At 44.3% G+C, this 57,671-nt stretch carries 36 protein-coding genes and 1 tRNA gene (2 of these 37 cut by a window edge); 16 read left to right on the top strand and 21 right to left on the bottom strand.

The window, feature by feature from the left end:
- From CLV42_RS24905 to CLV42_RS24920, 4 genes are all read right to left on the bottom strand, one after another.
- Positions 1 to 2,375, bottom strand: the 5' portion of a protein-coding gene (locus tag CLV42_RS24905; RefSeq protein ID WP_106604647.1) for a VCBS repeat-containing protein. The gene continues 961 nt to the left of window position 1, outside the view; only the first 2,375 of its 3,336 coding nucleotides appear in the window; it begins with the start codon at positions 2,373 to 2,375; its stop codon lies off the left edge, out of view.
- A gap of 86 nt (positions 2,376 to 2,461) precedes the next feature.
- The gene (locus tag CLV42_RS24910; RefSeq protein WP_106604783.1) at positions 2,462 to 4,051 is read right to left on the bottom strand and encodes a SusD/RagB family nutrient-binding outer membrane lipoprotein; all 1,590 of its coding nucleotides are present in this window, start codon (positions 4,049 to 4,051) and stop codon (positions 2,462 to 2,464) included.
- Positions 4,052 to 4,056: 5 nt separating this feature from the next.
- A complete protein-coding gene (locus tag CLV42_RS24915; RefSeq protein WP_106604648.1) occupies positions 4,057 to 7,167 on the bottom strand; it encodes a SusC/RagA family TonB-linked outer membrane protein in 3,111 nt (1,036 codons plus the stop codon).
- Between the two features lie 877 nt (positions 7,168 to 8,044).
- Positions 8,045 to 9,016 (bottom strand): glycoside hydrolase family 43 protein, encoded by a 972-nt coding sequence (locus CLV42_RS24920; RefSeq protein ID WP_106604649.1) that lies wholly within the window; start codon positions 9,014 to 9,016, stop codon positions 8,045 to 8,047.
- A 117-nt stretch (positions 9,017 to 9,133) separates the two neighbouring features.
- Here CLV42_RS24920 and CLV42_RS24925 point away from each other — a divergent pair, with 117 nt between their 5' ends.
- From CLV42_RS24925 to CLV42_RS24940, 4 genes are all read left to right on the top strand, one after another.
- The gene (locus tag CLV42_RS24925; protein ID WP_170117639.1) at positions 9,134 to 9,691 is read left to right on the top strand and encodes an RNA polymerase sigma factor; all 558 of its coding nucleotides are present in this window, start codon (positions 9,134 to 9,136) and stop codon (positions 9,689 to 9,691) included.
- A 134-nt stretch (positions 9,692 to 9,825) separates the two neighbouring features.
- Positions 9,826 to 11,007, top strand: a complete 1,182-nt coding sequence (locus tag CLV42_RS24930; protein WP_106604651.1) for a FecR family protein — start codon at positions 9,826 to 9,828, stop codon at positions 11,005 to 11,007.
- Positions 11,008 to 11,263: 256 nt separating this feature from the next.
- Positions 11,264 to 14,554, top strand: coding sequence for a SusC/RagA family TonB-linked outer membrane protein (locus tag CLV42_RS24935; protein WP_106604652.1), 3,291 nt, complete (start codon positions 11,264 to 11,266; stop codon positions 14,552 to 14,554).
- A 26-nt stretch (positions 14,555 to 14,580) separates the two neighbouring features.
- Positions 14,581 to 16,212, top strand: a complete 1,632-nt coding sequence (locus tag CLV42_RS24940; protein WP_106604653.1) for a RagB/SusD family nutrient uptake outer membrane protein — start codon at positions 14,581 to 14,583, stop codon at positions 16,210 to 16,212.
- A 204-nt stretch (positions 16,213 to 16,416) separates the two neighbouring features.
- On the opposite strand, the gene CLV42_RS24945 is transcribed toward CLV42_RS24940, so the two are convergent.
- From CLV42_RS24945 to CLV42_RS24980, 8 genes are all read right to left on the bottom strand, one after another.
- Complete coding sequence (locus CLV42_RS24945) at positions 16,417 to 17,874, bottom strand: glycoside hydrolase family 30 protein (protein ID WP_106604654.1); 1,458 nt, start codon at positions 17,872 to 17,874, stop codon at positions 16,417 to 16,419.
- 21 nt (positions 17,875 to 17,895) lie between these two features.
- Positions 17,896 to 19,353: a glycoside hydrolase family 30 protein gene (locus tag CLV42_RS24950; protein WP_106604655.1), complete on the bottom strand. Its 1,458-nt coding sequence runs from the start codon at positions 19,351 to 19,353 to the stop codon at positions 17,896 to 17,898.
- On the bottom strand, positions 19,350 to 20,207 hold the full coding sequence (locus tag CLV42_RS24955) for a glycoside hydrolase family 16 protein (protein ID WP_106604656.1): 858 nt from the start codon (positions 20,205 to 20,207) through the stop codon (positions 19,350 to 19,352). Before CLV42_RS24955 ends, CLV42_RS24950 begins: the two co-directional genes overlap by 4 nt.
- 98 nt (positions 20,208 to 20,305) lie before the next feature.
- On the bottom strand, positions 20,306 to 21,163 hold the full coding sequence (locus tag CLV42_RS24960) for a hypothetical protein (RefSeq protein WP_106604657.1): 858 nt from the start codon (positions 21,161 to 21,163) through the stop codon (positions 20,306 to 20,308).
- Positions 21,164 to 21,201: 38 nt separating this feature from the next.
- Positions 21,202 to 22,740 (bottom strand): RagB/SusD family nutrient uptake outer membrane protein, encoded by a 1,539-nt coding sequence (locus tag CLV42_RS24965; RefSeq protein WP_106604658.1) that lies wholly within the window; start codon positions 22,738 to 22,740, stop codon positions 21,202 to 21,204.
- Between the two features lie 20 nt (positions 22,741 to 22,760).
- Positions 22,761 to 26,117: a TonB-dependent receptor gene (locus tag CLV42_RS24970; RefSeq protein ID WP_106604659.1), complete on the bottom strand. Its 3,357-nt coding sequence runs from the start codon at positions 26,115 to 26,117 to the stop codon at positions 22,761 to 22,763.
- 299 nt (positions 26,118 to 26,416) lie between these two features.
- Positions 26,417 to 27,604 (bottom strand): FecR domain-containing protein, encoded by a 1,188-nt coding sequence (locus CLV42_RS24975; RefSeq protein WP_106604660.1) that lies wholly within the window; start codon positions 27,602 to 27,604, stop codon positions 26,417 to 26,419.
- Between the two features lie 80 nt (positions 27,605 to 27,684).
- Positions 27,685 to 28,275, bottom strand: a complete 591-nt coding sequence (locus CLV42_RS24980; RefSeq protein WP_106604661.1) for an RNA polymerase sigma factor — start codon at positions 28,273 to 28,275, stop codon at positions 27,685 to 27,687.
- A gap of 209 nt (positions 28,276 to 28,484) precedes the next feature.
- On the opposite strand from CLV42_RS24980, the gene CLV42_RS24985 reads away from it, so the two are divergent.
- A tRNA-Asp gene (locus CLV42_RS24985) sits at positions 28,485 to 28,558 on the top strand.
- Between the two features lie 465 nt (positions 28,559 to 29,023).
- On the opposite strand, the gene CLV42_RS24995 is transcribed toward CLV42_RS24985, so the two are convergent.
- Together CLV42_RS24995 and CLV42_RS25000 are read right to left on the bottom strand one after the other, a co-directional pair.
- Positions 29,024 to 31,615 carry a S8 family peptidase gene (locus CLV42_RS24995; RefSeq protein WP_106604663.1) on the bottom strand — a complete coding sequence of 864 codons (2,592 nt, stop codon included), beginning with the start codon at positions 31,613 to 31,615 and terminating at the stop codon, positions 29,024 to 29,026.
- A gap of 2 nt (positions 31,616 to 31,617) precedes the next feature.
- Positions 31,618 to 32,619 (bottom strand): AAA family ATPase, encoded by a 1,002-nt coding sequence (locus CLV42_RS25000; protein WP_106604664.1) that lies wholly within the window; start codon positions 32,617 to 32,619, stop codon positions 31,618 to 31,620.
- A 481-nt stretch (positions 32,620 to 33,100) separates the two neighbouring features.
- On the opposite strand from CLV42_RS25000, the gene CLV42_RS25005 reads away from it, so the two are divergent.
- A complete protein-coding gene (locus CLV42_RS25005; protein ID WP_106604665.1) occupies positions 33,101 to 33,751 on the top strand; it encodes a hypothetical protein in 651 nt (216 codons plus the stop codon).
- Here the strand turns inward: CLV42_RS25005 and CLV42_RS25010 are convergent.
- Positions 33,748 to 35,949 (bottom strand): DUF262 domain-containing protein, encoded by a 2,202-nt coding sequence (locus CLV42_RS25010; protein WP_106604666.1) that lies wholly within the window; start codon positions 35,947 to 35,949, stop codon positions 33,748 to 33,750. The genes CLV42_RS25005 and CLV42_RS25010 overlap by 4 nt on opposite strands.
- Positions 35,950 to 36,181: 232 nt before the next feature.
- Between CLV42_RS25010 and CLV42_RS25015 the strand changes: the two genes are divergently transcribed.
- Positions 36,182 to 36,364 (top strand): hypothetical protein, encoded by a 183-nt coding sequence (locus CLV42_RS25015; protein ID WP_106604667.1) that lies wholly within the window; start codon positions 36,182 to 36,184, stop codon positions 36,362 to 36,364.
- Between the two features lie 767 nt (positions 36,365 to 37,131).
- Here the strand turns inward: CLV42_RS25015 and CLV42_RS25020 are convergent.
- On the bottom strand, positions 37,132 to 37,440 hold the full coding sequence (locus tag CLV42_RS25020) for an RNA recognition motif domain-containing protein (protein ID WP_106604668.1): 309 nt from the start codon (positions 37,438 to 37,440) through the stop codon (positions 37,132 to 37,134).
- A gap of 293 nt (positions 37,441 to 37,733) precedes the next feature.
- Positions 37,734 to 38,699 (bottom strand): alpha/beta hydrolase family esterase, encoded by a 966-nt coding sequence (locus CLV42_RS25025; RefSeq protein WP_106604669.1) that lies wholly within the window; start codon positions 38,697 to 38,699, stop codon positions 37,734 to 37,736.
- A 103-nt stretch (positions 38,700 to 38,802) separates the two neighbouring features.
- On the opposite strand from CLV42_RS25025, the gene CLV42_RS25030 reads away from it, so the two are divergent.
- Positions 38,803 to 39,183 carry a winged helix-turn-helix transcriptional regulator gene (locus CLV42_RS25030; protein ID WP_106604670.1) on the top strand — a complete coding sequence of 127 codons (381 nt, stop codon included), beginning with the start codon at positions 38,803 to 38,805 and terminating at the stop codon, positions 39,181 to 39,183.
- Positions 39,184 to 39,323: 140 nt separating this feature from the next.
- Positions 39,324 to 39,665 (top strand): ABC transporter permease, encoded by a 342-nt coding sequence (locus tag CLV42_RS25035; protein WP_317048015.1) that lies wholly within the window; start codon positions 39,324 to 39,326, stop codon positions 39,663 to 39,665.
- A gap of 50 nt (positions 39,666 to 39,715) precedes the next feature.
- Here CLV42_RS25035 and CLV42_RS25040 read toward each other — a convergent pair whose 3' ends face one another.
- The gene (locus CLV42_RS25040; protein ID WP_146154475.1) at positions 39,716 to 40,717 is read right to left on the bottom strand and encodes a prenyltransferase/squalene oxidase repeat-containing protein; all 1,002 of its coding nucleotides are present in this window, start codon (positions 40,715 to 40,717) and stop codon (positions 39,716 to 39,718) included.
- 749 nt (positions 40,718 to 41,466) lie between these two features.
- Between CLV42_RS25040 and CLV42_RS25045 the strand changes: the two genes are divergently transcribed.
- The 4 genes from CLV42_RS25045 to CLV42_RS25060 are packed head-to-tail and all read left to right on the top strand — an operon-like array spanning position 41,467 to position 46,104.
- Positions 41,467 to 42,810 (top strand): ABC transporter ATP-binding protein, encoded by a 1,344-nt coding sequence (locus tag CLV42_RS25045; protein ID WP_170117640.1) that lies wholly within the window; start codon positions 41,467 to 41,469, stop codon positions 42,808 to 42,810.
- Positions 42,811 to 42,822: 12 nt separating this feature from the next.
- A complete protein-coding gene (locus CLV42_RS25050) occupies positions 42,823 to 44,064 on the top strand; it encodes a glycosyltransferase family 4 protein (RefSeq protein WP_106604673.1) in 1,242 nt (413 codons plus the stop codon).
- Entirely contained in the window at positions 44,061 to 45,083 is a 1,023-nt protein-coding gene (locus CLV42_RS25055; RefSeq protein WP_106604674.1) for a UbiA prenyltransferase family protein, read from the top strand. The genes CLV42_RS25050 and CLV42_RS25055 overlap by 4 nt, the downstream gene beginning before the upstream one ends.
- A gap of 28 nt (positions 45,084 to 45,111) precedes the next feature.
- A complete protein-coding gene (locus tag CLV42_RS25060; protein ID WP_106604675.1) occupies positions 45,112 to 46,104 on the top strand; it encodes a glycosyltransferase family 2 protein in 993 nt (330 codons plus the stop codon).
- A gap of 78 nt (positions 46,105 to 46,182) precedes the next feature.
- Here CLV42_RS25060 and CLV42_RS25065 read toward each other — a convergent pair whose 3' ends face one another.
- Together CLV42_RS25065 and CLV42_RS25070 are read right to left on the bottom strand one after the other, a co-directional pair.
- On the bottom strand, positions 46,183 to 46,764 hold the full coding sequence (locus CLV42_RS25065) for a dihydrofolate reductase family protein (RefSeq protein ID WP_106604676.1): 582 nt from the start codon (positions 46,762 to 46,764) through the stop codon (positions 46,183 to 46,185).
- A 167-nt stretch (positions 46,765 to 46,931) separates the two neighbouring features.
- Positions 46,932 to 49,490, bottom strand: coding sequence for an RICIN domain-containing protein (locus CLV42_RS25070; protein WP_106604677.1), 2,559 nt, complete (start codon positions 49,488 to 49,490; stop codon positions 46,932 to 46,934).
- Between the two features lie 365 nt (positions 49,491 to 49,855).
- Here CLV42_RS25070 and CLV42_RS25075 point away from each other — a divergent pair, with 365 nt between their 5' ends.
- The gene (locus tag CLV42_RS25075; protein ID WP_106604678.1) at positions 49,856 to 52,930 is read left to right on the top strand and encodes a SusC/RagA family TonB-linked outer membrane protein; all 3,075 of its coding nucleotides are present in this window, start codon (positions 49,856 to 49,858) and stop codon (positions 52,928 to 52,930) included.
- A gap of 14 nt (positions 52,931 to 52,944) precedes the next feature.
- Entirely contained in the window at positions 52,945 to 54,471 is a 1,527-nt protein-coding gene (locus CLV42_RS25080) for a RagB/SusD family nutrient uptake outer membrane protein (RefSeq protein ID WP_106604679.1), read from the top strand.
- A 114-nt stretch (positions 54,472 to 54,585) separates the two neighbouring features.
- Here the strand turns inward: CLV42_RS25080 and CLV42_RS25085 are convergent, their stop codons facing one another.
- Positions 54,586 to 57,372, bottom strand: coding sequence for a sugar-binding domain-containing protein (locus CLV42_RS25085; protein WP_106604680.1), 2,787 nt, complete (start codon positions 57,370 to 57,372; stop codon positions 54,586 to 54,588).
- A 160-nt stretch (positions 57,373 to 57,532) separates the two neighbouring features.
- Between CLV42_RS25085 and CLV42_RS25090 the strand changes: the two genes are divergently transcribed.
- A protein-coding gene (locus tag CLV42_RS25090; RefSeq protein ID WP_106604681.1) for an AraC family transcriptional regulator crosses the window boundary here: on the top strand, positions 57,533 to 57,671 show its 5' end (the start). It continues 770 nt past the right edge of the window; only the first 139 of its 909 coding nucleotides appear in the window; it begins with the start codon at positions 57,533 to 57,535; the stop codon falls past the right edge of the window.

Here is a 57,671-nt window from a genome sequence, read left to right on the forward strand (position 1 = left end):
CCTACAAACAGATCGATATCTCCATCGTTGTCGAAATCGCAGGGACGTACACAGGATTTACTGCTGGCACTTACATCGGGCAAGGCGCCCTTTAAAAGGGTGAAATTCCCTTTCCCGTTATTGAGATACAGTTCGTCCTGCAAAGCGGCTGTATTGGGCTCGAAAAGGCCGTATCCACCCTTTGCTACATAGAGGTCAGGAGCGCCGTCGCCATTAGCATCAAAGAAAGCGGCCGCCGCCACCTGTGATGGCATATCGCTGCCCGGGATCACTTTGGTACCCATTACAAAGCCTCCACCGGGTTTCTGGAAGTAGATCCTTGCCGGCTGTTCATTATCTCCACCCATGTACAGGTCTTCCAATCCGTCCTTGTTCACGTCAGCCTTTTCAAACACAGGACCTGTTTTAGAATACATGAACATCATCAGCAACTGACGTTTGAAATCATTCACCGTACCATCGGTATGCTTGTAGGTAAACAGGCTGTCTGCATTAGTGAAGTAAGTGGCAACGGGCGGTTGTGGTGTATTGGCTGCCGGTGCGCCATCAGGAGCATAGGAAACCGTCAGTAATTGGTTGGCGGTAATGTCTTTCAGGTGTTGTGTTTTACCATCGGGCCAGATGATACAAACAGAGTCTGCCCGCGTATCATCACCAAGGCCAAACAGCAGCTGGGTGGATACGGCGGACAGATAACCCCTGTTTGGATTGACCTCCAGATATTGTTCTACACCTTTGCTATAGACGTACACCTTCGCGCCTACAGCACCGGTATTTTTATTGTTTCCTTTTAATTTAACAGCCAGGTAGGACCGCTTGTTCTGCTCGCGGCTCATATTCTGATATATCGCGGCTGTTTCATTGATCTTATTCACTACCAGGTCAAGATCTCCGTCGTTATCAAGATCTGCATATACAGCACCACTGGAAATACCGCCGGCATCCAGCCCCCATGCGTCCCGCATGTTGGAGAATGTAAGATCCTTGTTGTTCCTGAATATGTAGTTCTGTAAAGATGTGGAAGGCATGGCAGCAACAAGGTCCATCAGCAGCACGGGTTCACGGTCAATGGCCTTTTTTACCTTATAGTCTCCCCAATAACGCAGGAAGTCCTTATTGGTATAATCCCGCAGGTACCCATTAGTGACGAAAATATCTTTATAGCCATCATTGTCCAGGTCAGCAATGAGCGGGCACCAGCTCCAGTCGGTATTGGATACACCGGCCAGCTGTCCGATCTCACTGAAGGTGCCATCGCCATTATTCAACTGTAACATGTTGCGCATGTACTGCTTGTAGAGATCCTGTGAGATCATCAGTTCGAAGGATTCATAGTTTTCCTGTAACTGCAGCAGTTTCTGACGTTGATTGTCTTCCGGCAGCATGTCTAAGGTCATGACATCCGGCAGGCCATCGTTATTAAAATCAGCGATATCTACTCCCATAGAGAAATGAGAGAGGTGACCGAAACAGTTGGTAGCATCTTCTGCAAAGGTGCCATCATGTTTATTTATATAGAGATAATCACGTTCATTGTAATCGTTGGTGACATAGATATCCTGCCAGCCATCTTTGTTGATATCCGCTATAGCAACCCCGAGTCCGAAGGTCAGCGGATTCTGTACAATACCTGCCTGTTTTGATATTTCGGTAAAATGGTCCCCATCATTCCTGTACAGTTTATTGCCTGCCAGCGGATCTGTTTCATTACGGAACCTGGTGAATTCCATGTTATCTATCTTGATAACATTGTGGTTCAGCAGGAACATATCCAGGTCACCATCATTATCCATATCAAAGAATGCGGCGGTTGTACTATAGCCTGGATCGTCCAGGCCATACTCTTTTGCTTTCTCCACAAATTTTGCATTGCCCTGGTTGATGAATAACTGGTTTCTACGCAGCTCATCACTTTTCTTACCAGAGTAACAGATATAAATATCGAGCAGTCCATCGCCATTCACATCGGCCATGGTAACACCGGTTTTCCAGCCATCGGGCTTTCCTTCCAGACCTTTTCCTGCGTCTTTTGTAATATCGGCAAACCGCATGTTGCCTTTATTGAGATAAAGTTTATTGGGGCCCATATTGGCGGTAAAGAAAAGGTCCTGCAGGCCATCGTTGTTGATATCTCCTACTGCCACACCACCACCATTGTAGAAATATTCGTAGGCCAGTACATTCAGTTTTTCGGTTTCATTCAATGCATTGCTGAATTTAATGCCAGTCGTTTTAGGGGCTAACAGCTGGAATAAAGGCTGTTGGGCAATTGCAGGTAAAACTCCAATAGTTAACAACAGGAAAAAAGCAGGGATACTAATTTTCTTCATCAGGTATTGATTGCGTAGGTGTCCTGCTGTGGAATAACTGATCATTGAATACTTTTTTACAGAGGAACTTCCGTGGAATAAAAGCTAATGCGACCACCGGGGGTCGCATTAGCATAAGTTCAATAGTTAAATTATTGCACATCCCACCATACTCTTGAAGTGTAAGTATCACCTTTATCGAGGCGGCTTACAGCAGTCTTATAGTTAGTCGGATTAGTAGATGCTTCAGTTGAGTGGTAAGCAATTCTCCTTGGTATGGTACCACCGGTGAAATTACCTATATAGTTAACCGGGGTCAGTACAGGATAACCTGATCTTCTCCAGTTAATCCATGCTTCGATGAAGTTAAACAGCAGACCATCTGTAGCCCAGTACTGCTCATTGATCATCTTCAGTGATGCGTTCGTACTGCTTACATCCAGTGGATGAGCAGCAGCATAGGCATCAGCGGTAGCAGCACTGATAGCGGCGCTGGAGCTGAAGGTAGCCAGTGACTGTAAAGCTGCAGATACAGCGTTCCTGTAGTGACCTGCAGCAGTACCTGGTACTGTCCAGCCGCGTACGGATGCTTCAGCCAGTAACAGTTCTGTTTCAGCATAGGTCAGTACGAATTCCGGCGCACTACGGTCCAGATATACAGCGGTAGTAGGACGGGAGTATTTACCTAAAGGATATACATCGCCGGCAGCACCTGTACTTCCGGGATAATCTGGTCTTTTAGTGATGTCTGTGGTACCTCCTGCCAGATCATAACCATTAGGCATGCCGACCTGTACGCTGGGGGTTCTGTCGCCCGCCACAGAGCTGTTGGTACCTGCTTTCAGACCTGCTGGTGGTACTTCAGCCGCTACACCCAGACGAGGGTCATTATTCGCTTTCAGGTAATCAATTAATGGTTTTGACCATTTTACTTCCCTGTAGTCTTCTGTAACCAGCAGCGCACTGCTTGTACCGTTACCGTTACCAGTAGAGTTATCAGTAGCGCTGTAGGCATTGTCTGCAATACTCTGGAAGGTACCACCTGTAGCTGCTTTTTCAGCATACTGGCGTGCCAGCGTAGGGTTGACCTTTACTAAACGCATAGCAGCACGCAGCATGATTGAATAACCGAACCTTCTCCATTTAGCGATGTCGCCATGATAGAAAAGATCTGAGGTCAGCTTGTCTTTGGAATCATCCAGTGCTTTAATAGCGGTTTCCAGTTCTGACAGCATGGAAGTATAAATTGACTCCTGCGTATCATATGCCGGTGTAAATACATTTGTTTTGCCTTTCAGCGCCTCTGAATACGGCACATCACCGTAACAATCAGTGATATGCTGCATAATCAGCACTTTCATGATAGTACCTGCGCTGGCCAGATTCGTCAATTGCTTGTCATTGGCGAGCGATACCATTTCATAAACAAGGCTGGCACTTCTGTAGTCATTGATCCATAGCTGGTTCTGATAGCCTATGATACCGGATGAAGCTACATACTTATCACCATTACTATAGTAGTTGTAGGTGGAAGCCAGTAACTGCGGCCACATACTTTCAAACAGCAATTGTGCATATCCTGTGTTTGCGTAGGAATATTGCGCTTTGGAAAGCAATAGATTGGCATTATACCTGGCGGCGTCTACTGCAACCGGATTGGTGTTGATTTCATCATAATCGTGGGTACAACCTGATGCGAACAGTGTCAGACCCAGTGTTATATATAGCAAACCTTTTTTCATGTCCATTATTTTTTAAATTTAACATTCACGTTCACACCGTAGGTCCGGGTACTTGGCAAGCTTGTACCTTCGATACCTGCGTAGTTGATGAGTGAAGAAAATCCTGCTTCAGGGTCTACGTTATCAGATTTACGCATGAGGGTGAGCAGATTACGTGCTACGAGTGAAATACCGATAGACTCGAACGGTGTTTTACCCAGCACTTTCCTACCCATTGTATAACCCAATGTTACCTGGCGCAGCTTGATGAAGTCAGCATCCAGTACGCTATTCTTGGAGATCTTATTTGCATATGCCTGATAATAGGTTTGCGCGTCTACATTCTTTGTATTTTTCTCTCCGGTGCTTTCGATGATACCATCTACAACGATGCCTGATTCCCTACCTGCCAGCGTTGCTTTATCCAGACCACGATATACGGCGTAGTCTTTGGTTGCGGACAGCAGTTTTGCGCCGAATTTGCCATCTATTAAGAAGGAGAGGTTGAAGCCTTTGTAAGAGAAGTCGTTATTAATACCACCGAAGAACTTAGGCAGTACACTACCCATTGGTCGCAGCACACCATCATTCTGTGGCAGTCCGGAAGCATCCAACAGCAGTTGGCCTTTATCATCACGTTTGAAATCGTACGCCAGGATCTGTGGGCCGGACATACCTTTCACGAGAGCGGTATTGGCATTCAGCGGACGGTAAGTACCCAGTGTCAGTACAGTACTGCTACTGTTTGAGCCATAGATGTCAAGAATTTTATTCTTGATGTAAGTACCATTCACAGAAGCGTTCCAGGTGAAGTTGGACGTAGATACAATAGTACCGTTTATAGCAGCCTCAAAACCTTTGTTCAGTGTAGAACCAGTTCCGAAGTAGGCCTTGTCATACCCGGTGGCTGATGAGATCGTACCCTGTATGATTTCACTGTTGGTTTTACGATGGAAATACGCCAGGTCAATACCTAATCTGTTCTCGAAGAATTTCAGTTCGAGACCAACTTCCGCTTCTTTCAACTTAAATGGTTTCAGATAAAGATTGGGCAGTGTAGAAGAGAAATCACCTGTGCTGACGCCAGCAATTGTACTTCCTACGTTGTAGTAAGACTTAGTGATATAAGCGTCTGTAGGTTCACCACTGGCATTTGCCCATGAAGCGCGTAACTTACCGTAGTTCAGTTTAGGAATGTGTACCAGTTCGGAGAAGATGAAGCTACCGGATACAGATGGTACGAAGATGCTCCTGTTGCCGGCTGGCAGAGTAGAGTATACATCATAACGACCGGTTGTTCCGATAGTCAGGAAGCCTTTGTATGAGAAGTCGGCGGTATAGTACCCTGACTGTGATTCTCTTGCCTGATAATCGTAGTTCCTACCGAAGTTGGTTACGTTGCTATAAGAATAAACGTAAGGTATGATAAACTGGTTACCAGATACGCCTACCATTTCAAAGGTCCTTTTACGCAGGTTACCACCCACTGCCAGGTCTACCTGCAGGTCTTCCACGATGTTCTTCTTGAAACCGATCAAACCATCCGCGTTCATTTCGGTGGATTGTTCGTTACGCAGATCCAGGTCACCACTCACGGTAGTACCATTTGCCAGCGTGCTGGTGGAATAAGCAGTACCCCATGGAGTCACCTTGAATTTCCTGTCGTTTATGTTATCATAACCGATACGTGCCTGTGCATATAAAAAGTCAAATAAATCATAACGAACAGTCAGTGCAGAGATCCAGCGTCTTCTGTCGATGTTATTGATGAACTGGTTTACAACAAACCATGGGTTTGTTACGAAGTTATCATCTGTCCATACTACCTCACGACCATTGTTGTCGGGATTGTAGCCAGGCTTCATGAGATCTTCATCAATGTTTGTAGCCAGGAAGAGACCATTGTTCGCGTTCAGCGGACCATCACTCAACTGAGGACGGTTCTGTGAACGGTCATCAATATAGTTTACCAGTGCACTTACTTTCAGTTTGGTAGTCAGGTTCTGTTCGAGGTTCAGGTTGAAAGTTTTACGTTTCAGTCCACTGTTCCTTAAAATAGAATGATTGTCCATGCTGGATGCGGATACGCGGAAAACACCTTTGTCTCCGCCACCAGATACTGATAATGTATTGGTAAAGGTTGGTCCTGTTCTGTAGAAACGGCTGATGTTATCATCCACTGCAGAGTAAGCATAAGACTTACCATCAAACTGCGGCGTCATTGATCCGTCCAGTTTTGTACCCCAGCTCAAACGTGTGCTGGATAATGCGTCGGCAGCGTTGACAGGTTTTGCACCATGTTGACCCTGGCCATATGTATACTGGTATTCGGTATAGTCGATCGCTTTATCCAGTGTGTAGTTGGTGTTATATTCCACCTGCATGGTTCCTTTCTTACCACTCTTGGTAGTAATAAGGATCACGCCGTTGGTAGCACGGGTACCGTACAATGCGGAAGCAGAAGCGCCTTTCAGTACGGTCATGCTTTCAATATCATCGGGGTTGATGTTGGAGATACCATCACCATTATCGGAACCGCCCCACTCACCGGCAGCACCTCTCTGTGAGTTATCCATCGGAACACCGTTAATAACGTACAATGGGCTGCTGGCGCCAAAGCTGGCCATACCTCTTAACAGCACACGTGCAGAAGAACCTGGACCACCGTTGGTACCACTAACGCTCAAACCAGCCACACGGCCACCAAGAGAATAAGCAACGTTGGTTTCACGCGCTTGTGTCAGCGATGCACCATCAACTTTTGTAACAGAGTAACCCAGTTTTTTGGATTCTTTTGATATACCCAGTGCCGTTACTGTTACTTCACCTAACTGAGAAGAGGACTCCTCCATGGTGAAGTCAACGGATGTCTGTCCAGCAGCAAGTTTAATGCCTTTGGACGTATAACCTATCAGTGATGTTTCGAGTGTTACTTCTCCTTCCGGTACATTTTTCAGGGTAAATGCACCATCAGCACCCGTGATTGCAAAGATGTTCTTTCCTTGCACCTTGATACTTACGGAACCCAGAGGGGCTCCACTTTTTGAATCTTTGACAGTTCCCTGTACCTGCCTTGTTTGAGCAAATGCTACTGTGGAGAGTAGCATCGCAACAACCAGCAAACGTAGATGTCTCATTATCGATTTAGTTTTTGGTTAGAGAATAGACAAGTGATGGACACTTGAAGGCATAGAAGGTCTGGTCGCTGTGCGACAATGTTTCGTTTCATTGCTCGATACTGTTATATTTGGTTGTTGTTAGAAAATACTTTCCCCTTTATGCTATTTGCATAGCAATGTTTATGCTTCCATCAAGTTTTAGTTTTGATTTTAGTTGACACGCCCCCCTACCGGACTACTCACTGTGATGTAACAGGGACTTGTTCCCCGTTACAAACACACATGAAGACATGATCCGGCAAATAGTCGGCAAAGACTCAATAACGATTTGAAGTGATAAAATAATTGTTCATTGTTCTACTTTCCACTTTAGCAATCTGATTGACTCTAGTAGTTATAATTTTGGCTTCGAAGAAAATTGTTCAATATTAGCTGTTCAATAGTTTAATATCCAAAGTTGTCCTACTCTTACGAGTAATACAATTCACTGTTCATGTTTGTTTCAAAAATTCTATAAATGACAAGTTTTCTTACATGGAAGGCAACATTTTTGCCCAGATTTCATAACTGATTCGTGACTCATTGTTCTCTTTCACGCTCTCTCGTTTACGACTTTCGACATTGAAAGTACTCAAATTTTGACATTTTGTACAATAACATTTATGTTATACATAATTATAACCAAATGACCGCTAAAACAAATACTTTTTTAACAAGTACTGATCTTATGTAAACCGTTTTAGCATAGTTATAACACTCAATTTCACTATTATGTTCATCTGATAGTATTTTATCTTAAGTGTTAGTGTGATTTGTCTTTATAATTAATCACTTATTAATACTGAAGAAGGGACTGCGGCGGCAGTCCCTTCTTCAGTATTCGTCTCCGTATGATCTACTTTAGTTTATCTTTCTTTACACCTTCTTTGGTGATCTTCACAGGAACGATCAACCCATTTTCATCAAAATGCATTTCATCTATACATACCACCCTGTTGTTGGCTGCTGTTTCCGTGAGTGGACGTCTATGGTAAACGATATACCACCTGTCAGTGCCTGGTACATTGATCACAGAGTGATGGCCCGCACCAGTTGCTACCGCTGTATCCTGCTGAAGTATCTTGTCAATACGTTTGAAAGGGCCTGCCGGAGAATCTGCGATAGCATATGCTACGGAATAGTGTGGTCCACCCCATCCTCCTTCTGACCACATAAAGTAGTATTTGCCGTTACGGATGAACATGAGTGGTCCTTCCACATAACCTGAAGGCGTGATTTCCTTAAAGGTACTGCCATCTTCAAAAGGAGTGAATCCTTTGAAATCGGGGGTCAGCTTTGCGATATTGCAATGACCCCATCCGCCATAAATGATATAGTATTGTCCGTCCTTATCATGAAAAACGAACTGGTCTATAGGCTGTGCTTTATTATGGAACTTATCGATCAGCGGTTTCCCCAGGTAATCTTTATAAGGGCCTCCCGGTTTGTCGGACACGGCTACGCCTATGCCCCCCTCTTCATTGTCGTTCTGGATATCGTTGGCTGCGAAGAAAAAGTAGTATTTGCCATCTTTCTCTACTATCGCAGGCGCCCACATGGCTTTTTTAGCCCATTTCACGGCTGCCGTATCCAGGATATGGGGATGTTTGGTCCACTTTATCAGATCCCGGGAGGAAAAGGCATCAAAAAACACCTGTTTTTCATACTTGTCTGAGTAGGTAGGATATACCCAGTATTCTTTACCCCATATGGCGGCTTCGGGATCGGCGTACCACCCCTGCACGATAGGATTACCCGCCCGTTTCTGTGCTGCCGAGGGCAGATACAGGGCTGTTCCCAGTAATAAAAACGTTAAGACCTTTCTCATAATAGAATTTCCAGTTTGGGCCACAATATAATAATTGAGTAGTACAGATCTATGGACGGCAGGGACCATTTCAATTTTTGTTCCTACTTTTACGCCAGCATTCAAACGATAGGTAAATTGTCAAATTCATCCTTACCAGAGGAGCGGGAACTATTACGGCAGATAGCCAGGGGTGACGAATCTGCATATACACTTGTATTTAACCATTACAGTAAGCAGGTGTTTAACGTGGCCATGCTTTATCTGAAAGACACAACAACAGCACGGGAGGTCGTGCAGGAGGTTTTTCTGAAAATATGGCTGAAGAGAGAAACTATGCCCACTGTGGAAGACCTGACCGCCTATCTTTTTATCCTGACCCGCAATCATATATATGACAGTTTCAAAAAACAGGCAAACCTGGTAAAAGCCCTGGATCATTTCAGTCAATACCAACCCAGCGCAGTAGACAATGCCGATCACCGGCTTCAGGAGCACCAATATGACCATCTCCTGGATAAAGTGGTATCCAACCTTCCCCCTGAACGAAAAAAGGTCTATATCGCCCGGAAAGAGGGCATGAGTAATGAAGAGATCTCTGTCCGGATGAATATCTCCATCCATACCGTTAAGAAACAAATGCAGCTGGCTATGCAGACTGTCAGAAGCTTTGTAAAAGAGCAACTCCATATATAATTAGTGGTCTGAAAACGGCCACACCTCTTCTAAGTACCTGAATATCATTCTAAAAAAATTTCTTACCCCAATACTCCTTTCTTTTTCCCCGGTCGTCTTTATTGCTGTATCAACCAGTGCCAAACGAATCGTCTATGACAATACCTGAAATAAAGCGATTACTTGATAAGTATAAGCGTAACGAGATCAGTGAGGAAGAATATCTCTTACTGATGCAGGAAGTCGCGGACGACGTCCACACATCTGCTATCAAGGCCGATATCATGGAGGCGTTATACGGGAAAGTTCCCGGTACGGGATTAGGAGAGTACGCATCATCTGCGATGCTGACCGGTATTTTCGAGGCCGGCGCTGCTGATGCTCATCGCTTACGGGTAGTAAGGCGCAGAAGGCTGGTATACGGTTCCCTGGCTGCTGCAGTAGTAGCGGGTATGATTGCCACCGGTGTTTATATCTCGCTGCCAGGTAAACAGGCAGCCCCGGTAGCTGCTATACATCAAAAGCCGCTGCTGCCCGGCTCTGACAAAGCAATGCTCACCCTGGCGGATGGTTCTGTCATACCGCTGGATAGCGCTCAAAACGGCGCGCTGGCCCAACAGGGTAATACGCAGATCACCAACAGGAACGGAGCCCTCAGCTATAACGCTGCAGGCCAAACCGGCGAGGTGATGTACAATACAGTAACGACGCCTCATGGCGGCCAATACCAACTGACCCTGGCAGACGGCAGCCGTGTATGGCTGAACGCCGCCAGCAGCATCCGTTTTCCCACGTCCTTTACCGGCAGGGAACGGGTAGTGGAAATCACCGGAGAAGTCTATTTCGAGGTGGCGCAACAGGCTGAAATGCCTTTCCGGGTGAAAGCAAATGATGTGCAGGTGAATGTTTTAGGCACCAGCTTTAACATCATGGCCTACTCTGACGAACAGGCCATAAAAACTACCCTGGTGGATGGTGCAGTGCAATTGAAGCACGGCAACAGCACCAGTGTATTAAAACCAGGATTGCAGGCTACCCTGTCGGCCAAAGACGATCATTTTGTGATCGCTGCGGCTGACATGGAACAGACGCTTGCCTGGAAAGAGGGCAAATTCCGCTTCAGGAACACGAATATACGGACCATAATGCGGCAGCTGTCGCGCTGGTATGACATCGAAGTAAGCTACCAGGGAGATGTGTCCGATATAGACCTGACAGGTGTTATATCCCGGAGGGAAGAAGCCGGTAAGCTGTTAAAAGCACTGGAGGCTACCCAAAGGGTACAATTCGAGGTGAACGGGAACGATGTGACCGTAAGACCCTGGAAACAGCAGTAAAAGCCCTTAGGACCAAGGGGGACAACGATTATGTAAAAACTAAATTTTCCAGTTATGACCACGTAAAAAATTCACTGTCAACTTTAGGTAGAAAGCCGGATCCCGACTGCCATCGGAACCCGGCATAGATTGGCTACCAATTTCCTTAACGTTTGAAAATCGATTATTAAGCCAAGAACACAAAAGTATGGAACTACGCGAGACATGCAAGGCCTATCCAAGGAAGGGCTTCTTGCACAGTAAATTATTGTTGGTTATGAAATTAACTGCCATCTTAACACTGGTGTTCTCTCTTCATCTGAGCGCCAGGTCTTATTCCCAAACCGTCACGATCACAGGTAAGCACCTCGCCCTGTACGACATCTTCAACAGTATCAGCAAGCAGACAGGTTATGAGTTTGTATATGATGAAAAGCTGCTGCAGGGTACCGGTGCTATAGATATCAATTTAAAATCAGCGCCCCTGTCCGATGTACTGGACAAATGCCTGAAGGACAAACCTCTCTCCTACGCCATCCTGGACAAGATCATCGTGATCCGTCCGAAGGCAGTGAAAAAAGAGACGCCTTCCGCCATCCAGCCAGCAGCTAAAGTGGAAGGTACTGTGGTGGATGCTGCGGGTCAGCCTCTGCCCAACGTGGCTGTTCAGGTAAAAGGCACTACCCGCGGCGCGCTGACTGACGAGAAAGGACATTTCTCCCTCCAGGCAGAAAGCACGGACGTACTGGTGTTCAACTATGTCGGTTTCGATAAAAAAGAAGTGACAGTAGGCGACCAGACCAATATCCAGGTTACCCTGACCGAGTCCAACAAACAGCTGAACACTGTTGTGGTAACGGCGCTGGGTATCAAAAGGTCTGAGAAATCCATCACTTATGCTGCTCAGCAGGTAAGCGGTGTGGAACTGACCAAAGCCAAAGATCCGAACCTGATCAATACCCTGAACGGTAAGGTAGCCGGTCTTAATATTTCTCCCAGTTCTTCTGGTGTGGGTGGTTCTGCAAAGGTGATCCTGCGTGGTGCAAAATCAGGTCTGGGAAGCAACCAGGCGCTTTATGTGATTGACGGGGTGCCTATGAACAACTCCCTGACATCACAGCCTAACAGCTCTTTCGGTGGTAGCGGCGCTTACGATGGCGGCGACCCGATCTCCAACCTGAACCCGGATGATATAGAAAGCATTTCTGTGCTGAAAGGTGCTTCCGCTGCTGCTCTTTATGGCAGCCAGGGCGCCAATGGTGTGATCCTGATCACCACCAAAAGTGGTAAAGCCGGTCGTACGGTGATCAATTTCTCTTCCGGCCTGACCCTCAGCAACGTGGCTTACAAACCTGAGTTCCAGAACAGCTACGGTCAGACAAATGCCACCAATACACAAAGCTGGGGCAGCAAAATATCTGGTGCCAAAGACAACCTGTCTTCTTTCTTCCAGACAGGCCAGAACCTGACCAACTCTATCAGCCTGGCAGGTGGCAGTGATAAAATGCAGACCTATTTTTCATACGCCAATACCACTGCAAAAGGTATCGAGCCTACGAACAAACTGTCCCGCAACAACATCACCTTCAAGGAAACAGGACATTTCCTGAACGACAAACTGACGGCTGAAGCGGATGTTAACTATATTAATCAGACTATCGACAATACGCCTTTAAGCGGTTTCTATTTCAACCCGCTGACTGGTCTGTACCTCTTCCCCCGCGGAAAGGATATGCAGCCTTACAAGGATCAATTTGAAGTATTTGATCCTACCAGGCGTCTGATGGTGCAGAACTGGCCTTTCAATGAAGACGTTCAGCAAAACCCATGGTGGATCCTCCATCGTGATCCGAACTCCCTGGACCGCAATCGTTTGCTGATGAACGCCAGTCTGAAATACGACGTGAACAAATGGCTCAACATCACCGCCCGCGGAAGCATGGACAGGATCAATGATGTGTATGAGCAGAAAATATATGCCGGTACCATCCACGCCCTCTCTCATGCCAACGGTGTATACGTATACAGCAATACTACCACCAATCAGCAGTACGGCGACCTGTTAGCCAACTTCGACATACCTGTAAACGATAAGATCCGCATTACCGGTGTGCTGGGTGGAAGCATCAGGGACGTAGTGACCAAAGGTGAGAAATTTAACTCCGGACAGGATGGTCTGAACATTCCGAACCTGTTCGTGATCCAGAACTTCAAGACCTTCAATCCGCTGAACTCTGGTACCCTGCAGGAAAACCACAGCCAGGTACAGTCCGTTTTCGGTAGTGCGAACATCTCCTACAAAGACTGGGCATACCTGGACCTGACCGCACGTAATGACTGGGCATCTAACCTGGCCTTTACGCCTTCCGGTTCTTACTTCTACCCTTCCGTAGGTCTGAACGTGATCCTGAGCCAGGTAGCGAAACTGCCTGCATTCATCAGCTTCGCCAAAGTGCGTGGCTCCTTTGCACAGGTGGGCAACTCTCCCCTGGCTTATCAGTCTAATCCAGCTATATATAACTTCAGCGCCGGCGGTGGCTTCAGTCCAAACACCACTGCTCCTTTCACTGATCTGAAACCAGAAAAGACCAACTCGCTGGAGTTCGGTACAGAATGGCATTTCTTTGAGAACAGGCTGAGTGCAGATGTGACTTATTATAAGACCAACACCAAGAACCAGACTTTACAGATCAGGGCTCCGCAGGGATCTTTCTACGATAACTTCTTCATCAATGCCGGTAATATCCAGAATCAGGGTGTGGAAGCCATCGTACGCTATGATGTGCTGCGCGATACCAAACTGAAATGGAACACTGGTCTTAACTTCTCTACCAACAAGAATAAGATCATCGAATTGTCTCCTAACGCTCCTGAGTTTACACTGAGCGGTGCATCCGGATCCAACTATGTATCTAAATTCAAGGTAGGCGGTTCCTTCGGAGACATCTATGGTAATGTACTGCAGCGCGATGCACAGGGCCGTATCATGATCGATGCAAACGGTAATCCTATCAAACAGGGTGGTGAATTCGTATTCCTGGGCAACTCCAATACCAAATGGCAGCTGGGATGGAACAACAATCTGCAGTATAAAGATTTCAACCTGTCTTTCCTGATCGATGGCAAATTCGGTGGTAAGGTAATGTCTATCACCCAGTCCGTGATGGACCAGTACGGTGTATCCAAAGTGAGTGGTGACGCACGTGATGCAGGTGGCGTAGCGGTGAATGGTGTTGATCCGAACGGCAATGCAGTATCCAAAGTAGATGCACAGAAATGGTATTCTACTGTTGGCGGTCGTGAAGCTGCTTCCGGAGAGTATATGTACAGCGCTACTACCGTACGTTTACGTGAGGTAGCACTGGGTTATACCATCCCTGTAAAGAGCACCAACTTCGTGAAAGCACTGAAATTATCACTGACTGGACGTAACCTGGTGTATTTCTCCAAGAAAGCGCCATTCGATCCTGAGTTGACCATGTCAACCGCTAACGGTCTGTCAGGCGTGGACATCTTCATGCCTCCTGCTACCCGCAGCTATGGTCTGTCACTGAATGCTACTTTCTAATCATTGTTGCCATTAAACTGAAGAAAATGAAACGTTACTATATAAAGAGCATGTGGGCTATTGCAGCAGCAGTATTGCTGGGAGCCAGTGCCTGTACCAAGAACTTTGAAGTATATAACCAGGATAACACCGGCATTACACCGGACGATCTGAAAGGAGATTTTAACGACATCGGCGCTTTCCTCACAAGGGCACAGCGTTCCATCATCAATTTTTCCGATGGTGGAGATCCTAACTCTTACCAGTTACAACAAAATCTGAATGCTGACTGCTATTCAGGCTATTTTATGTCGCCTAACCCATTCAACGGCGGACAAAACAACCTGTCTTACTCCCTAATAAACGGATGGAATGGTGAGCCTTTCAAAGTAGGTTACCTGAACGTCATGGCTTCTGTAAACAGGCTGCGCAGAAATGGTGTTGATACTGCTTACCCTGCAGTATGGGCAGTAGCCCAGATATTGCAGGTAACCGGTATGAGCCGTGTTACTGATATCTACGGGCCGATTCCTTACAGCCAGGTAGGTACCAGCAAAAGTGCTATTCCGTACGACAGTCAGGAGGATGTTTACAAACGTTTCTTCCTGGAACTGGATAGTGCAAGCAACAACCTACGTGCCCAGATCAACGGTAGCTTAAAGCCATTACCTTTCTCCTTTGCCAGATTCGATCTGGTATATGACGGAGATTCCACCAAATGGCTGCAATATGCCAATAGCCTCCGCTTACGCCTGGCTATGCATATTGTGAAGGTTGCACCGGCACTGGCACAGCAACAGGCTGAAAAAGCCCTGGACCCTGCCAATGGAGGTGTAATCACCAGCAATACAGGTAACATGAAGGTAAAGGTGCTGGGCGCCGGCTTCAGTAATCCGCTCGTGTTTATAGCACAGAACTGGCTGGATATCCGCATCGGTGCTTCCATTCAGGCTTATATGAGCGGTTACAACGATCCGCGCATCGGTAAATATTTTGACAAATCCACCGATACCACTTTCCCATCCCGGTATCAGGGCATCCGCATAGGTTCCATCAATGGTAATGTGTCCAAGGGAGACTACACCGGATATTCTTCTCTGAACCTGACGAACGGTACACCTTCCTTCTCTATCACCACTCCTGTGCAGATCATGACCGCAGCAGAAGTATACTTCCTGAGAGCAGAAGCAGCGCTGCGTAACTGGGCAAATGCAGGTGGTGATGTAGAGACGCTCTACAACAAGGGGATCACTACCTCTATGGAACAATGGGGCGCAATTCCTGGCGCTTATCTTACTGACAATACCAGCACCCCTGCCGGTTTTACAGATCCGAAGAACGCTGCGAACAATGCGCCTTCTCCATCTGCCATCACCATCAAATGGGATGATGCCGCCACTCCTGCTGCAAAAATGGAACGTCTCATTACACAGAAATGGATCGCTATGTTCCCTGAAGGACAGGAAGCGTGGACAGAATTCCGCCGTACCGGTTATCCTAAACTCTTCCCTGTAGTGAACAACTTCAGCGGTGGTGTGATCAGCAGTGCTGTCCAGATCAGGCGTTTACCTTTCCCACAGAATGAGTATAACACTAATGGCGCGGAAGTAAGCAAGGCCATCTCCTTGCTGAAAGGTCCCGACAATGGAGCGACGAGATTATGGTGGGATGTACAATAATACTGATTGTTAAGACTGTCAATATTGTGAATGTATTAGTTATAAATGGAAACCAACAGTTGAGTATTAAGAATTACTGACTGGGCTAAAGAGTGAAGAATAGCAGCCGTCTCAATTCATTTTGAGGCGGCTGCTTTATTATACAGGTACACAAATGAAAAAGGCCCCCTTTCCAGGAGGCCTTTTTCATATATAATGGTTAACCTATTCTATGATCAGTGTTGCGATAGAATGTGGTAAACTGCTTACAGTCGCAGCTTCACCTTTAATCCACAATTTGTAAGGGATCTCTTTACCAGACATGTTCAACACCACCACGGCAAGCTTACCATCTTTATTAATGAAAGCGGTTGTTTGCAGGTCTGTTCTGTTAGAAGAAGCGATTACACGTTTTGCACCCGGACGGATGAATTTAGAGAAATGTCCCAGGTAATAATAAGCATTAGTGTAGATCAACTCTCCCGTTTTTGTATCAGCATGTACCGGTGCAAAGCAGAAGTTACCAACGTGGTTAGGCCCACCATTTTCATCCAGCAGGATGTTCCAGTCTGTCCATGCAACAGTACCATTATTGAAGTCATTCACCATAGAATGACCATAACGCTCACCGATAAACCATTCATTGATACGCTCGCGTTTGAAAGATTCGATACATCCTTCTGTGAAGATCAGGTTCTTATCGGGGAATGTTTCTGCCACCCGACGTACGTTGTCAAACATCATGGAACTGCCGGTCCAGGTTTCATACCAGTGGTAACCGATACCCCATACATATTTTGCAGCAGCAGGGTCTTCCAGGATGGTGCTGGCGCGCTGATACACCTGGTCGCGGTTATGATCCCAGGCGATCAGTTTCTTAGAAGCCATTCCCTGTTTTTGCAAGGTAGGCCCCAGGTAACGTTTGATGAAATCTCTTTCCTCTTCGGCGGTATAGTTGCACGACTCCCATTTCTGTTTTGCCATCGGTTCATTCTGTACAGAAAGCCCCCATATAGGAATACCCAGTGACTCATACGTTTTGATAAACTTCACAAAGAAGTTAGCCCACGACTGGTAGTACTGTGGTAACAGCTTACCGCCATGCAGCACATCGTTGTTATCCTTCATCCAGCCCGGAGGGCTCCATGGGCTTACATATAATGGTAGTTTACCACCTGCAGCGCTGATAGCTGCTTTAATGAAGGGGATGCGGTATTGCATATCATGTTCTACGCTGAATGTTCTCAGCAGGCTATCATTCTCCTTTACATAGCTATAGGTATCACTGGAGAAATCGCAGCTCTGTATATTAGTTCTGGCCAGTGTATAACCGATACCATTCACCGGATCATAATAGGCTTTCATGAGTTCTGCCCTTTTCTGATTGGGCAATTTAGCCCATGTTTCAGCAGCAGCATCTGTCAATGCACCACCAATTCCCATGAATGTCTGGAAACGTTTTGCAGGATCTACGAAGATGCACACCTCTGTTTCCAGTGGCTGTTTCGCAGGTGCAAAAGACAAGGTGCCTGTTTCCGTCAACCGCAGTTTGGTATTTTCTGCAGTGGTATACACCGTAATACCTTTGCGTGTAGTGGAATCCTTTCTGTTAGTCAGGGCTTCGCTCTTCGCGTAGCCGGTGTAAGCCACCAGTAACAGCCCTATCAATGCGAACTTTCTCATGTATAAATATGCTATTAGCGTTTACCAGATATATGTAGCTACCGCACCAGTGGTCAGGGTACTGGTCACTACTTTTCCTTTGTATTCGATATTGAATGTCTGTGGCGTGGTCCCATTATTTACGACGATCAGCACTTTTTTACCATCAGGGGTTTTAAACGCCACATTGTCTAACCCGTCTGGAATGTTGGAAGCGACCCTCACCGAACCCGGACGTACAAATTTTGAGGCATGGCCGATGATATAATACGCAACGTTACGAATTACGCCGGAACCAATTGTCAATGCACCCAGGCAGGTACTACAACCACCGTCTGTATGCGGACCATAGTTAGGATCAGCAGCCAGGTTCCATTCCAGTACATTACGACACCAGTTGCGGGTAGCGCCAATGATCAGGGTACTGACATGCCACTTCAGGTCATTTCCGAAGTTGCCGGGGCCACCTACCCATTGTTCTGTGAAATAAAGGTTCTTTTCAGGGTAAGCGTCGTGCAGCTGCGTCAGGGCGGTGATGCTGCCACCATACAGATGAAAGGCCGAACCATCTACATAAGGATAAGCAGCTGCATCGCTCAGGATAGCGGCAGGATACTCAGGCTTGTCTGCATTATGGTCGTATACGATGATCTTTGTGGTAAGACCAGCTGCTTTAAAAGCGGGCCCCAGGTGATTCTTTACGAAGTCAGCCTGTTCAGTGGCCTGCATGACCATACTGGGGTTGTTACCACCGTGCAGAGGTTCATTCTGGGGTGTAATGGCATCAATCGTGATACCTTCTGCTTTCATCGCCTGAATATATTTTACAAAATATAAGGCATAGGCAGCATAGTATTCAGGTTTGAGGCTACCGCCTTTGGATGCATTGTTTGTTTTCATCCAGGAAGGTGCTGACCAGGGTGATCCCAGGATCTTAATATTGGGCGCCAGGGCCACTATTTTCTTCAGTACAGGCAGGAGGTCTTTCTTTTCCATGTCAAGGCTGAACTTCGTCATATTGACATCTGTTTCTCCTGCGGAAAGATCATTATAGGTGAAAGGCGCCGCACTCAGGTCAGAAGCGCCAATGCTCACGCGCAGATAGCTCACGCCGATATGCGTACTATCTGTCAGGAACAGTTCTTTCAGCAATGCATCCTGTACATCGGCAGAAAGAGAATTGATCAGCGTAGCGCTGCCACCTGTCAGGCAATAACCAAAACCATCTATCGTCTGATAAGCCTGTGCGTCATCTACCTTAATATCAGGATATATATTGGTGGTGTCTTTAAAGAGCAGTTTTACGGGTTGTTTTTTTAAAAGCACTGTTTTATCTCCGGTCGTCAGCCACATATTTACATCTGTGGTATCTGACATGGGTGGGTCAACAGTGGGGTCAGGAACTTCCCCCCCATTATTATTCTTGCAAGCTGCAAAGGCAATCAGGCCTGTCATCAGTAATAGGGCCAGGCTGATCGATGTTTTATTACGGAATCTCATTTTTCAATCATTTTATACACTCTTACATAATCCACATCCATTGATACCGGATAAATGGACTCATCCATACCCTGTGCACCGCCCCAATCACCACCGACAGCAAGATTCAGCAGGAGATGGAATTTCTTATCGAAAGGCCACACTTTATACCCTTTTCCTTCATTAATAAACTCAAAGATGAGCTGATCGTCGATATAACCACGCAGGGCATAAGGCGTCCAGTCCATTCTGTACACATGGTATTCGGTACTGGCGTTCTGTATTTTCTTAACGCTTGTTTTCTGTGTGTTTATTCTGAAATAATACGCTTCTGTATGTGCGCTGATATGGATCACATCCTGATCATAGCCCACATGCTCCATAATGTCAATCTCTCCTGATTTCGGCCAGTCTCCATAAGCCCAATCAGTAGGCAGCATCCAGATGGCAGGCCAGGTACCTTTACCGGCAGGCAGTTTTGCTTTGATCTCAAAGCGGCCATACAAGAAGTCACCCTTTCCTTTTGTTACCAGTCGTGCGGAAGTATAGTTACGGTTTTCCTTCACTTCTTTCCTGGCCGTGATGGTCAGTTTGCCGTTGGCGACCGCTGCATTGTCGGCGCTGTTGGTATAATATTCCAGCTCGTTGTTGCCCCATCCCCCACCACCGATATCGTATCCCCATTTGGTATTGTCGGGCAGCCCGGTATTATCAAATTCATCTGCCCATACCGGGGTTGTTTCAAACGCCCAGTGTTTGTCTACAGGCCCCTGTGGACTTACAGGATTTGTCGTAGTATCGTTGTCTCCTTTTCCTGAGCAGGAAAGGATATTGAAGCCCAGCAGCAGGAAAGGAAGGTATTTCAGTGTTTTCATACGCGCGCTTTTATAGATAAAAAATTAGGAATTGGGACCAGGAACCAAGCGTGGACACACCCTATTCCCGATCCGCAATTCCTAATCCAAAATTAGTGCTATTTCTCTTCCAGGAATTTCACATCGTCGAAGTTGATACCGCCGGCGCCTAGTGTACCACCAGAGCTACCCGCTTTGATCACAATGTAAATGTCTCCTGCCTTAGTAAACGTCATAATACCATTTTTATCTTTACCGGAACCGTCACAACCAATCTTGGCAAGATCGTTGTCAAACGCTACGGCGCCGCAGCCAGACCAGGTGTTCAGCGAAATAAATTTGTTTCCGCTATAGTCGGAACCCTGTTTAGGTACGGCGGCATCTATATACACCTCAAACCAGGAATTGGTCGCACCACTACCCTGTACGTGTCCTGAGAAAACGTAGGATTTACCTGTCTTTACAGTTACCTTCTGATAGATAGCACCATTGCTGTTGCCGGTATTGCTGAATACCATTTTTCCATTCTCTATTTTGATACCTGTCTGTGTACCTCCGGTGTTCAACACTGTCCAGAATTGTTCACTACCCGCTTCCATATTACCACCTTGCAGGATGTCCTGTGTTTCGGCATTCTGGGCGATGGTGATTTCCTTCGCTGTTTTTGCATATCCACCACTGGTGAATACGGTAAACTGGATCTTATATTTTCCAGCCTGGAAAAAGCTCAGGGTATCCGTTTCCCGTTTGGATTTATGTCCTGCGTCGTCAGTCCATTCAAAGAGGAAACCTCCTTGTGTTGTATTTTTCACAACGATCTTATTCGGATTGCCATTCAGTGGTTCAGCCGTGAAAGACGCCGTAGGCAAAGGTCCCAGTCCTTTGTCAGATGATTCCGGAGTACAGCCGGATGCCGCACCAGCCAGTAGAGCGGCCATTGAGATAGTACGTGTATGTTTTATAAACTGAAAGTTCATTTGTGCTGTTTGTTAGATCATGAATGCTGTTAATACGCTTATTTCCACTCAGGATTTTGCTGGAGTTTTGTATTCTCCAGTTCCAGTAACGGAATAGGCAGTACTTCGTGTTTGCCTGTTTTGAAACCGCGGTCACCCAGGGCAGCTGCAGCTCTGCCGGTACGTACCAGGTCAAACCAGCGGTGACCTTCACCAGCCAGCTCAAGGCGTCTTTCTTTGAAGATATTATCATCAGTTGCCTCGATAGGATTGAGGCCTACGCGTGCACGTACAGCGTTTAATAACTCATACGCACGTGAACCTGCACCACCGCTCTGACCGGATTTAACCAGCGCTTCTGCTTCCATCAGGTAAGTATCTGCCAGACGGATCTCATACAGGTTCTGCGGGAAATTCAGTTCCATATTACCAGGACCGGTAGATTTATCACTGACTTTCGCGGCGAATTTATTCAGGAACCAACCGGTATCATCATGTCCGGGAGAATAGCTTGCAATTCCGTTTGCCTTCAGACTATCCATATTTAAAACGGTAGCGTTATAACGCGGATCGAAGTGAATAGCATCAAACAGGCTCTTGGTTACTACCAGGAAGCTCCAGCCAGATACCATCTGTGGTGCTTCAGGTTTTATAGCAGTATAACCTCTCGGTCCTACCATGATGTTCAGCACATTACCTTCAGTACAGCCTACACACCCCCAGGCACCGCCCGATTTGGAGCTATATGCTGCTTCAAATATTGATTCACTATTGAATTTATTGGCGTTGAATTTCCACAGGTCAGCGTAGTTGGCCAGCAACTTATAACCATATTTTGGGCTTGTCTGTCCGGGTGTACCGTTCACCTCTGCCAGTTCTGCAGCAGCTTCCGCCCATTTCTGCTGGTAGAGGTATACTTTACCCAATAGTGCATGTGCAGCACCTCTTGTGGCGCGTCCACCAAGAGAATCTACCGGCACCTGATCAGGGAAGTTAGGCTCTGCAATAGCATCCTTGATATCCTGAATGATCAGGTTGTATACATCAGCAGGAGGCGACTGTACCACATTGTACATTTCTGAAGCAGATACGGATGTGGTCAGCAAGGGAATATTTCTGAATAAACGTACCAGGTCGAAATAGAAGAATGCGCGGAGGAATTTACATTCCGCAACAAAACGTTTCTTCAGGTTGTCATCCATCGGCACATTAGGCAGCTTGCCTAACAACGTGTTTGCACGGAAAATGCCAGCATAACCTTTTTTCCATAGCTCTTCCTGAGGGCCCTGATCGGGAGCGAGGGTATACTTTGAAAATACCTGGAAGGCCGTTACATCACTCGCGCCACCACCACCGGCCAGATGGTCATCGGAACCGGCATCCATAGCACCTACTTTAGTGACATAACCACCACCCTGCCAGCCTACTACATCATATACCGCTACCAGGCCATTAAAGGCTTCTGTTGCATTACGGTAATAGTTGGCTTCGAGGTCAGTACCTATGGGTTGTATTTCGAGAAATTTATCGCTACAGCCGGCGGTCAGGTTTAATCCGATGGCCATGGCTATTATATATGGAATTTGTCTTGTTTTCATCTTGTTATCAGCTTTAAAAATTAGAACGTAGCATTTACACCTACCATAAAGGAGCGGGCCTGCGGATAGATACCTCTGTCTATACTGAATACGCCGCCACCAATTTCAGGATCGTAACCACTGTATTTGGTCAGGGTCAGCAGGTTTTCACTCATCAGGTAAACACGGAATTTCTCGATGTATGCTTTCTTCAACAGGGAAGCAGGCAGGCTATAACCGATCTGCAGGGATTTGATCCTTGCATAGTTGCCACTTTCCAGGTAGAAATTGGATGGATTGGTGAAGTTGTTGTTATCGTTACCTGGTTTTGTTGTCAGACGTGGATAGTCGTTGCTAGTACCTGGACCTGTCCAGCGACCCAATGCTTTGGTCTGCCAGTTAGCGACCGGGATATCCAGACGGCGCAATCCCTGAAAGATCTTGTTACCAGCTGCACCCTGTACGAACAATACCAGGTCAAAGCCTTTATAACCGGAGTTCACGGTAAAACCATATGTCCAGCTTGGAGTAGGATTGCCCAGGAACTTACGATCGCCTTCATATTCTATTTTGCCATTACCATCTAAATCTACCCAACGGAAATCGCCAGGTACGGCATCAGGTTGTATTTTCTTTCCGTCTTTGTTTACGTAGGCATCTACTTCCTGCTGTGTCTGGAAAATACCATTGGTCTGGAAACCGAAGAATGAACTATATGCCTGTCCAACGGCAGTACGTGTGATTGGTTTGCTGGTAGACTGAATGGATTCTCCGCCGGATAGATAGGCAATATTACGACCAAGGTTGGTTACCTTATTCTTCAGGTAGGAAACGTTACCGTTGATACCGAAATTAACGTCGCCGAATTTCTTACGATAACTTAATTCCAGTTCCACACCTCTGTTTTCCATATCAGCCACGTTAGCTGCAGGATTGGAGATGGCGCCCACGTAGAACGGGATACGTGGATACTGCAGGATGTCTTTCGTTGCCTTTCTAAACAAGTCGAATGACACTGTAAAGTCGTGTAGCACGGTTGCTTCAAAACCGATGTTTGTCTGGCTGGTGGATTCCCATTTCAGATCAGGGTTTGGGGGCGCGTTGGGGCTGTTACCAACCGCGTATGAATCACCGGTTCCAAAGCTATAACTTCTGCCTCCGCCAATGGTAGAAAGATATAAGAGGTCACCGATATTGTCATTACCTACCACTCCATAACCACCACGCACTTTCAGGAAGTTAATGACCGCGTTGTCTGACAGGAAACCTTCACTGGAGGCCACCCAACCTAGTGAGAAGGAGGGGAAGATACCATACCTCCTGTTACCACCGAAGCGGGTAGAACCATCACGACGTACAATGGCTTCTGCGAGATATTTTTCGTTATAGTTATAATTCAGACGTGCAAACAGGGATGAGAGCTTGTGATCGGAACTTTCACTACCGCTTGCATCTTTCTGGGTTGGCTTTACTGTATACTTGAGTGATGCTTCTTTCAAACTGGTTACTGGCAGGTCATAATAGGTCACAGAACTTGACCTGGTATGATTATCAACATATGCGCCCTGTCCTAACAGTAAAGTTATGTTATGCTTACTGATTGCCTTAGTATAGGAGACCGTATTTTCCACATTCCAGTTAAAACCGTTGTTATAGGCACGGTTAAAGTTGTTACGGGAAGAGATGGTAGATGAATTAAGATAGGATAAGGGAGTAAACGTTTCACTTCCCCAGAAAGCGATCTTGGAGCCTAAGGTAGAACGTATCTTCAGGCCCTTGATTGGTGATATTTCCAGGTAGGCGTTACCTACGATATTATGAGACCAGTTATATCTGTTGTCTTTGCGGGTAGCGATATATGCAAGCGGATTGGTAATCTCCTGGAATACTGCCTTCGACAGCCCATAATAGTGCCCATTTGCATCTTTCGGTACTGTTGGATCATATGTTGCTGCAACCGCAGGATCGGTTATAATAACCGGAGTTATTGGATCCAGGTTGATAGCAGATGCCAGCGGACCGCCAAATTCACTGTTAGTGTTGCCAAGACCGATAGACTTCTCATATGCATAACCTACGTTCTGGCCAAAGGTTACCCACTCAGACAGTTTATGTGTAGAATTCAGACGGAAGTTAATACGCTGATATTTCGAGATGTCACTAGCCACAATACCCTCCTGGTTCAGATAGCCGAAGGAAGAGAAGAAGGTAGATTTCTCACTGCCACCGCTAACGCTGATTTCATGATTCTGACGGATAGCATTGTTGTTGAAGATCTGTGCCTGCCAGTCAGTACCCTGTCCTAAAGATTGCGGATCGGCATATTTAATACCTTCCCCGCCAGCCATAGACGCCTCGTTAACCAGGGTGGCGTACTGCGTGGCATTCAGCAGTTTCAGCTTACGTGCAGGAGCGGAAGTACCATAATAGCCATTGTAGTTCACGTTCAGCTTTCCGGCTTTACCTTTCTTGGTAGTGACCAGGATAACCCCTGCCGCAGCACGTGCACCATAGATAGCCTGGGAGGCCGCATCTTTCAGTACTTCGATAGACTCGATATCGTACTGGTTGAGATAACCAATACCACCGTTATCCACCACAACACCATCCACTACCCACAGCGGATCGTTGTTGTTGAAGGTGGTAATCCCTCTTACTCTTACAGAAGATCCTGAACCTGGCTGACCAGAGCTGGAAGCGATGGTAACACCGGAAGTTCTACCCTGCAGCGCGCTTTCAACACGGGTAATGGACTGGCTTTCCAGGTCGGAAGCTCTTACGCTGGTGATAGCGCCGGTTACGACACTTTTTTTCTGTACGCCATAACCCACCACAACGGTTTCGGTCAGAGCAGTTTCAGCGCCTTTCAATCTGACTGAGAGGTTACCGTTACCTATAGCCTGTGTATAAGTCGTAAAGCCGAGGGCGCTGAATACCAGTGATCCATCGGCAGGCGCTTTCAGTTTGAAGCGACCGTCCGGATCAGTAGCAGTACCGTTGGTACCGTTCTTTACGCGAACGCTTACACCGGGAACGGGGTCTCCTTTTTCATCCGTCACCCTTCCGGTCACGTTGATGGTCGTATCTGCCGCAGATTTGTCTCCCGGCAGGCTTTTTACGATGATGCGGGCACCATCAATAGTATAGGCAAATGGTTGATTGCTAAGGCAGATATCAAGCACCTCTTTTACGGTAGCGTTTTTAATATCAATAGTTACAGGATTGGCCGTTGCGAGTAATGTTTCATCATATACTATGGAAATTCCTGCCTGACGTGCTACCTGGCGAAGCACCTTCTTAAGGGGAGCCCTCTTTTCAGATATAGAGATCTGTTGCGACACCCCTTTTGCGCTGATCTGCAAACAAACCACTAGCAACAAAAAGGTGGTCAGTTTCATAACGGTGACAATTTTGGCTGGTAGAGGCATCTGCGCACAGAAAGCCCTACCACTAAAGTTTAAATGCATACTTTTGTAGTGTTTGGGAATTTAGAAGATCAATAGTTATTAACGTGACGTGGTTTTTCAGAATGTCCCAGACAAATCAGCCGGAAGTGTTGCAAGCGCTTCCGGTTTTTGTTTCATAGGACACACTGCTTCTTTAATTAATTTGTTTCAGTTACTAACTCCATAACGTAATCATTTTTACTTGAATAATTCCCTGTCTGTCTTAACGTGGATTCAGTACAGTACAGGCTTTACTTTCCCGATGTAACAGTTAGTTTTCTTCCTGACAGTGAGAATGTAGATCCATTTGCTTCCAGCATATGCAGAATATCAGATAAAGGTAAGCTCCTGCTAATACGTCCCCCAAAGAGCCGTTCATTTCCCGTCTGGTTGTAACTAATGTCAATATCATACCACCTGGCCAATTGGCGTAAAATGGCCCCGAGGCTGGCGTTATCAAATTCAAAAAAGCCTGTTTTCCAGGCAATCACCTCGTCAACATCTGCGGTCCGTACTACCATGCTACCTGTAGCCGGATCCACAATGGCCTGTTGTCCTGGTTTCAGTCGTTGTTCTGTTGTCCCGTTCTTTACGTTTACGAGTCCTTCGACTAAGGTCGTATTGATACTCTTTTCGTCGGCATAGGCCATTATATCAAAGCTGGTACCCAGTACCTGCACTTCAAGGTTGTTCACTTTTACGAAAAATGGCTGGCGGGCGTTAGGTGCCACTTCGAAGTAGCCCTGTCCCTGCAGTTCCACCTCGCGGCGGTCGCCATTAAAAGCGGTGGGATATCTCATACTGGAGGCCGCATTCAGCCATACACGACTGCCATCTGGCAGTACGATATGGAACTGACCACCTCTTGGTACAGTCAGCGTATTATAAACAACGGCGTCACTGTTACCCTGTACAGCGTATTCCAGCTGTCCGTTCTTCTGGCGAACAACGGTCTGTCCCTGGTTGATCACCTGATTACCGGCACTATCCAGCGTTACCACATCGCCGTTTGCCAGTATCAGTACAGCTTTATTAGTACCTGGCGCAATATCTCCGGTATCAGCCAGCGCATTGTTACTTGTGGTAAACGTCTTGCGGGACGAGACACTGCTTATATAATAGTACATACCGCTTCCAAGCAGCAGCACTATTACAGCGGCAGCCGCCCAGCGTATACGGGTACGCTGCCGGAATTTCACTACTTTCTCTCGGGATATGTCCTGTAAGAGTCTTGTTTCCATCCTGTCGCTCACTTCAGAAGGGATCTCATGGTGTTCCCCCATGGTCTTTTGGAACTCCTGCTGCATGGCTGCCAGCAGGGAACGGTGTGAACCGGTCGATTGAAGCCAGGCGTATAATTCCTCGATTTCGGCCACAGTACACTGGCCGTCAAGGTATTTTTGCAAAAGTTTTTCGTTGTGGTCCGTGGATGATGACATAAAATAATGAGCACCTTTTGCGGGTACTGTATATATTATCCGCAAATGAGGAATGAGGGTACCTCTGTCTTAAAAAAAAATTAAAGAATTTTTCCGGCAAGGTAAATGGCGAGCAGAATATCGCCGTGCCGGTGCACATAATCGTATATGAAACGCATGCCCAGGACCATATGTTTTTTAACGGCATTCCTGGAAATACCCAGTAAAAAAGCTACTTCGTCATAACTTTTCCCCTCCTGCCGGCATAATCTGAAGACGTTCAGCCGCTGGGGAGGCATCCTTACCAGCGCTTCCTGGAATAAGCGTTCATATTCCTTCGCCCGTACCGCCTGTTCCGGCTGTGTACCGGCCATTTCATCCAGCTGGCTGTATAACTGATCTCTGAGAACTTTATCGGTGGCTAGTTTGTCGATCGTCTTTATAACATGGTTCCTGGCGATCCTGTATAAATATCCTGTAAAGGACAGCTCCGGGTTGATACGGTCCCTGATCTCCCATACCTTAAGGAATACATCATGTACCAGATCTTCTGCAAGCGAAGGCACCTTGCAAAACCGTAATACATAGATGTAAAGAGAGGCGTGATAGTGCCGGTAGATCATCGTGAACGCAGACTCATCTCCCTGCTTCATCCTTAACAACACCTCTTCCTCGGATGGCATACGATCCATATCAATTGTACATTAGTAGACCCCCTAAATGATGTAAATCTAAAAAAAAGTGGTAAATGTACAAATTAGGTCGGATTTAATGTGGAAGGCGCTGGAAGGGTATTTTTTACGCGTCTGTTGCGGGTTTTCAGAGTTGTAAATATTTCTACATAATTTATTTGCGCAATTGAAATAAATGTTCATATATTTGCACCCCCGACGAACGGGAAGGATCAGTAGTTCAGTTGGTTAGAATGCCGCCCTGTCACGGCGGAGGTCGCGGGTTCGAGTCCCGTCTGGTCCGCTAAGAGGGACAAATCATCATCAGTATGATTTGTCCCTTTTTCGTTTTCGGGGGAATTGCCCGATAGATGGGCTATCCGGGAGAAAATTGTGTTGACTTTGGGAGTTCGAAATGCCTCATTTTTGCGATCATACACGATTCCATCAGAAAATAGGAGTTTCTGGAGCTTTCTTTGGTATCTGTATCGCTGATATTCCATACTATAGGGAGTCTGGAAGAAAGTATTAGAGCCTGTTCAATCGCTTCTTCGGGGTTCGAAATGCTTTGCGTGCATTTGGCCAATTGCTTTAACATATTTTCCTGCTCCTTTATATAACGGGGGATGATATTTATCATGATGAAACTTTCACATCCGTCTTGGTACTTTCATATGTAAAATTTAACGTTCCAGAAGGCTATTATATTGGTTTATTATTGGGATACAAGACCAAGTAGCACTATTGCATTTGATTTCAATCAAACTATCTACAATGCCTGAAGTTGCACTTCATTTTGAACCTCAACTTCATTTGCAATCCTAATTTCTTCATAAATATTGATGTTTATTTCAGCACTTAAAATTTCGAAACTTACAACAATAGAATAAGGTATTTCTTTATCTAAATCCTTTTCCCATCCTTTATGCCCCCTTACAGCAACCATAAATTCGGAAGGCAATTGGTTGGATTTCTGAATACACCAGTCTTTTTGCACAGTACTATCTTGTCTTTTTACTCCCTTTATTTTTCCATCCGTCCCTTTAGCTCCAATTGACCAATTAAATGGACTATTGTTCTGTTGACCAGCTGCCACCTCTGCTATCTCAACTGCATTCTCAACTTGCTCATTAACATCATTATTATCATCTTCTTCTAAAACAGAAAGTATACGTTCTTTAAAAGATTCCAAGTTCTCATCCATACGCGAAACTTCCCAATCCAACCAACAAGAAAGGTAAGATTTAGTCTTACGCCTTGTAATTCTAGGAGCAGCTTTATAAGACAACGTCACCTCCACTAACACATCAAAATCATAACCAGGTCTGTTAATTTCTTGCGGTATTTTAATTAAGTATATATCTGCGTGTCTTGGGTTCACCTTCCCAGAATTATATAATGTCACCCTTCTACTTGAGTTATTAGTTGCACGATTAAGGTCAGGAATTCCATAACCAAAGTGCTTGATAAAGTTGGGAATATTCTGTGCTGCTAAAGGAATTCTGGCTGATTGGACTACCAAAGCTCTATATAGCAAACAACTTTCGTCCGGATATAACTGTTGTAATGCCGCAATAACATGAGTTACCTTTGGTGTTGTAAAAGAAGTTCCTACTACCTCTCGTCCAACAGCAGGGCCATTATCCCTGGTCGACCGAATTAGATTTGGGGAAGTTTGGGGATTGGAATTAACAATCGAATTTGTTGCCTTATCGATAACCATATCACCTCCATATTCCACAACATCTGGCTTAATCATCCCCCACAACCCCAACCCTGATCGACTAAAAGAAGACGGCAAATCTTTATTAGCAATACATTTTAAATCATTATCCTGAAAATCAGTATCTGAAATTGAACCGACAGTAAGAGCCAAACAACTATGTGCTGGAGCTGTAATCTTAGCCTTATCATCCACAAGAAAATCAGGGTAGTTATTACCTTGTACAATATAATTCTGAATTCCAGGAATGTTTGGATCTCTCGAATCTTTGGGAATATTTCCAGCTGCTATGCAAAAGATAATATCCTTTTCCCAAATCAGCTTATCAATGGTTGCAGCCCAGATTGGCATGTGTATATAAACTTCTGGCTTTTGCCTGGAGACTGATAAATTAAATATTCTGGTTGGATAAAATCTATCAACAATCAATTTCATTACCTCTGGCTCATTAATTAAGCTACTGAGTAAATTCTGATCATTCAAGATTCGGGCGTTCTGTATCCAACATGATGCTTGAATATTAGGGGGGGTAGAAGCAAACCCGTTAGGGAAAAGCACACTGCCTGCAACTCTCGTTCCATGGCCTCCACCATTAACTTTATCAAAAGTATCATTATCCCCTGGAACATAGGAAATTGACAAGGTATCATCAATGGCTGGAGCTAACAAACGGTGCCCCTCCTGAATTCCACTATCAATTACACAAACTGTAGGAGCGTCATCCAATGGTGCAACTATTTCAAGTTCTAACAGGTTCTGTAATTCCTCTGTCCCCTGAAAACTTAGTAAAGGGTCATGTTCTTCAATATTAAAAATATATGGATAGTTTAAAGCCAAATCTTTAAGCCCAGCTCCACTTATCCTAATTTTACAACCAAATCCATCATCAAATTCAGCATATCGGCTAACATTACTTACAAATTCGGCATTGTATTGATTAATAATTCGCTCAAACCCATCTTCCCTTTCTCTTGCTAAATTATCTTGAGCAGTTTGCCAAGTACGATCGCGTTCTTTCCACCGTGCAACAGCCTGTTGATATCTTTCCTCTGTTTGGTCTGGGCCTTTTGTCGGATAGCCTGGCGTTCTTACATAACAAGAAATAGCAATATAAACTGTTACTTCCGCTTCATCTTGAATGGAATCCCATCTACTAATTAATCCCGAGGAGAGGACTCTTTTCAACCTTTCACTGGGATCTGATATTATCTTCAAAATACTAGCTGCGGAATCTTTAAATTTAGAACTACTTTCATTCAGAAATTGTTCAAGTCTGTTGGCAGCCAGCCTAAAATTATCCGAATTTGCCCCAATTATATACCCGTCTTCTTCTTCGGATATAATTTCAATTCCAAAGCTCTTTAAAGACTCTAAGTCTTTAGCCAAATCCAATTGAAGAAATACTGGAATAACATTTTCAGCAGCTAAAGGAGGAAGATTTTTCTCTTTCCTGTCAGCAAGGGTTGCCTGCCAGGAACTTCGGACTGTGTCAATTTGATCTGTGAGATTATCAAAATGCTGTTGTCGATGCTCTAGGTTATATATAACCTGATCACTTTTTTCTGATCCCCCTCTTTGAGGATTATAAGTTTTTCTTTCAATAACCTGGAATAATGGTAAATGCTGAAATTCAGGCATATTTATTTATCAATTAATAAAGCATTCTCTTTTAACGATAATTCAAGATGATTATGCTTTACCTCCTTCTCGCCTTCAATAATGGCTAATTTAGATGCATCTGTAGCTATTTTCACTACCGTTGCTGCAGATGTTCCCTTTAACGCATCAACAATTTGCTTCCATTGAATATTTCTGGCTAACGGTACAGAGGATAAAGTCTGTTGAAGAATTTTTAGAACTTGCTCGCTGGATGGTTTAGGCATCTCTATTATCTCATCAAATCGTCTAAATAACGCATGATCGATAATACCTTCAAAATTCGTCGTTGCAATTAAAATTCCAGGTGCATTATAATCTTCTAATAAATTGAGTAATAAATTCACTAGACGATGCATCTCTCCGACATCCTGTCCTGTAGCGGATCTAGCTTTTGCTATGAAATCAAATTCATCTAACAAAAGCACACAAGGGAACGATGCTATTGATTCAAAAAGGCTTTTTAAATTCGATGCGGATTCTCCAAGATAAGAAGATATCACTGCTTCAAATCTTACCTTCAAAAATGGCAATCCAACTGTCCAGGCAATCCTTTCCGCCGCCATACTTTTCCCACAACCGGGAGCTCCATATAAAAGTATCTTTTGCTTAGGTTTAAGCCCATAATGACCTAATCTATCTTTAGCAACAAATTCCTTCTCTATCCGCTGGATTTTTAATTCTGTTTCCTGAGGCAATACCATATAATGCCTTAAGGATTCTCGTTCAATTAAAGTAGCTAGGGGAATATTGTGTCTCTTATCCTTAGGAATTGAAACACCACTAGGCAAAAGTGATTTCAATTCCCCTCTAAAAGAAGAATAGGTGGAAATATTTTTTTGTAAAATTTCTTTTAAACGATTTGCCAATTTAGTATGACCTTTCTGTGTTTCGTCCAATATAATCTGTTGAGCGACCAGAACAATATCTTCTGATTGATCACCTTCTATTGAACGGAAAAGTCGTACTAATAAATCCTGATTCATACTAAAAATTACTAAAATATATCCGAAAAATGTGCAAATTTAAAATTTATTACTATAAAATGAATCGCGATTAAATTAAACCTAATACTGATAAGTATAATCCGGCATTTTAAAGTCTAACCTTTATAACATGTTACAATGCCCATTTTTGTGCAATGACAGTTATAATTGTTAAAATTTGTCTCGCAAGTTGATAAATTTGCTCTAAATCTTGAGCAAATTGGTTCGATAATTGTCCCTCGTAGCCTGCAAGGAAAATAAGAAGCTCACGTTAGGCGTGGGCTTTTTTATTTTGGTCGAGTTTCCTTCCTATATATCAAATCAATTTCCGCCTTCTATTTACAAAGATTGACAAGTTTTCAAAAATAAACATTTTGCTGACGTCTCCTTAGCCATGTATTATAAACAATTGGTTATCTGCGCAAAAAGAGTGCGCACATAGGTAGTTATTTTGCCTTCCTTTAAATCTAATCATGATTTTATGAAGGTCTATGAAGCTCCTAAAAAAGGAGATGTTTTATTTCTACCTGATAGTGGAGGAGAGAAAACTTATGCAAGTATTAACCGGATAAAAGGGCCTAACAACGATCATCCAAATTTTCTGATTTCGGAAGGCTATCGGAACGCAACACAGATATTACTGGCTAACATAATGGATACTCCAAACAGAGACTGGTTAGCTATTGATAGCCTCATATATCCGATACTGTTTAATTTCCGACACTATCTGGAGATTACCATCAAGGCTACAACAAGGAACTATCATATCATGACACCTGGCCAATATGCTGATGATGTTGGTTTCATATCAGAGCACTCATTAATAAAAATATGGAACGTTCTTAAACCTCACCTTATTGAAAGCTATGGGGATGAGCGTTCAGGTATAGCGACTATTGAAGCAGTGGAAGAGCTGCTTGTTGAATTTGATAAATATGACTCCGGATCTTTTACATTCCGATATGCTTATAAAAGAGCTAAAGCCCATGATACACTTGAGTACTCGGTTGCTCCCATGACTATCAACCTGGATAACCTCAGGGAAATGACAGAAAAATGCTTTTATTATTTTGATTCTATTTACTGGCACTCATCAGCGATGTTGGATGACTATCAAACAGTTAATGATTAAAGCTGAATACCTGGTTTCCAGTTTTTAAATAAAAAAGTGTCAAAGAATGTGGTATATAAGTAGGTAACACGCTTCTCAACCGCTGTTTGCCAGGCGATTCTGCGCTCTTCAGGCCAATCCCTGTATAAGCCACCGGCATTGTACCAGAGTTCTTCGTCCTTGGGGTCGATAGCGGAAGCCTGCAGGAATGCTGTGACTGACGATAATTGTAATTCCTTTACAATATCATCATCCCAATCAGGTTCTTTCATGCGAAGTTTGTAAGTGTGGCACTGATTACCATCACTTCTGTTACACCAAAGTGGCCAGAGGCGATAATTACCGATGGAATTAATGTATTTGTACCTGGAGTCATTATCTATTATAACAGAACTACTATGATAATTATTATTGCTCCCCTGCCCTATCAGGTGAGAATAAGGTACGATATGATCCCAGTCATATGGAGTATCAAAAGCATCACTGCTGGTCGGATTATATCCCGGAAACCATGTGGTAGAATGTTGCCGCTGGAACCAAAGTAATAACTCCCGGGAGCTTTCCCAAAACCATTTCCTAAATTGATTATAAGGATCATCCTGCAGTTCAAACAGTTCATGTCCGGTTCTGAAAGTACCATCTGCCTGATTGGATGTCCATGGCTTGCTTAGCTCATCAGGAGTTGGAATGGCAACTGTTAATTCTTCATCCAGCAATATTTCATAGATGGCTTTATCTGGGAAGCCTTCCCCAGTATGCTTTCTAATAGTTTCTATAGCTATTCTACTGGTCTGATCAGATTTGTCCACGGTAAGATAACTGTACAACAGATATCTTAGAATAGATAATCGATTTTCAGCTATTTTCTTTGTATCATCCTTGTGCTCATGCAACCATATAAAAACAGGGTGGAATAATACTGGATTTATGGATAGCAGCAATTTCCTTGGTAATCCTATATCTTCTCTATCCTGTTCTTTATACAACAGCAATTGACAAAAAGACTCCATTACCTGCTGCATCACAGCCATACCACTTGCTTCTTTTTGCAAAAGCGCCTGCATACCTCCCAGAAATGAATTGGATAATGCTTTATCACCTATCCATTTCCTGAAATTAGAAACTCCCGGATTGGCTATATCATTTTCCTGATGGCTATACCTTACAATCCTTGTAGCTGCCATCACGATGGCCGTAGGTGAAAGTAGATATCCTACTGTATAGCTATTGACGATTTCAGACACCATATCATACGCACCATCCCAACTTGCTTTCAGTAATGAATATGCCATTTCCTCTCCCTGTAGTACTGTTCCACCTGCATTGATCCGGCGAAAAAGTACTTCCATATCGTCCTGTTCATCAGCTAAAACCGGAGTGTGCTGAATGTTCTGATATAGCAACACAACCATACGGGTTTTATCCAATATGCTTCGGATACCCGTTATTAATGAGTCAAAATGATTTGTCGGGCTATCCGGAAGTTCACTCTGATGCCGCGCAGGAACGAGTGCACAGACCTCCTGCCAGGATGGTGCTTTAAACTGACCTGTAGTACCTCCGCAAAGGGCGATGAGCGCATCCAAAGGCACCGGCAATGAAGCTTTGAGTGGCCAGGAAATACCTGTGGTATCGTTTGATACATCACCTGTATGAATACCGACTTCATAATCATAACGGAGACTGGTAGCCTCTGTCCTTTCCTGCTGCAGATGCTCGCGCGCAGGATATTTCTGATGTTCAGGCAGCTTGTCAGCAGGATTACGGTCATTCATTCCCCAGGGCTGGTAACTGGTCAGAACGCGTAACATGAATCTACGGTCATTGAACTCTGCGTTATCAAATCGCAGGGTTGGGTTCAGGTCTACCCACAGGCGGGCAGTGGCTGTAGGTTTAAAACCCAGCACCAATGCCCGTGTGCGTTGTTGCCCATCAAGCAGGAAATAACCATCTTCCTGCGACGGCAATTGCTTTCCATTTTGCAGATCCCTTGCATTCACATCTTTCTCCCTTAGTGAGACAAGAAAACTACCAATAGGATAGCCTCGTAATACTGAATCCCATAGTCGTTCTATCTGGGCTATATTCCATACCGCGTTTCGCTGTATAGGAGGCAACTGAATTATATTATGGTCTGGGCTTTCTTTATCAATAAAAGTGCGAACATATTCTACTAACGGACAAAATCCGGCATCTGCTTTAGGGAATAAATTTTTCATGTGGTGACTTCGAATATACTACTTTAATTAGTAGAACCGGGCAGGTATTTTATTTCCTGGCTTTTGAAATCAGTTTATACCAGGCTTCTCCATAGGCATCTTCCAGTATTGTAGTTGTGCTTGCTATTATTCACCTAACTATATACTAAAGTAGAAATTGTAAAACTATCATCCCAAAGTTTCCCACATTTCAGTGGTAACTTTGAATAATGTTTGTCCCACATCTAATTACATGGAATATGAAATTTTAAGGGAGCAGCTTGAACGTGAAGATCGAATCTCTGTTATGTCCGAAAAAGAAGCTTTTGAACTTGCAGAAAAGCTTAATAGAGAGATGTCTATCGGTGAAGCAACTATTAAATTGAATGAGATAGAAGCAGAGAAAGAGCTGGCCCACATTATCCTAAGTGCTTAAGTTCGCTAAGGCCGAATGCCGAATTGATATAAGTACATTTGATTAAATGTGCCGGATATCAGTTAAGGCCTATTCATACATAAAACGTCTTAATGTCCAATAATTTTAAAAACCTCGCATAACATTTATGCGGGGTTTTGTTTTTATGTTCAAAGGTAGCAGACGAATACTTCGCGTCATTGAGCACTATCAGGTGATAAAATTATTGCTGTATGTAGAGGTTCTTAAGAATGTGGCGTTATAATAAATTTGACAACTATTCTACTTGTAGCAGTTTTTAAAATATTATTTCACCAATAAATATTAGAATCTTGGATAAATCATCTACAAACAGGTTCGAAAGTTGTCCCCCGTAGCCCGCAGAATCTTGAAGAAGCCCGCGCTAGTCGCGGGTTTTCTATTTTAAGTCGAGTTCCGATTAATTCTCTGTCGTTTTTTATGTTACCTTATTAAGGCTGACCATCACTTACCGATACTTGTAATTACAGATTCTTACCCTCTCCCTACCAACGCCAAAATAGATGTAGAAAAAGTGTATGCATTCCAGTGCATTTATAATACTCCCTGAGGTTTTTTAAGGAACAAGCCTACTATATCCCATCCTGGAGGTTTATTAAGGATATAATTAGAAAATTAAGCTTGAGTTGCTGCTATCCGGTAAATAGAAACGTAAGAGCAAAGCCACAAACTACTTAACGTATTTTGCGGCTTTGCTCTTCTGCTCCCTTAACAGATAAAGGTAATCGACGTTTTAAAACATCCAACTATTAGTATCTGGGTCTAAATCCAGGGCCTGGGCCGGATCTGGAGAAACGATTATTTTCTGGTCTTTCAGGTTTTGGACGAGCCTCATACACTACTATTTTCTGGCCAGCAACTACTGAATTATTCAATTCCTTAATTGCCAGTACTGCATTGGAATCGTCTGGCATTTCAACAAATGCAAAGCCTTTAGAACGGCCACTGTACTTATCATAAGCCACATTAATACTATATACAACTCCAAATGGGTCAAATAAAGACCATATCTCATCTTCAGTTGTTCTGTCACTTATATTACCTACAAAAATATTCACAAATATGATTTTAATTAAATATACATACTACTGAAAAACAGAGGATGAGGAAGAAAAAGAAACTCAAACTGAATCAGAAGAAGCCAAATGCAACCTTGCTAAAGTTATACCAATAAATTGAGTATTACAGGATTAATTTATGGGGATTGGATTATTAGCATTAGCACATAATCTGCGCAAAAAGCAGCTTAAAATGGCTGAAGAATATTTATTTTGATGAAATGATCTCTTCTATCCATCAATTCTTGGACATGTTATGCCGGAAGGGCCTCTTCCAAAACATATGAGAACCGCTACAGGCGGTTTAAACCCCAAAAATTGACTGCTTCGCGGGGCGCGCTAAAGTCCCGGTTCGCTTTCCCCATAAGTCTTGGAAATTTGGCTATGGATTGTGGCACGACATGGCCACCTCCATGTACGGTATATAAGGCAACAAGCTTTTGCTCATCCTGCAGCCAGACTTTCCGCTCAGCAGTTGTCAGATCATCGGGATTTAAATGAGGCAGGCGGACAGTTTGTGTTGTCTTCGGCCCGTTGTGGCTTTCGGCAATTGCTTCGGCTGTAGCTAAAGCACTGATAACATTCCCAAGATCTTTCCCAAAAAACCTGACATTGCCACCCTCATAAGGAATGATCGGATCTGCGGTACCATTGACCATCAACACGGGGGGCATTGGCGCCCGAAGGTTGTCGATCAGGTTATCATCTGTCGGAAGATTGGAACCTGAAATAGCGAGACCCGCCAGCAAACCGGGTTCCGATATGGCCAACCGGAGCGCCATCGTACCGCCATTGGAGTATCCAAAAACATATACTTGTCGAAGGTCTATATCGTGAGTGAGCCGGTAGCTTTCAATAAGCGATTTAATAAATCCAACGTCATCTATATTCTTCTTTTTTGCAGGAAACGGCGCGTTCTTCCTAATGTCGTTCCAGTTGTGTTTGTAGCCATCAGGATAAGCCACAGCAAAACCATATTCATCTGCCATCAGGTCAAATTCATAACCCGTCCATGCACGTATTCTGGCGCCATCTATACCAGAGCCATGTAAGACGATCACAAGCGGCACCTTTCTTTTGCTCAGCCGGGTGGGAACGTATTTCCAGTAGGTACGTTTTTCTGTGCCGATCAGGATTTCTTCTTTGGAAATTTTAGATAGTAAGCGAGGAGCTTTGGGCGTAGGTGCATAAGCCCAGTACAGAAATAAAGTCAGGCAGATGAGGACTATTAGGCTGATAATGGATATAGCAATGATCATATTTAAAGCTTGGAAGTCTTAATTGTTGTCAAAGATATCTACCTTCACTTACCAAAAGACACTAGTTAACAAAAGGTAACTACTAACCTTTAGGTAAGTTTATATGAAAAACCATGAACAGATCAAACCGGAAGACCTCGGCTGCGCTGAAAAATTACAGGCAGTGGGCGACTCCCTGTACGCGATTGGCGGCAAATGGAAACTCAGGGTCATTATTGCACTTTCACAGGGGCACTGTAGGTTCAATGACCTGCAGCGAACTATCACCGGAATATCGGGCAAGGTACTGTCAAGTGAGTTGAAAGAACTGGAATTGAATGGCTTCGTGAAACGGAATGTGCAAGCAGAGAACAATCCGGTTATCGTTGAATATGAGCTTACGCCCTACAGCCAGACCTTAAAAGACGTTGTGTATGCGCTTATTAAATGGGGCGTATTACACCGTGAAAAGATTAAGTCGGAGGCTAAGGTTAGCAACGTTTAAACCTTTTTTATTACGGAAAGCCCCGCAGGCGGACAATGATTGTCCGGTCTTCATTTTTAGATGATGATTACAACAAACTATATGCTTCAGAACAGCGTGTTGCTGTGTTATGAAAATATTTTGCAGGCATTGCTATTTTAATTTCCTGTTTAGGATTATTTGGTTTAGCAGCATTCACCGCGCAAAAAAGACAAAAAGAAATTGGTATAAGAAAAGTAATTGGCGCCTCCGCAGGAGATGTTGTTGCCATGCTTTCAAAGGATTTTCTGGTGCTTGTATTACTTGCATTGGCAATAGCGATTCCTGTATCATGTTGGGCAGCAAATGAATGGTTACAAGGCATTGCCTACCGCATTCGTATTAGTCCGGTTGTGTTTATAATTACTGCAATATTTGTTGTGCTTATCACTTTATTAACAATAAGTTTTCAATCCATAAAAGCAGCGATTGCAGACCCGGTGAAGAGTTTACGGACAGAATGAGTAAAATGATGGTAAATTAAATGTTGGGGTATCCCGGCGATTTTGTCACCTCAATCGGCATCAGTAAAGTCAAATTTATACCGGGCTATCGCCTCCAGACAAAATGCCGTAGTCAATTCCTCTGATCCCCAGCCATACGTTTTTGCAGGGTCAAAATAAAAAAACAGCCAACGGGGCCATTCTCCATGCGCTCCCTGTTGTTTGATAAGAAAATTGATGGCCCTGTGCAATGCTTCGGCGCTGCAGCCTAAGTTAATCAGCGTTGTAGCACCAATGGCCGTATCGAATATTGATTTACCCAATTGACCATCTGCCGAAACTGTAGCAAGAATTCTCTCAATAATTATCTCAGCAACGGGCTGCAGCTTTTTAACCCCAAGACTATACGCTCTTCCTATCAGGTAGTAAATTACAAAGGCATTACGATACCATTTATCACAATCATGTTCTCTTCCACCCACAATCATTTTGATAATCTCATTAATGACCGGAGCGGTTGCCGGAATATCTCCCAGGTATGATAAGATACTTGCATTGACCCCTATATTGACATCCTCACCATTTCTAAGCAGGAATAAAAAGCAATGAACAGGTGTCCGGAAGCCCCTGAGTGATAAACGCCAAAGCGTTTTATTGGTGTGAAGTTTTGGATGAAGCACAAACCAGGTATAAAATAAACCATTCCTGGCCCGGTTATCCAGCAATAATTGTTTATTGTTTCGTTCCGGTATTGGTTCTCCCCTCTCCCTCAGGAAATGGCTCGCAAAAGATAAACTGTCCGCATCATAAGGCAGGATCCTTCGCATGGGATGAATAATTGAATAAAAATTCCATACCCCAGTACCTGTCATCTGGTAACGGATGAACCCAGTCGCCCGGGAAAGTATAGATTCCGCAACAGGCATTTTGGACAGCGGCAGCAGGCAGGAGCCCATTACTGAGGTGATAAATACAGTACTATCAGTAACGCACCACCCCTGCATGGCATCATCCGGAGAAATATAACTGCAAAACTCCCCATTAGGGTACTGGTGCTGGGATAAATAGTCCAAACCTTTATTGATGACCTCATTAATAAGGGCCGGATGAGTAATTTCATTAGTCTGTAAAAGAGAATCTGAATGAGTATGCTGCCTCGAACTATTCACTTGCGGGATTTTATATAAAATAAAAATATATTGGTGATATCTTCATAAATATATCAGATATAAATATCTATCTTTATTCGGGATTTTACAATTACAACTGATAACTGATAGGATGTATCCATACGTAGGACTCCTTTCATTGCATTTTTTAAATAGCATTTAATTTTCACCAGGTATTCCTGGACCTACAACCTTGTCTCTAACTGTCGATGATTAATATAAAATTCAACGTAAAGAATTTATATCGGAATTTATATTTAGGAAAAACATTAAACCTTATTTGGCAAATTTCACCGGTACAAGCAACAGTATCTCTACTCTTTTTGCTATCCGAAAATATATGCTGGATAGGTACCATGTACACACTAAAACTATTAATTGACAGGCTGATAAACCGTCCTGTCACCCATAATACCGATGGTATTACTGCTGCTATTTTATTGGCGGGCGGTGTTGCCATACTGTATGGATGTGTTAAAAGCATCTCCTCCTTTGTGAATGAAAGACAGTCTGCGGCAGTCAATAATTATATAGATAAACAAATTCATCAGCATACAATAGGCCTGGACTATAGCTGTTATGAAGATCCGGCTTACCTTGACATTTTGAAAAGAGCCCGGGAAGCAGGCGTTGACAGACCTTACGCTGTTGTATTGAGCCTGCAGGAAATAGGCCGCAATGTTGCTATGCTTGCTTCCATGGGATACATTTTGATTTCGATAGACTGGATCTTGCCGCCATTACTGTGCCTGTTTGTTGCACCACTGCTCATTATACGGATTAAGTTTTCTAAATCACTTTATCTATGGCAAAGAAAGCATACCGGGATCGAGCGTGAAGCCTCCTACCTGAGCTCATTGATTACAGGAGATATGTCTGCCAAAGAAATAAGGTCTTTTTCCCTGGGACAGCACCTATTAACTAAGTATGGTAAGATTAAAGAAACATTACTGACACATCAGTTAAAACATAGCAGGCGAAGGACCGTTATTGAACTTGTCTCCACGATAGTAACAACAGCCGCTTTCTTTGCAGTAACTGCCTATATTATTTTCGGCATTATGAACGGTAAAACCAGTGTCGGCGACATTGCCGTATTCCTGGTCATTTTCCCACAATCCTTTTCCGTCATGCAGGGGCTTGCAGGCGGAATTTCAGGTCTATATCAGAACAACAGGTATCTGGCAGATATCTTTGCGCTTTTTAAGCTGAAGCCTACTATAGAATCTGCCGCTTTTACAGCCCTTACTGAGAAAAGAGAATCGAACGATTTTGTTGTGGAAAATCTATCCTTTAAATATCCTCATGCCACAGAGTATGTTTTGGAAAATATTCACTTACATATACCTGCCGGCCAGGTTATCGGACTGGTTGGCTTGAATGGCGCCGGCAAATCTACTTTGATAAAATTACTTTGTCGCTTATACGACCCCCTGGAAGGCATGATCCGTATTGGGAACAAAGATATCCGTGAGCTGAATATAAATGAATATCGTAGTAAAGTCAGTGTTGTGTTCCAGGATTTTGTCAAATACAACCTGAGCGCCAATGAAAACATCCGGTTGGGAAATATTCATGCGCCCTTCAATCCCACCGGAATAAAAAAAGCAGCAGAAGATGCAGGGGCCGCCACTTATATCAACGATTTCCCAGATCAATACGATACAGTCCTCGGACGGACTTTTGAAAATGGTCATGAAATCAGTATCGGACAATGGCAAAGGCTGGCTATTGCACGTGCCTTCTACAGTAAATCCCAACTGGTTATACTGGATGAAGCAACAAGTGCCCTTGATACCATTGCCGAACATGAATTGTTAGCAAATATTAAACAAAAACTGGGAGGTCGTTCAGCACTCGTTATCAGCCACAGATTGTCAACAATCCAACAGGCAGATCTTATATATGTAATGGGTGACAAAAAAATCATCGAATATGGGACACATGAAATGTTGATTCAAAAAAAAGGGACATACGCGGCATTGTTTAAATCGTAATAAAATTAACCAATGGCAAAAGCCAGTAAACGAATCGCTATCATCTCCAGCTGTCAGGAAGACTGGGGAGGTAGTGAAGAACTATGGGGACGTGCTATACCACATTTTCAGTCTGCGGGGTACAGCATAGTCGTATTAAAACGTAATCTCAATAAGCAACACGAACAATTCGTACACCTTTCCAGGCAGGGAGTGCTGTTGAAAGAATTATTACCAGCGGCCTGGATATTAAATGCAACTAAGAAACATGCTACACTGAGCAGGGTAATAAACATGTTTTCCAGGTTAGTGCAGAAGTGTTTCACACGGGTCATTAACCGTCTCAGACGGGATCATATCCTGCATCATGACGATAATAGCTACTGGGTCAAAAAAAAGCTGCAAAAGATACAACCACAATTTGTCATTGTATCACAGGGAATGAATTTTGACGGTCTTGAGATGGCCTATGGCTGTTTACAGCTGGAAATACCTTATGCACTCATCGCACAGAAAGCAGTAGATTTTTACTGGCCGGCACACATTAACAGGGCCGGACTACGGAAGGTCTATCAGCATGCCTCATGCTCCTATTTTGTATCGAATCACAATAAACGGTTAACAGAAGAGCAATTTGGTACGCGCTTTCCAAAGTCGGAAGTTATTTACAATACAGTGAAAGTGGCAAGGCAGCTGATCCCCATGCCAGGCACTGAACAGGGATTTCGACTTGCCTGCATAGGTCGTTATTTTCTGCTGGACAAAGGACAAGATATTCTGATCAGGATAATGGCCATGCCAAAGTGGAAAACAAGACCAATTACAATTTCGTTTATTGGTGCGGGCAACGATAAGGAAGCCTTGATGGCAATGGTAGCATTACTAGGCCTGAAAAATGTGCAATTCCTCGATTATGTTGAAGATATTACAAGGTTATGGCAGCATCACCATGCCTTGATTCTGCCTTCCCGCAGCGAGGGATTACCATTGGTATTACTCGAAGCAATGGCCTGCGGACGAACAGCCATCGTATCAATGGCGGGTGGCAATCCGGAGGTCATTACTGATGGGGTAACCGGTTTTATTGGGCATGCCAATGAAGATGATTTTGATCGGGCAATGGAACGGGCCTGGGAGGCACGTAACGAATGGGACACGGTAGGAAAGCGCGCATATGCTTTTATTGAAGAACATGTGCCCCTGCAACCAGAAAAACATTTCGCTGATTCGCTTTTAAGCAGGATAGAAAATGAGCCTGTAAAAATCAATGCATGAAAAAGATCTTAGCGGCCATCAGGGCCAACGATTGGTGGGAATATAAAATTCCACCGATGCTCTCTGTCGTATACATTATCATACAAAACAGCCATTACACGTTTTTAAGTTTACTGCCATCAATGATGATTGCCGTAAGTGCCATCATCTTATGTGCCATTTATGTTAGTCTGCTGAACGATGCTACAGACATGGAGGACGATGCCAAAGCCGGTAAGAGAAACGGGATGGCCAATTACTCCCGTGTTCAACAAACAATTTTTATATCATTACCGTTGTTGGTGGCACTGTGTATCATTGGCTACTTTGTGAAATTCCTTTCGCTCGCCAGCCTCTTTTACTTCGCCGCCTATGTTTCCTTCACCTTATATTCCCTGCCTCCTTTCCGCCTGAAAAAAAGAGGATTTATGGGGATTGCGGCAGATGCGCTGGGCTCACAGGTATTTCCAACATTGTTCCTCGCTATTTCTTTTTACCAATGGACAAATCAGCCAATAGCGTTATTGCCATTAGTATTCCTGACCACCTGGCTTTTTTGTTTCGGGCTGAGGGGCATTCTCTGGCATCAGCTGGCGGATAAGGAAAATGATAAAGTCAGCGGACTATTCACCTTTGTTCAAAAAATAAGTGACGTACAGCTGTCGCGATTGAGCATCGCTATCATCATCCTTGAAATGGCGGCTTTTGCCACTTTCATCTGGCTGCATGCTTTATTTCTGATTATCCCCGGATTGATTTTGTACTTTATCTACAATTGGCTGTTGCTAAAATATTGCGGCATCAGGCAAATACTAATAACTCCGAAACCAGTACAGTACCGGATTTTCATGTTTGAATATTATCAGGTTTTTCTTCCCCTGTCATTGTTGATATTATATGCATGTAAAGATCCAATAAATATCATAGGCTTGCCATTACACTTTTTTTTATTCCGGGTAAACATATGTGGTATACTCAGAAGTATTAAGAGAATGTTTGCATCACTTTTACTGCCATTCCTTTCAACAGTTAAAAAGTAATCTCCCCATTAAATTCCTTGCCGAGAACATGAATACTATAACTAGTCCACTCGTTTCAATTATCATACCTACATACAATCGGGCGCAAATTCTTAAAGACGCCATTAACAGTGTGCTTAAACAAACATACCCCAATAAGCAGATCATCGTTGTAGATGATGGGTCTATCGATGATACACGCGATGTTGTCAGTCAATTTACAGGAGTGAACTACATTTATCAGGAAAATGGCGGGCAGAGCAAAGCGCGCAACACGGGACTGCTACATGCGCAGGGAGTTTATATAGCTTCATTGGATTCTGACGATATCTGGAATCCCGATTTCCTGGAACAATGTATAGGGATGCTGGAGACCCATCAGCTTAGTTTCGTTTTCGCAAACTGGACGCAGTATTCCAGCGATAAGAGAATTTTTGACTTCTTCGAACATACGAAGATGATGGATAAATACAGAGATCCCTCAGGCAAAAAGTGGACTGTTTTAAATAACGCATCGTCACGGGAGATCTATCTGAGGGCGTGCCCCTCTCCCTCATCCTCCTTTGTATTCCGGAAAGCAGCCATGTATGGAATATGGAATGAACAGATAAACATTGCTGACGACTGGTGCCTGTTGCTGGACATGGTATTGTTCAAGGGAGCTAATACAGCATTTACTACTGAAAAGTTGTGGATGAAACGTACCGATGGTAAAAATATATGCGATGGAAGAAACATTATTGAACTGAAAGAATACCTGGATGTCAATGATGTTAGCGCCATTCTCGAGAGATACAGGGCACATCTGAATGAGTCAGAAATTGCCTTTTTTAACAAAAGGATCTCCCGCAATATTTATGAGCTCTACCTGATAAAAATATTTACGTTAAATCCTATATCCAATAATCACAAGATGCTCAGGAAGTCTTTAACTTCCTATCCATTGCTGTTGCCGGATGTATTCATGAATTTAACATATCGCTGCCTGCGAAAAGTCACAAGAAAGCTGATAAAAAAGCTCTCTCTCCCAGCTACGACATGATCGGTACTGTTTTCAGCCGAACAAAGCCCGCTGCCTTAAGCTGCAGCGGGTAGTTTATTTATTATCTAAATAAAGGCGTTATATGCCATAAATGTGTACAGTGGTTCCTCCTGGGAAAACCTTGACATCGACCAACTTCAGATAAAGCGGCATCGCAAGACCATTGAAGATCGGCAGTCCGGATCCCAATACAACCGGATGGATAGCTAAACGGAACTCGTCGACAAGCCCCGTCGCTATCAGGTTCCGCATAAATCCGGCGCCCCCGATTGCTACGATCGGTTTCCCCTCCTGAGCTTTGAGTTCCCTGATCTTCCCGGCAAGATCGCCGCCGTTAAAGACCTGTGCCTCGGCCCATGAAGCTGCGGCAGGCGACTGATCATCACCCGGATCAAAGCCTTTAAATCCTTTTTGCGTAAAGAGGGCCTTGGGTATCTCGTTCATCGACGGGGCATAAGCATCGGTTGAAGTAGGCCAGTAAGGCGCCATTACCTCAAACGACTTCCGGCCCATGATAATCAGGCCTGCGTCCCAGGATTGTCCGACAGCCCAGGCCTTCGACTCCGCATCCCCGGTCTTGAAGATCCAATCCATCTCTCCATTGGCACCGGCCACAAAACCGTCGACAGACATCGACATTTTCATTATCAGTTTTCGCATAGCTAAGAGAATTATTTCCTCAAATGTAAGCAGCCCTCAGTGCAACCGCAGGGGGGTAAAACGACATTCCCGGGGGGCGATTGCGCCTATCCCAAAAACATGTGAAAAGGGCCAAAATCATCAGCAGAAATGATTTGGCCCTTTTCAGTGATATATGTATACTTATTTTATTGCCTGATAAATTTTAACACCTTATAGATCCCCTTCGATTTCAGATGCACGAAATACACACCGGGAGTCAGCCGGTCAACTGCGATAGATGTTCCAAAGGAGGATAGCTGCAACTGACCTGAATTATTATACACCTTAATGCTCACCAGATCATTAACCCCTTTTACATAAAGTGTAGTTGCCGCCGGATTAGGATATATTGCAATACCAGTCATATCGTCTTTCTTCGCGATGCTGGCAATGGCAGGTGGTGTGGCTGCGCTCAAACGGATTAATTTCCATTGCCCACTAACTTGATTAACATCCGTCCATTGCTGCACATTTCCACCATTATTTGTACTGAAATCAGAAACCTCCACAAGCTTACCACTGTGTGTTGCTATTATTTTATAATAATCACTATCCACAGGCACCATCAGAAATTGTTGGTTTCCACCACTCACATAACCCCATTGTTGTACATTAGCACCATCTGCCGTACTGACTTCAGATACATCCATCGACTTTCCGGATTTGACACAAATGACCTTATAGACTTCATTGCCTAAATGAGTAAACGTAAATTGCTGATTTGTAGTACCCATAAAACTCCATTGCTGGATATTAGCACCATCCTGTGTAATACGGTTATCATCAACATCCATATACAACCTGCTGAAACGGTTCTGGAGATTGTAAGTACCCGAAATAATATTCACTTTCCTTATCTTGTTTGTACTCTGTGCCAGGTTCACGGTAGGATCTGCGCTGAATACATTCGCACCGTCAAGCGGTGCATAAATTTCGAGACTCGATTTCAGCAAATTGCCATCCACCATTGCGTTGATCTCTTCGGATGTCATACCGGAGCGATAAAGGAGTAATGTGCTGTAATTGGCAACCGGAGCATTGGATCCATTTAAGTCGAAAGTGGTCATCACCACTTTTTCAGCAACCGAACCCTGTAACACCTTATCGATATACAATAACGTCTTACCCATAGCATAATAATGGGTCAGTGTTACTTTATGCCATTTGTTGTCGTTCATAACAGTGAGTCCGGGAATACCGCCTGATGAAGCCGATGAATAATCTATCTTACCTGTAGCATTGATCACTAGTTTATTCAGCCCTGCAGCCGTACTCATTTCTGTTACCTGCCCTGTTGATGATGTTTGTATATTAAAAGAGACCGTAAAAGAATGAAGGATTTCTTCAGGCCTGATCTGAAGCTTATAACCACTGGCCTGACTTAAACTTAGCGACGTACCATCTATCATGTAAGGCTGAGACTTTCCTGCTTTCAGCGCGTCGAACAAAGAGGGCACAATGGCATACTCAAATTCATGATGGCCGGCATCATTGGGATGCAGGTCATCGCTTTTATAACCCGTAGCCCACTTACCAGCGCCATTGTCCAGCGCTCCTAACAAATTAATACTGGCTACATTCCAGGAATGAATCAATAGATTCATCTGCTTAATATAATTGTATTCTGTAGCCGTATAATCCTCACGGCTGTAGCAATTGGTGATAATAGGTTCGATACCTTGTTGTCTTGCTTTATTTATAAGCAATTTCAAATTGTCCCTGAACTGATCGAATACAGCTTGTCCCCCAGTAGTAATACCTTCATTTCCTAATGAAAGTGCATAGATAACATACTTGCCACAGAGAGGTAATAAGTCCTTATCCCATCGGTTGATAACATTAATGGTATTGTTGCCGGGTACTGAGATGTTTGACACATTCCATCCTTGCCCTACCCCGCTATTTGCCCGCGCAGTGAGCAACTGCGCATATAACTGGGCATACCCTTGATTGTTGGTAGCGCCGGTTCCCGATGGAACAGAAGATCCCATAATGGCTATGCGACTCATATCCTTCGTAGGACAGTACGGCTCATAGACAACAGGATCCACCTGATTCATTTTCATAATGCCCAGATAGCCAAATGAGCCTTCAGATCTGGTCACTGTAAGGTTGATGTGACCATTATCATCTGGCATGATTATATCTGAGGTCAGAATGGTTTTCGTATTACCATGGTAACCGGTGCCGCCTAAATCGGTTCCGGAGGTTTGCAGGGTGCCATTGTAGAATGTAGCACCTGTCAGTGAATAGGCGGTAACGCGTTTTTCAGGATCATTCCGGGTGCCGAATAGACTAAAAACGTAACCTTTTGTTTTATCCAGCCCTCTTATCGAAAGACTGGAAGAGGTCGATGTATGAAAGTAATCCTGCGTAGCTGTATTAATAGCCAGATCTTTTAAGAGCACCGCATCGGGTGTTAATAAACCACCATTATTGATACCGTTCGAGCTAAATCCGGCAGTAATGCTTATAAAGGCACCAGAGGATGCATTCCTGTTTGTTAACAGATATACAGGCGAAGCCGTCGTACTGGTATTCGTAATGTTGTTCCAGTAGTTGCCATTGATGTCGGGACTGGTGGTGATGTTGCCGTTAGTAACATCATTAGGCCCGAAGTCAATGTAAAAAGTCCTGAGGGTTTGAGCATAGGTATTAATTGCGCAAAGACAAAGAATGAATAAGTACAAAAGGCTTTTTCTCATTGGTTCATTTTTAATGGATTAAAGGGATATTTGTGACGTGGAAGTAATGGCGGGTTGATTGTTCAGATGACAGTACAAAGTAAAACACTAATACAGCGAAACGGGCGCAGTGAACCTCTGTTGTAAAAAATAACTAACCTTATAGTAACCTGCAGTTTTGAGAGATGGGTATATTGTCCGCCTTGTAAAATCTTAATATCAGTAACTAAAATGGTGTCATTAAGACATTATCCTTACCCGTAGGGCTTATTTAATAAGATTATCCACATAAAAAATTGAATTATCCTAATCCGGCTATGCTATAAAAACTACCTTTAGCGTACGTTATGTAAACTATCGCCAAAATCATTAAATCCAATTTCCGTATGACAAATTTCCACGGTGTGAGCCTCTCACCTCGAGCCTGGTGTAAACCAATCATGCTGCTATTATTTCTCTTTTCTTTCCTGATGGCAGATGCACAGAAAAAGATATCCGGTAAAATAACAGATGCTGATAGTAAGGAACCTGTGTTCGGGGCATCTGTTCGTGTTAAAGGCTCCTCAAAAGGAGCTGTAACCGATGACAAAGGAGTCTTTACGATTGATGCCCCCAAAGGCAGCACACTTATTATTTCTTCCATGGAGTATGGCACTACTGAAGTCAAGGTGGAAGACGCTTCTTCTTATGACATCCCCATCAAACGTAGCGTTTCCGGTTTAAATGAAGTAGTTGTGATCGGATATGGCACGGTAAAACGAAAGGATCTTACCGGGGCAATTGCGTCTTTAAAAGGTGCAGATATTAAGACAGAAGGTGTTAGTAATGTGGGGCGGGCATTGCAGGGTAAATTACCTGGTGTAACAGTAGAATCGGCCGGTGGTGATCCTGGTTCCGGCACCCGCATCCTGATAAGGGGTGTAGGCACATTCAATAATGCTGATCCCCTGTATATTGTAGATGGCGTACAGGTAGCCAACATCAATAATGTCGCTCCCGGAGATATCGAGTCGATGGATGTATTGAAAGACGCTTCCGCTGCCGCTATCTATGGATCAAGAGCTGCGAATGGCGTTGTGCTGGTAACCACTAAATCCGGTAAACCCGGTAAGGCTGTTATCCAGTTCAATACCAATGTAGGCTTCCAGAAGATCCTCAAAAAGTATGATGTGCTGAATGCATCTGAATGGGCGACAGTAAGTAATGCCGCACATGATGCAGCCGGTTTGCCAAGACTAGCCATTGCCGCTGATCCGTCACAGCTAGGTAAAGGGACCGACTGGCAGGATGCTATTTATAGAACGGCTCCCATACAACAGTATTACCTGGGTGTAAGTGGTGGTGGTGAGACCGCAAAGTACAGCATGTCCGGACAATACACTGATCAGGATGGTATTGTGGACGTAACAGGCTACAAACGTTACGGTGCACGCGTGAAATCAGAAGCCACCAAAGGCCGTCTGAAGATCGGTGAAACATTGCTGCTGACAAGGGAAAAATGGATCCGCATGCCGGGAGGCTGGGGTGGTCAGGGAGGTAATCCTGTAGGCTCTGCCACAAAAATGATCCCGGTATTTAACATCTACGACTCCACTGCTGTGGGTGGCTATTCCGGAGCAACAGGGCCGGTTGTGAATGTAGCCAATCCGGTAGCACAGTTACATCTTGAAGATATCAGTTACGAGTTGACTTCTATTCTCGCAAATGCCTTTGCGGAAGTCTCCATTCTGCCAAATTTAAAGTATAAATTCAATGTCGGCTACACCAACTCCTTCGGTAATACAGACGACTACCAACGCCGCTATGTGGTAGGTGGCCTGTTTGCTCATGCTACCAATGACCTCAGTCAGACCAAGGAACGCACTAACCTGGTATTGCTGGAAAATACGCTGAATTATAATAAAGACTTCGGGAAACATAGCCTTCAGGTACTGGCGGGATATGCTTACCAGCGACTGAAATACAATTACTGGCTTGCCAGTAAAACAAACCTCCCTGATGGAATAAAAGAACTCGACGCTGCTTCCGGCGCTGCTACGGTAGGCGGTAACAGTACCGAAAGTGTGCTCCTCTCCCAACTCGGACGCGTGATCTATTCTTATGATAACCGGTACCTGCTCACAGCCAGCTTCAGAAGAGATGGTTCTTCCCGCTTTGGCAAAGACAACAGATATGGGAACTTCCCATCTGTTGCTGTAGGGTGGAATCTTTCCAATGAGAAGTTCTTTCATGCAGATCCAAGGGTATTATCCTCTTTGAAAATAAGAGGTAGTTATGGTATACTGGGTAACCAGGAGATCGGGGATTACCAGTATAGTGCTGCCATCGCTTCCAACATCAACTATGTAATAGGCGCGGCTCAGCAAAAATGGTTTGGTGCTATCCAGACAGCTTTTGCCTCCCCTAATATCAAATGGGAAAATACAAAAACGATCAACGCAGGTATTGACGCAGGTTTCCTGAACGGTAAACTGAATATGAGCGCTGATTACTTTACCAAAAGGACCACCGATGTATTATTGGAAGTCCCCATTCCCGGTTCTGCCGGTTCTTCTGAAAATCCAACCGTAAACGCAGGCATCCTGCAAAACAAAGGGTTTGAACTGGGTATCAATTATGGCAATAAGGTGGGAGTACTGAATTACTCCGTATATGGAACACTCTCTTCTATCAGGAATAAAGTGATTGAACTGGGTACGGGTTCCCAGCAGATATTTGGCGGACAGCCAACCCATCACGGTGCTTCTACCACACTTACTGAGGCGGGCGGCCAGGTGAGCGCTTTTTACCTGATCAAGGCCGTGGGCATCTTCCAATCACAGGAAGAGGTAAATGCCTACAGGGATAAAAACGGGAAGCTGATCCAGCCGAATGCATCTGCCGGAGATATTAAGTTCCTTGATGCGAACGGCGACGGCAGCATCAGTAATGCTGACAGAGTGAATTGCGGCAGTCCCTTTCCTAAGTTCGAGTACGGACTTGGCGCGAATCTATCCGCCTTTAATTTTGATCTGAACATATTTATGCAGGGTACTTCCGGCAATAAAATATACAATGGCTTAAGGCAGGATCTTGAAGGTATGAACCTGGAGTTTAATTACTCCCGCGCTACGTTGAATGCATGGACACCTACCAATCATTCCAATATTCCAAGAGCCGTGATCAACGATCCAAACTTTAATACACAGAGCTCTTCCCGCTTCCTCGAAAGCGGTTCTTATTTCCGCCTTAAAACATTACAGATAGGGTATACTATCCCGGAATTCCTGAACAATAAATTTAAGATCACTTCTATGCGTGCTTATATCAGCGCGGATAACTTATTTACCATAACGAATTACAGTGGCTACAATCCGGATATTGGCAGAACAGGTAGCATACTGGACAGAGGCGTTGACTTTGGACATGTTGCCTATCCTCTTGCCCGTGTAGTATCGTTCGGTATTCAGTTATCATTATAATTAAATCATTCATCATGAATAAGATATTTTTTGCAATAGCAACAACGGCTGTCATGGCAGGCTGTTCAAGCAAAGACCTGGAGCTCACCAACCCTAACAAGATCACTACTGAAACGTTCTGGAGAAATGAAGCGGATGTACAAAGCGCCTTCGCAGCAACCTATAGTCTGTTCAAGAATGTAGATGGTGGTTACTGGGGAGTAAGAGGTGTTGAACTTTCCAATGGAAGAGGAGATGACTTCTTCATTAGAAATGATGTGAGTTATTTGTACCAGCTGTCCACCTTTACCAACACGCCGGATAATGCCGCGGCCAACAATGTGTTTAATATCTCCTACCGCGCCATTTTCCGGGCGAACCAGATCCTGGCGAACATTGATAAAGTCGGCGGTTTAGACGACACGAAGAAGAAACAATACATTGCAGAAGCAAAATTCCTGAGGGGGCTGAACTACTATATCCTGGCTATAAATTTTGGTGCTGTTCCTTTAAGGATCACCATCCCGGCCACAACTACTGATTATTTTATTCCTGTTTCTACAGAAACCGAAATTTGGGCACAGGCAGTAAAAGACTTCACTGAAGCAGCTGCAGACCTGCCTGTCTCTTATTCTGCCGCTGATCTGGGCAGGGCCACCAAAGGCGCCGCATTGGGTTTTCTCGGTAAGTCTTACATTTATTTGAAAGATTGGCCTAACGCAGAAGCGACCTTAAAACAGTTAACTGTTGGTCCTTTCACTTATCAGCTAATGCCCAATTACGGCGACAATTTTACCGTTGTAAATGATAACAATATGGAATCTCTTTTTGAGATTCAGCTTGCTGATGTAGGCGGTACCAATCCCTGGTCAGGTGAAAATGCCAATGAGTCGATCGGCGTTACGACCGCACAGGAGTTCGCCCCGTCCGAAGTTTCCGGTTGGTTTGAAGTGAGTCCTACAGACAAGTTGTTCAATGAATTTCAAAAGGAAAAAACGACTACCGGCGGGCTTGACCCGAGAATGTATGCTACACTGATGTGGAATTATCCAGGGGCCACATTCTATAACAAACCATTCACCGATTTCAGCTTACAGTTCGGTTATAAATCCATGTTCAAGAAATACCAGAACTATACACAGAATAATGAGCTTACCGGTAGCAATGGCGGTAGTTATACCTCCAGCATTAATGAAAAAGCACTCCGGTATGCTGATGTATTATTGCTACTTTCCGAGGCAGTAACGATGCAAAGCAGACCAGCTGATGCCTATCCATATATCACAATGATCCGTAACAGGGCTCAGTTACCCGCATTGACCACCGGGTTAAACGACACCCAGATGATGGCAGAGATCAGGCACCAGCGCATGCTCGAATTTGCACGCGAAGGTCAACGTTTTTACGACCTGAAGAGATGGGGTTTATTACAACAGGAACTGAACAACAGCGATAAGGTAGGTAAGCAGTTTTATGTGGTCAACAAACATGATTACTTCCCGATACCACAGGATGAAATAAATGCTAACTCTAAAGCAGAACAAAATTCATACTGGAAGTAATTGGCCGGATTTTATAAGCATCTTTAGCCTTTCATCCGTTAACTAAAAACATAAAGAGCCCGTATCAAAAGTAAGATACGGGCTCTCTTTATTTATTTTTTGTACGTCCTCCTTTTATTGGTACAGTTCCTGTATTTGTTCCGTTCTGACTGCTATTAAAGGATTAAATGCTTTTGTATGCATGTATGACAACAAACTATGATAAAGCTGCCTCGCAGCTAACCTTGTGTCCAGGTCATGCTGCAGATCAATAGAAGTTACCACTATCTTGCCCTTTCCTACCCTTGCTTCGAACAATATACCCAGCTTCCTTGCCTCAAACCAGGTATCTATTAATTGTACAGATGGTTTTAATGCAGCAGGGAAATTATCCAGGTGCATCGGCTGAGCTGTGTGAATAATATCCCACCACTGCCAGTTAGAATAATATTCCGTTGGAAAATCATTAAACAGCGGTGACGCCGGATCGCACAAAATACCCAATGTATGAGGAGCCTGCCCCTCAGTCCATGCCGTATTCCAGAAAACAGTAGACATCGCCGTTTTAATAGAAGCTCCCTTTTTTTCACTGATTTTATTGTTCAATTGTAACAGTACAGTAGCCCCGGCTTCCAGTTTTGCAGATAATTCAGGCGTGAGTGCATCTGCAATGAGGATGTCACTACCGGGTTGCACATTTACCGTATCAGGGTATACCCAGAAGTCCCAGTCATTTGCGCCTAATCCATCCAATATGATTTCCAGGTTGAGCTTTTCTGCTTTGCCGATACCGGAGAGCCTACAAGAGATATTACCAGCCTGGTTATCGTTCTTCCAGTCAAGGTCTGCAGACAGCATGCCACTCGCTATTAACCGTTTGTTATTGCCGGTGATCTTCCATTTTACCGGTACTTTCTTCAACTGCTCTTTTCCAAAATGGGCAATTTGCACAGCAGCCGTAAACACTTCCGAATTCTTCCAGGTAAACTTACTGATCACTGCCAGTGGCACCGTAGCAGAAGAAAAGCGGTGAAAGGCTGCAGGTGTGAAATAAGGCTTGCTATTCCAGAAAGGATCCAGAATGCCCACCAGCGCCGTACCCTGACCTGGAAAATCATGCAGATCCAGTAACTGGTAACCGGCATAATCAGTACGCATACCTGCTTCTATATCTGCTTTGTAACACAATGCCTGTAACTTTCCGGAAGCCATGAGGAAATCATGTGCCTGTGCCTGCAGATGTTCTTTCTTCATGAAGTCGTAGAAGATATCGAAGTTGCGTGCCTGTAACAGACCCGTATATTTCTTCCGTTCTGTAAAATCAGGATATACACACCACTGCCCTATTTCGTGTGCTACAACCGGTTTATCTTTGAGCTTTTCTTTAAAGTTAAACTGCGAATTTGGCGCCTTGGCATTAATGACACTGTTAACGCCTTCTCCCCAGGCCTGAATACGCGGTTCCGGCATCACATGATAATCATTTTCCGCAATGGCGGGCCATCCTGAACCCGCACTATAAAGACGTCGTTTGTCTTTGTCTTTCCAATATTTTACGAATGCTGCCAGATACGGGTCACGGTTTTTACCGCCTGCAGGTTCATTAGTGGGTACCATCATCAGGAAGGAAGGATGATTACCGTAAGCAGCAATGATCCGGTTACTTTCGTCATACAGGAAATTATCTACGGACAGGCCATCTCCTACTCTTGCCCAGCAATCTACCTCAACAGAAAGATACACACCAGCATGATCGGCAGCCGTAAATGCGGCTTCCGGAGGGCACCATGAATGAAAACGCATATGGTTGAGTCCATGCGCCTTTATAATGCGGAAGATCCGTGCCCACGCTGCTGTATCTGTGGGTGGATAACCCGTTAACGGGAAGATGGCGCATTCCAGTGTTCCCCGCAGGAATACAGGATGATTGTTGACTGTAATTTTTGAGTTGGCAGTTCCCACACTACGCATGCCAAAACTAACCTTCTTACTATCTCTGCTTTTTTTATCTGCTGTTTGTAGTTGTACCGTGAGTTGATACAGCTTAGGGTTAAATTCATCCCATAATACAGGATGATCGCCCATTGGATAAGTAAATGATAAGGTGCTGTCACCGTTGCTGAAAGATTGCTTTAAGGTCGGTAACTGGTCTACGGCTATAGAAAGACTACCTGCTGCAGTTGCCTTACCGCTATGACCAAGGGCTATTTCAAGCCGGATATTCCTGTTGACGACATCAGGATACACCTGCACCTGCTTTACAAAAACAGGGCTCCCTGCTTCCAGTACAATGTCTCCCGCAATACCATTCCAGGTCCCCTGTGTCTGATCGCTGGCGCTGTGCGCATTGATACCTACTTCTGAAAGGTAGCGGTTGTCTACGCGGATAGTAAGTGTGTGTTTACCCGGGCTGAGGTGGCTCAGGTCATAAACATGCGGGGTAGCCAGGCTACTATCTGCTCCGATGAGTCGACTGTCTGCATAAACAGTAGTACCCCAATGACAACGTTCCAGTGTAAGACTGACATGTTTCCCGCTCCAATGCGGTGGGATGTTAATAACCTTCTGATACCAGGCAGCACCCATGTAATATTTTTTTGGCGTTAGCCAGAAGGGGAATTTGAAGTGATCATCCTTCCGGTAAGGTGCATATTTGTCTTCCGTCAGAAAGGCCTCATATCTGTCGCCAATCCATTTCGTGTTGACAGAAGGCTCATCGCCATATCCCTGGGATTGCATAGCACCGGGTAATTTCAGGGAATCTTTCAATTGTTGGGTATACCATTGCTGTTGAATACCCTGATCGTCTCTATCTATCCGGAATTTCCATTTCCCAGCCAGCGAGATCCTGTTTTGTGCCGGCACAGCAATGTGAATGGCCATCATTGCTGCCAGTAATACCAGTTTAACGTGTTTATTCATTTCAGGCGTGTTTTATTATATATTTCAGTTGTTCCTGTATTTGCCCAGTACGGATTCAAAGAATCAGACTTCTTTACAAAAAAACTTTTTTTAACTTTAATAAGGAGCGACTATATGACTATTCTTGTGGACATTCTTACTTTTTTTTCAAAAAACTACCATGGTAAAGAGGCAGCGAAAAAAGGACGGCTTCCAGGGGCAGAAGGCCGTTAACATTCCAAAATCTGTGCTAAATAACAAATGCAGTACACATCCACTGATCGGAAAACTATACATCACTGATATTGGTTATTACCCGA

Source organism: Chitinophaga ginsengisoli, assembly GCF_003014595.1.
In the GTDB taxonomy this organism is placed as follows: domain Bacteria; phylum Bacteroidota; class Bacteroidia; order Chitinophagales; family Chitinophagaceae; genus Chitinophaga; species Chitinophaga ginsengisoli.

Bases quoted from the DNA above. Each gene is read 5' to 3' on its own strand.
- CLV42_RS24910 (WP_106604783.1), bottom strand. From the start codon at position 4,051: ATGAAAAAAGGTTTGCTATATATAACACTGGGTCTGACACTGTTCGCA.
- CLV42_RS24915 (WP_106604648.1), bottom strand. From the start codon at position 7,167: ATGAGACATCTACGTTTGCTGGTTGTTGCGATGCTACTCTCCACAGTA.
- CLV42_RS24920 (WP_106604649.1), bottom strand. From the start codon at position 9,016: ATGAGAAAGGTCTTAACGTTTTTATTACTGGGAACAGCCCTGTATCTG.
- CLV42_RS24930 (WP_106604651.1), top strand. From the start codon at position 9,826: ATGACAATACCTGAAATAAAGCGATTACTTGATAAGTATAAGCGTAAC.
- CLV42_RS24935 (WP_106604652.1), top strand. From the start codon at position 11,264: ATGAAATTAACTGCCATCTTAACACTGGTGTTCTCTCTTCATCTGAGC.
- CLV42_RS24940 (WP_106604653.1), top strand. From the start codon at position 14,581: ATGAAACGTTACTATATAAAGAGCATGTGGGCTATTGCAGCAGCAGTA.
- CLV42_RS24945 (WP_106604654.1), bottom strand. From the start codon at position 17,874: ATGAGAAAGTTCGCATTGATAGGGCTGTTACTGGTGGCTTACACCGGC.
- CLV42_RS24950 (WP_106604655.1), bottom strand. From the start codon at position 19,353: ATGAGATTCCGTAATAAAACATCGATCAGCCTGGCCCTATTACTGATG.
- CLV42_RS24955 (WP_106604656.1), bottom strand. From the start codon at position 20,207: ATGAAAACACTGAAATACCTTCCTTTCCTGCTGCTGGGCTTCAATATC.
- CLV42_RS24960 (WP_106604657.1), bottom strand. From the start codon at position 21,163: ATGAACTTTCAGTTTATAAAACATACACGTACTATCTCAATGGCCGCT.
- CLV42_RS24965 (WP_106604658.1), bottom strand. From the start codon at position 22,740: ATGAAAACAAGACAAATTCCATATATAATAGCCATGGCCATCGGATTA.
- CLV42_RS24970 (WP_106604659.1), bottom strand. From the start codon at position 26,117: ATGAAACTGACCACCTTTTTGTTGCTAGTGGTTTGTTTGCAGATCAGC.
- CLV42_RS24975 (WP_106604660.1), bottom strand. From the start codon at position 27,604: ATGTCATCATCCACGGACCACAACGAAAAACTTTTGCAAAAATACCTT.
- CLV42_RS24980 (WP_106604661.1), bottom strand. From the start codon at position 28,275: ATGGATCGTATGCCATCCGAGGAAGAGGTGTTGTTAAGGATGAAGCAG.
- CLV42_RS24995 (WP_106604663.1), bottom strand. From the start codon at position 31,615: ATGCCTGAATTTCAGCATTTACCATTATTCCAGGTTATTGAAAGAAAA.
- CLV42_RS25000 (WP_106604664.1), bottom strand. From the start codon at position 32,619: ATGAATCAGGATTTATTAGTACGACTTTTCCGTTCAATAGAAGGTGAT.
- CLV42_RS25005 (WP_106604665.1), top strand. From the start codon at position 33,101: ATGAAGGTCTATGAAGCTCCTAAAAAAGGAGATGTTTTATTTCTACCT.
- CLV42_RS25010 (WP_106604666.1), bottom strand. From the start codon at position 35,949: ATGAAAAATTTATTCCCTAAAGCAGATGCCGGATTTTGTCCGTTAGTA.
- CLV42_RS25015 (WP_106604667.1), top strand. From the start codon at position 36,182: ATGGAATATGAAATTTTAAGGGAGCAGCTTGAACGTGAAGATCGAATC.
- CLV42_RS25025 (WP_106604669.1), bottom strand. From the start codon at position 38,699: ATGATCATTGCTATATCCATTATCAGCCTAATAGTCCTCATCTGCCTG.
- CLV42_RS25030 (WP_106604670.1), top strand. From the start codon at position 38,803: ATGAAAAACCATGAACAGATCAAACCGGAAGACCTCGGCTGCGCTGAA.
- CLV42_RS25050 (WP_106604673.1), top strand. From the start codon at position 42,823: ATGGCAAAAGCCAGTAAACGAATCGCTATCATCTCCAGCTGTCAGGAA.
- CLV42_RS25055 (WP_106604674.1), top strand. From the start codon at position 44,061: ATGAAAAAGATCTTAGCGGCCATCAGGGCCAACGATTGGTGGGAATAT.
- CLV42_RS25060 (WP_106604675.1), top strand. From the start codon at position 45,112: ATGAATACTATAACTAGTCCACTCGTTTCAATTATCATACCTACATAC.
- CLV42_RS25065 (WP_106604676.1), bottom strand. From the start codon at position 46,764: ATGCGAAAACTGATAATGAAAATGTCGATGTCTGTCGACGGTTTTGTG.
- CLV42_RS25070 (WP_106604677.1), bottom strand. From the start codon at position 49,490: ATGAGAAAAAGCCTTTTGTACTTATTCATTCTTTGTCTTTGCGCAATT.
- CLV42_RS25075 (WP_106604678.1), top strand. From the start codon at position 49,856: ATGACAAATTTCCACGGTGTGAGCCTCTCACCTCGAGCCTGGTGTAAA.
- CLV42_RS25080 (WP_106604679.1), top strand. From the start codon at position 52,945: ATGAATAAGATATTTTTTGCAATAGCAACAACGGCTGTCATGGCAGGC.
- CLV42_RS25085 (WP_106604680.1), bottom strand. From the start codon at position 57,372: ATGAATAAACACGTTAAACTGGTATTACTGGCAGCAATGATGGCCATT.